We start from the raw sequence: 45011 nt of genomic DNA on the forward strand, positions 1-45011 counted from the left end.
GTCCCCGTCGCACCCATAGATCTTCTGCGTCAGCGCCTCATGGGCAGGATCGGAAAAATTATGCAGCGCAAAGCTGGCGAACGGCACCGTCGCCTTATAGGACACCCCGTACTTCTTGGCCATCTCCCGCTCAGCCAAGGTGCCATCCGGCGAGAGCTGAAAAGCGTTGGCCTGGCCGATGCAACCTAACAAAACACCCCAGGCAAATCCGGACATGGCTTTGTATGTATTCATGGATTGTCTCTGCAAAGGGCGATGACGGGCAGGTTCTCGTCTCGCACCTGAGGTTGTGGTGGGCGGAGTAAATGGCAAGACGCCATCGTCGATAGCATAGCGGGTGTCGCTTTGCCGTCCAGGCGTCATGGAGTTGATTTTTTTCATAGGCTTCTCCTGAGGCCTATACGAAAGTCGCTGATCAACAGGCGGAGTGAACCCCAACCAAAAGCCCCTGTGTGTGGCCCCCGCAAATAGCACAAGCTCACGCCCATACAAGCCCCCAGCCGTGACCGCGACAGAGAAAGAACTCCGCCCGCATACCTCGTACGCGTCTCGTCGCGCTCAACCGAGTCCAGCCATGAACCTACTGAACCTCTTCAACACAGCCCAAGCCCGCACTCAAGGGGCTGTCAGCGTGGCCTGCACCTCTGCTGAACTGGACCAGGCGCTGGCCAACGTACGTATCACCCCAGTGTTGGTCACCGGGTTCGTCTCCCCGCACCTGGACATCGACCAGGTCGCCGCCAAGGTCAAGAAGCGCTTTGCCCACTGCGCCATCAGCCTGTGCACGACGTCAGGTGAGTTGTGCAACGATGCGAACACGCTGTATTGCCAGACCGGCGAGACCTGGGATCGGGTGGTGCTGCAGCTGTTTGATGCCAGTGTGATTGTGTCGGCCGAGGTGGTGATGGTGCCGCTGGAGTGCGAGGACATTCGCGGTGGCGGCAAGCGCTTGGCCATGCGTGAGCGAATCGCCAGGTTGGTGACTAACATCAAGCAGGCGCAAGTGAGCACGCCGATTGACCATCGCGATACCTTGGCCTACGTGGTGTTCGATGGTCTTTCGGCTTCCGAGTCGTTCTTTATGGAGGCGCTCTATGAGTCGGGACGTTTTCCGTGCCTGTTCGTCGGCGGCTCGGCCGGTGGCAAGGCGGACTTCAAAAAGACCCTCATCAGTGATGGGCAGCGCAGTTATCAGAACCACGCGCAGATTGTCTTTCTGAAAACCGCGGCGGATGTGCGCTTCGGAGTGTTCAAGAGTCAGAACTTCCAACCGGCTGGGCTGACGTTCAGCGTGCTGACCGCGTCGGTCGAGGACCGCACCATCGACCAGGTCATCGACAGCCGGGGGAACATCAAGAGCATGGTCCAGGCATTGTGCGATGCATTCGAGTGCAGTGCCCAGGCGCTGGAAAAGAAGCTGGCCGATTATTCATTCGCCATTCGCGTGGGCGATGAACTGTTCGTGCGCTCCATTGCCCGTATCGACTATCAGCAGCAGATCATCCAGTTGTTCTGCGACGTGGCGCCCGGCGAAGAGCTGGTGATGGTCAAGCGCACGCCCCTTCGCGAGGCGACCCGACTCGACTACGAGAAATTCCTCAAGGGCAAAGGCGGTCGTCCGGTGGCCGCTATTCTCAACGACTGCATCCTGCGCCGGCTCAACAACAGCAGCGACCTGGGCAGCATGGCCGGTATTTTCGGGGATGTGCCTCTGGCCGGTTTCTCGACGTTTGGTGAAATCCTCGGTTTGAACCTTAACCAGACACTCACGGCGATTTTCTTCTTCAGGGTCAACAAGGGCGCCCGTTTTGTCGATGAGTACGTCGACAACTTCATCGCTCACTACGGCGAGTTCAAGGCGTTTTTCCTGCGCCGCCAGATCAAGAAGCTGGCGGGCCTGAACCATGTCGTGGTCAAGCAGATCATGGCGTTCAAGATGAATGACTTCAGCAGCGCCCTGGACACGCGCGGCCTGGACAACACCATCCTGCCGGTGTTTGACGGCCTGACAGACCTGGGTCAGGTATTGGCCCAGGCCAGCCAGCAGCAAGCGCTGATGGCGACGCAAATCAAGCACTACTCTGGCGAACTGCACCTGTCGATGGATGACCTGACGGGCACGATCGACCGGCAAAACAGCGTCGCCGAGCAGGCCGGTACGACCGTCGAACAGCTTGCCACCCAAGCGGGTGAAGCAGTGGTCGGCGCCCGTGCGCTCGCCAGTTCGAGCTTGCGTATTCAGTCGATCGTACAGGTCATCCAGCAAATCGCCGGGCAGACCAACCTGTTGGCCCTTAACGCGGCCATCGAAGCAGCGCGGGCCGGTGAGATGGGCAGAGGGTTTGCGGTGGTGGCTGATGAGGTCCGCAAGCTCGCGGAAATCACCCGCAAGAATGCCGCGGAAATCGGCGTGGACATTGACCTGCTCTCGACGGAGATCCAAGGCGTCGCCCAACAGATCGAAGACCAGTCCGTCGCCGTCAGCGCCCTGCGCGAGATGCTCGATGCCCTGGAAGACTCGAGCCGCACCACCGAAGGCACGGCACAACGCACGAAGGCTATCGCGGACACCTTGACCGGGCTGACTCACGCCAGTGCTTGAGTAGCTGTCACAGGGTTTGGTGTTGTGTCCGGATGCGGTCCGGACCTGGATGATCAGCCTGCGGGGCGCTCGTTGATTGTGCTCGCGGCCTGGAACAGGATTTTTGCGACGAAATCGATTTCCTGTTCGGTGATGATCAGCGGCGGCAGGAAGCGTACGGTTGCGCCGTGGCGTCCGCCCAGTTCAACGATCAAGCCGTGCTTCAGGCAAGCCTGCTGGAACGCCTTGGCCCGGGCCGTGTCCACGGGCGGATGGCCCTGTACGTCTGGGGTGCCTTGCGGGTCGACGATTTCCATGCCGAGCATCAGGCCGCGCCCACGCACATCGCCGATCCAGGCGAACTCGTTTTGCAGCGCCTGCAATTGTTTTTGCAGGTGGGCGCCCACCGTTTCGGCGTGCTGGACCAGACCTTGATCGCGGATAAAACGCAAGGTCGCGGTACCCGCCGCCATCGCCAGTTGATTGCCGCGGAACGTGCCGGCGTGGGCACCCGGCTGCCAGACGTCCAGCGACTCGTGGTAGACCATCACCGACAACGGCAACCCGCCACCGATGGCCTTGGACAGGGTGATGACATCCGGCGTGATGCCCGATTGCTCGAAGCCGAACATCCGCCCGCTGCGGGCAATGCCGCACTGGATCTCGTCGACGATCAGCGGAATGCCGTGGGCCTGGGTCAACCGGCGCAGTTCCTGTAGCCAGCGGTCCGGCGCGGCAATCACCCCGCCCTCGCCCTGGATCGACTCCAGGATCATTGCCGCCGGTGCGGTCACCCCGCTTTCCGGGTCGTTGAGCAAGTGCTCGAGGTAGCGCACGTTCAACGTGACCGCCTGATCGCCGGCCACCCCGAACGGGCAACGATAATCGTGGGGGAACGGCAGGCGCTGCACGCCTGGCATCAACGCGCCGAGGGCATTCTTCGGCGACAGGTTGCCGCTGATGGCCAGCGTGCCCAGGGTCATACCGTGATAGGCCCCTTCGAACGCCAGGACCGAATGCCGCCCCGTGGCGGTACGGGTCAACTTGAGGGCGGCTTCCACCGCATCGGCCCCGCTCGGGCCGCAGAACTGGATGCGTGCATGGCGAGCGAACTCGCTGGGCAGGCAAGCGAAAATCTCTTGGACGAAGGCGTCCTTTACAGGTGTCATGAGGTCCAGGGTATGCATCGGCACACCAGCCGCCATGACCTGGGTGATGGCTTCGATGATCACCGGATGGTTGTGCCCCAACGCGAGGGTCCCGGCACCGGCCAGGCAATCGACGAACACTTGCCCTCGGCTGTCCTGCACATAAATGCCATGGGCCCTTTCAAGCACCAGGGGAATGCGTCGCGGGTAACTGCGGGCGTTGGATTCCTGCTGTTGCTGACGTTCCAGCAGCGGTGTCGAATCGAGGCAGTAAGGATTCGACAGACCGGTGTGCAACAGGCGTAGCTGTTGCGCGCCACCCGCTGTGGCATTCGAAAAAGCACTCATGATTTCCTCCATGGAGGCTGGGTTTGGAAGGGAACAAACAGCCTGGAAACAAACATCCGAAACGTTGCAGGACAGACGCGGGGAGATTGCCTCCCCGCGCCCGTGGGTTTACATGTCGTAGCGCAGGATCATCCCCACCGTGCGCGGTGCGCCGACGTCGATGATGTCGTCGTTGCGATTGTTGGTGACGTACTCCTTGTCGAACGCATTCTTCACGTAGGCGGACACTGCGACGTTCTTGGTGACTTTGTACTCGGTGTTGAAATTCACCAGCACATAGGCGTCGCTCTTACGCTCACCAGTGACTTTGCCGTTTGAATCGAACTCGTACTCCGAAGGCGCGGTGCTCTGATAGACAATGTCCGTACCGAATATCAGGCGATCGTCGAAACGATAGACACCACCCACCGAGGCCTTGTATTTAGGCGAGTAGAGGAACGCCTCGCCGCTCCTGTCCTGACCATTGTCAGCGACGAAGTCCTTGTATTTGCTATCGGTAATGGCGCCGCCGACGTTCAGGGTCAGTTGTTCGGTGATGTCTTTTTCGACGAAGACTTCCAGGCCCTTGATCTCACTGCGACCAGCGTTGTAGATATCAATGACGGTGCTGCCGGGCTGCCGCACGCTGACCTGCTGGTCTTTCCAATCGGTGTAGTACAGGTTGGCGCGGGTACGCAGGGTCTTGTCGAAGAACGAACCGCGGTAGGACAGCTCGTAGTTTGTGGTGTATTCCGGGTCGTAGGCCTGGTGACCGCTACCGGAACGCAGGTTGACACCGCCACCGCGATAGCCCTTCTGCACCGTGAAACCGAGGTACTGGTCCGTTGCCAGTTCGTAGTCGATGCCGAGTTTCGGCAGCACGGCATCAAACGACTTCTTGATTTTCTCGGGCACGAAGCGGCCATCTGCTTCGATGTCGGTATCGTTTGTCTCGTGGTCGTAACGCAGGCCGGTGATCAAGGTCCACCGCGGGGCGAACGTCCAGTTGACTTCACCGAACACCGCCTTGTTTTCAATCTTGGTATCACCTTTGACGGTACGAACCAGCACATCATCGAACAACAACCGGTCGTGGAAGTTGTTGGTGTTGTGGCCATAGTAGGCACCGACGAAACTCTTCACCGTGTCCGAGTCGTAATTCAGACGCAGCTCCTGACTGAACAGGTTGCCGTCCTGCTTACGCAGAACGACCTCGTTGTCCACGGCATTCTGGTCAAAGTCCAGACGGTTGCTGTAGTCCGTACTGGTATTGGCGGTCATGCTCGTCAGCGACCAGGCATCGTTCAGGCGGTAATCCACCTTGGCACTGAGGGTGTCTTGCTTGAGGTTGTCGAAGGCCTCGGTGTTGGACGCGATGTCGTAATAGCTCGGCTTGCCATCGGCGCCGCGCATCGTCGAGCGGTCACCCTGGCGATGTTCGTTATGGGCATAAGTCAGCAAGACGTCAGTGTCGTCATTGGGCAGGATCAGCAATTTACCGCGGGCGTTGCTGGTGCGATGCGGGTTGGCGTCTTTATCGAGCGTGGTGTTGCGGATGTAGCCGTCACCGTCGGAATAATCCACGGCGATACGCCCGGCGATCTTGTCATCCACGATGGCCCCACCGCCCGCCACGGCCGCACCGTGCTCACCGTAGTTGCCCACGCTGGTCTGCGCCGAGAAGCTCGGTTCGAAGGTTGGGTTCTTTGTTCGGATAACCACCGCACCGGCCAGGGAGTTGCGACCCTGGGTGGTGGATTGCGGACCGAGAAAAACCTCGACCTGCTCGGCATCCCAGAGCGGGACCGGGCTGAGGGTCAGCGCGCGGTTGGGCTGCACGGCACCGTCGACATACACCGACACCGCCCCGTTGAGGGCCGCCGGGCCCTGGTCGTCAAAACCGGACACAGGCACGCCACGAATACCCCAGTTCTCATTGCCAGCCTGGCTATAGACGCCGGGCGTGCGGGCAAATACATCCACCAGGTCCTTGTCGCCGTGTTCACGCAGGTTCTTGTCGGTGACCACCACCACGCTGGACTGGGTCTTTTCGAGGGTACGGTCGATCTTCTCACCGGTTACGGTGATTGGAGCGATCTCCATCTTGCCGGCTTCTTCGGCCGCCCAAGCACCGTTGCTCAGGCCGATGGCCGACCCTACAGCCAACGCAATTGTGTTCTTTTTGAAATTCACGCCCCGCTCCCCTGCGACAGATATTTTTAGGTGTTTTGAGCTGGCCGAAGGCTGTTTTGCGCCAGCGGAGCGGAGTCTAATCCAAAAAAAAATTTAAATAAATAGTATTGATAATCTATCTCATTTGTACCTAGTATGGCGTCTTGTATTGCCTTACATACATTACAGACGAGTCCTACATCGCTGACCGCTGCCCTGCTTTCATGGTCTTGTGACTGGTCGAAGAAGACAAAAGAGGATGCACAAGGATGACCTCAATCGAACACCTGAACGGGCGTTCCGAGCTTTTTTCAATGGCGCCCACGGATGCAAGCGCCCAGTCGCTACCCGTGCTGGTGCAGGGGACATCGGGGCAGTCGATCCACGATCTGGACGCTTCGATTCGCGACAGCCTGGCCCATGCCCTGACTACGGTTGGCGGCGTGTTGTTTCGCGGTTTCACCGTCGCCACGCCCATCGATTTCAAGCGCTTCGCTGCCAGCTTCGGTGCGCCGCTGGCCAGTTACGAATTCGGCTCCACGCCACGCAGCAAGGTCTTCGCCGGGGTCTATAGCTCCACGGAATACCCGGCCCATCAATTCATCCCGCTGCACAACGAGCAGGCCTACACCCGCCCCTGGCCTTCGCGCATCTGGTTTCACTGCATCAAGGCCAGTGAGACCGGCGGCGAGACCCCGATTGCCGACAGCCGCCTGATTTACCAGCGCATGCCTGCCGAGATTCGCGAGCTGTTCGCCAGCCGTGAGTTGCTCTACGTGCGCAACTACAGCGGCGCACTGGACCTGCCCTGGGAGAAAGTCTTCAACACCCAGGACCGCGCCCAGGTCGAACGCTACTGCCAGGACAACGACATCGAGTGGGAATGGAAAGCCGATGGCGACCTTCGCACCCGCCAGCGTTGCGCCGCCGTGCAGCAGCATCCCGAGACCGGTGAGTGGGTCTGGTTCAACCAGGCGCACCTGTTCCATGTCTCGGCCATCGAACCGAACGTACGCGCCAGCCTGCTGGCGGCGGTGGGTGAAGAGAACCTGCCGCGCCATGTCTATTTCGGCGACGGCTCGCCGATTGCCGACGACATGCTCGACACCGTGCGCGAGGTCTACCGCGAGACTGCCATCAGTTTCCCCTGGCAGCCCGGCGACATCCTGATGCTCGATAACCGACTGGTGGCACACGGTCGCAATCCTTTCACCGGTGACCGCAAAGTCATCGTGGCCATGGCGTGAATTGCACATGTTTTCATTCGAACACTGGATCGACGTGCTGGAAGCCAACGCCCAGCACTTCCCTCAGCGCGCGGCCCTGCATTTTCTGCCGGACGGCGTAGAGATCGGCGAAACCCTGACCTTTGCCCAACTGCACGCCCAATCCCAAGCCCTGGCGGCTGCGCTGCAAGCGCGTTATGCCCCGGGTGATCGAGTGCTGTTGATGCTGCCCAGCAGCCTCGACTACGCCCGCGCCTTCTGTGCCTGCCTGTATGCGGGGCTGATTGCCGTGCCGTTGTTTCCGCCACCGTCGCGCAAGCCGCGCCACCTCGATCGCGTCCGCAACGTGGTGGTGGATGCCGAACCGGCGCTGATTCTCGCACCGGCAGATTATTGCGAAGGCTTGCTGGAACTGGTGGAAGGACGCGTCGAGGTGCTGACCGTCCAGGACCTGGGCACGCCACCGGCCAGCCAGTGGCTGCGCCCGGCCATCGACGGTTCGACCGTGGCCTTCCTGCAATACACCTCCGGCTCTACCGGTTCGCCAAAAGGCGTCGAGGTGCGTCAACGCAACCTGATCGCCAACGTCGAACTGATGCGCCAGGCCTACGCGTTCGACGAGCACGGCGTCATGGTCAATTGGCTGCCGCTGTACCACGACATGGGCCTGATCGGCGGTCTACTGGCCCCGCTCTACAGCGGCATGCCGTGCTACCTGATGGCGTCCCAGACCTTCGTCAATGCGCCGTCGACCTGGTTGCAGGCGCTGAGCCGCTACCGCGCCACTGCCAGTTTCGCCCCCAACTTCGCCTATGCCCTGTGCAACCGCGTGGTCAGCGACAACTTGATCGCGCAGCTCGACCTGAGCGCCTGGAAACACGCGATCAACGGCGCCGAACCAATCCACCCCGGCACTCTGGAAGCCTTCACCCAGCGCTTTGCCGCGTGTGGCCTGAACCCGTTGGCCATCAGCCCCGGTTATGGCCAGGCCGAAGCGACCCTGTGCGTCAGCGCCACGCCGGCCGATGCGCTGCCAGTGGTGTTGCGCCTGGACAAGGCCGTGCTGGAGACCGGTCGCGTGGCCCTGGCGACGGCCGATGCCGCCGCCGTGGAGTTCGTCGCCTGCGGTTACCCGCAAGCCTTGCACAGCATCGCCATCGTCGACCCGCACACCTTCGAACGTTGCGCTGCCGACCGCATCGGCGAAGTCTGGCTCAAGGGCCCGAGCAACGCCGAGTCCTATTGGAAGAACCCCGAGGCCACTCGCGAAGCCTTTGAAGCACGGATTGTCGGTTCATCGGAGCATTACCTGCGCTCCGGCGACCTGGGCTTCATGCACGAAGGCCAGGTGGTGATCTGCGGACGCCTCAAGGACCTGCTGATTCTCAACGGACGCAACCTCTATCCCCACGACATCGAATTCGCCATCACCGACGCCGAGCCGGGCATCCGCACTGGACGCATCGCCGCCTTCTCGGAAATGGACCCGGCACTGGGCCGCGAGAAACTGGTGATCGTCGCCGAGCCGCAGCGCAAGTTCGTCGACCCGGCGCATCATCCGGCGCTGTTCGCGTCGATGCAAAACGCCGTGCGCGAAGCCGCCGACTGTGGCATCGACCAGATTGTCCTGGTGCAAGCCGGCACCATCCCGATGACCACCAGCGGCAAGATCGCCCGTCAAGGCGCACGCAAACAACTGGCCGCGGGCACGTTGAGCATCATCGCCCAGAGCGGTGGGCACCCGGCCTCGAACGGCGAGACCCTTGACCTTGTCCAGTTCAAGCACCTGGTGGCCGAAACGCCGCAACAGGCCCAAGTCGCCTGCCGCCAATGGCTGGAACAGACGCTGCACGCGGTCAACCCGTATGTGTGCGCCCACTTCGAACGCAGCCTGATCGGCCAGGGCCTGGACTCCATCGGCGTGGCCGACTTCGCTGCGCGCCTGCACCGGGACCTGGGCTGGAACCTCGAGACCCAGGACTTGTTCGGGGAAACCACCCTGGGGCAATGGGCGCTGGCCCTGCAAGGTTTCCTGAATGAACCGGCGCCCACGGCCGAAGCCTCGACCGAGCAGGCCAACCTCAACCAGGGCCATCAGTCGTTCGCCCAGCGTCGCCTGTGGTTCCTGCGTCAACTGAACCCGGACGACACCCGCCACAACCTGGTGCTGCACCTGCGCTTGCAAGGGCCGCTGGACATCGAGACGCTGGCCCTGCGCTTGAACACGCTGGTCGAGCGCCATGGCGTGTTGCGCACGGTGTATCGCGACGGTGTCGATGGCCCGCAGCAACAGGTGTTGCCGGCCACGGCGGTAGCGCTGACCCATCACGATTTGCGTGAACAGAATGAAGCGCAGCAACAGCAGGCGCTGAGCGAGCACCTGGCCCACGAACACGCCAGCCCTGTCGATTTGCAAGCCGGCCCGTTGCTGCGAGCGCAGTTGCTTAGCCGACATGAGCAACAGCATGACCTGCTGCTGACCCTGCACCACATCGCCTTCGACGGGCGTTCGGCGCAAGTGCTGCTGGCGGAGCTGGCTGGTTCGACGGACGTAGGGCTGCCGGGGCAATACCTCGATTTCGCCCAATGGGAAGCCCGGTACTGGAGCGAACAGCGGATCGCCACCGAGCAGGACTTCTGGCGCACACACCTGGCCGGCATGCCGCAAACATTGGAACTCGGTGGCAGCGGCCAGGCCCCGGGCGAACACAGCCTGGACTTCAGCGTGCCCCAGGCCCGCTGCGAACGGCTGGCAGCACTGGCCCGCGAGCAAGGCATGACCTTGTTCATGCTGTTGCTGGCCAGCTACCAACTGGTGCTCAAGCAACTGGGCGGCCAGCAGCAATTTCTGTTGGGCACTGACGTCAGCGGCCGGCCACTGGCCGAGCACAACGACGTCATCGGTTTCTTCGTCAACCAGTTGACCCTGCGTTGCGACTTGCGTGGCGAACCGACCCTGGCCGGTTTCCTTGAGCGGGTTCGCGATGAATCGCGCCTGGCCTATGCCCATCAAGGCCTGCCTTTCGACCTGGTGGTCTCGGCCCTCGCGCCGCAACGCCGCCCCGGTCACTCGCCGCTGTTCCAGGTCAAGCTCAACTATCAACCGTCACGGGTGACCCCGACCGCCATTGCCGGCGCGCAACTGTCCGCGCTGGACGTGGCCCAGGCACCGGGAGATTTCCACCTGGTGCTCGACCTCGTGCACGGCAGCGAAGGCCTCGCCGCGACCCTCAAGTATCGCGGCGAATACTTCGACCAGCAGCGCGCCCTGCGCCTGCAACACCTGTGGACGGGCCTGCTGGAACAGCTACACACCCTGTTGGACGAGCCGCTGCCGGCATTGGCCGAGCGCATCGATAACTGGGACCAGGCCTTTGCCCGTGAGCGACAACAGTCACAGGCGCTGGCCGGTCGCAGCCAGATGATGCAAGCCAAACGTCGCTCCTTGTCCCTTTAACCGAGTCGGATGCCGTTATGTCTATCGTGCCCCCATCGCCACGCGCCCTCGGCGCCGTGCGTCGCAAAGCCATGAACGTCTCGGAACAACAGTTGGTCACCGAGCGCCTGCTCAGCCCGGACCACGCCCTGCCCCTGGTGATCGAGCCGGCGGTCAGTAGCGTCGACCTGATCGCCTGGGCGACCCGGGAACGCGCGTCGCTGGAAAAGAAACTGCTGGAGTACGGTGCCCTGCTGTTTCGCGGCTTCAACGTCGCGTCCGTCGAGCAGTTCGACCAAGTGATCGCCGCCCTCTCCCCCGGTGCTCTGGAATACATGTTCCGCGCCTCGCCGCGGACACGGGTCGGCGGCAACATCTACACCTCGACCGACTACCCGGCCGACCAGATGATTTTCCCCCACAACGAGCACTCCTACTCGCCGCGCTTTCCACTGCGGCTGTTCTTCTATTGCCAACTGCCGTCCGAGACCGGTGGTGAAACACCGATCGGCTCGACCCGCGCCGTAAAGGCGAGGATCAGCCCGCAGATCGAAGCGCGCTTCCGGGAAAAAGGCGTGCTGTACGTGCGCAACTACGGCGACGGATTCGGCCTGCCATGGCAGACCGTGTTCCAGTCCGAAGACCGCCGCGAAGTGGAGGCCTACTGCGCCAGCGTCGGCATCGACGTGGAATGGAAAGACAACAATCGCCTGCGCACCCGCCAACGCGGGCCGGCCGTGGTGCGCCACCCGCGCACCGGTGAAGAGGTCTGGTTCAACCACGCCACGTTCTTCCACATCAGCACCCTGCCTGAGCGAATCCGCGATTCGCTGCAAAGCAACTTCAACGACCTCGACCTGCCCACCAACACCTTTTATGGCGATGGCGAACCGATCGAGCCACACGTACTGCAATCGCTGCGTGCGGCCTACCTCGATTCGCTGGTGCGATTCAGTTGGCAACAGGGGGACGTGTTGTTCATCGACAACATGCTCGCCGTGCACGGTCGCGAACCCTTTACCGGCAAGCGCGCCATCATGACCGGCATGGCTGAAGCCCTGCTGTCGAGCGACGTTGCCGTCTGACATTCAACGGGTCCACCTGCCGTTCGCAGGAGGCTTGCCTGACACGTGTCCAGCAAGCCCCGACGTCTGTGCGGTGATCCAGGCTCAAGCCCTTTTCCAGTCGAGATGAACATGAGCGGACTTCAAGGTTTTCGTATTTCGCCGCAACAGGCATCGGTTTACCCCCACATCAACGGCGCGGCGCAGCACCCGTTCAGCTGCCATTTGCAATGGTCGCTGTCGCAGCCGCTGGACGTCGATGCCCTGAACAACCGCTTGCAAGCCCTGGTGGCCGGCAGTGAAATCCTGCGCACGCGCCTGATGCCCGTGCCCGGCCTGCGCCACCCGGTGCAGGTGATCGACGAAACCGGCTCGCTGGCGGTGAAACTCCAGGACCTGCGCCAGCATAGCCGCGTCGACCAGGACGCCGCGCTGGCCCGGCTCGCCACCCAGCCCCGCGACTGGGCAACCCCACTGTGCGTGACCCTGGTGCGCCTGTCCGATGAACAAGCGGTCCTGGACCTGGCGGCGGCCAGCAGCCACTTCGACCTCGCCAGCCTGAAATGGCTGGCCGGCGCACTGCTGCACGACACCGCAACCGACCTTTCCGACACCTTGCAGTACGCCGACTACGCCGAATGGCGCTGGAGCCTGGTTGAGGAGGCGCCGGACCATCCGGGCGTGAGCTTCTGGAAACCCTCGGGCGACGCCGAACAGGCCACCTTGCAGTTGCCGCTGGAAGTGGCCCTCGGCGGCGGATTTTCACCTGCCCGACTGGACCTGACCCTGCCGACTGACCTCGCCCGTCACTCGGCCCTGATCCCGGACCTGCTGCTGGCGGCATGGGCAGCGGTGCTGGGACGATTGGCCGGCCAGCAACAGGTGCCGCTCACCCTCATCCATGAAAGTCGCGGCGCGGAGCTGGAAAACACCCTGGGCCTGTTCGAGCAGTGCCTGCCCGTGAGCATCGAACTGGATGCCCAAGCGACCCTGCTGGAACAAAGCACACAAGTGGCCGCCATCCGGGAACGGGCCGTCGGCTGGCAAGACTATTACGTCGGCCACCTCAACGCCGGCTATGCCTTTGCCTGGCGTTCGGGCGATGCCCGGGAACGTCATGCCAGCGCAGTGATAAACCCGCTGAAGGCGTGCCTGAACGTACGCCAGTTGCCCGCCAGCCTGCACGCCCAACTGGTCTACGACCGCCATGCCCTCAGCGCCGAAGCCGCAGGTTGCCTCGCCGAGCAATGGCTGCAACTGCTGCAAGGTGCCCTGGCTGAACCGCAACGGGCCTGGGCCCAATTGCCCCTGGGTGGAGCGCTGCAATCACAATTGATCGGCACCAGCACAAGCGTGCCGTCCATCGAACCGGTGACGCTGGTGGAACTGATTGCCCGTCAGGTTCGCCAGCAACCAGACGCCATCGCCCTCAGCGACCAGGACGGTGACCTGAGCTACAGCCACCTCGACGCCTGCGCCACGCAACTGGCCCATCGACTGGTCGCGGCCGGAATCGGTCCCGGGGTGCCCGTCGGTATCCTGTTCGCCCGCAGCAACGCGGCCATTGTCGCCATGCTCGCCGTCTTGAAAGCCGGTGGCGCCTACGTGCCGATCGACCCGACCTACCCCGCCGACCGCCGCGCCTACATGCTCGCCGACAGCGCCATTGCCCACATCGTGGTCAGTGCCGAACTGGCCGACAGCGTGCCGGCCACCCTGCAACGCTTCGTGCTGGATGACCTGGCAACGCCGGACCTCGGCGATTGGCCGGCGCTACCGCTGCCAGACGCGAACGACCTCGCCTACTTGATCTACACCTCGGGCTCTACCGGTGCGCCGAAAGCCGTGGAAATCAGCCACGGCGCCCTGAGCTTCTCGACCCAGGTGCGCATGGCCACCTATGACACTCCGGTGCGCGCCTACCTGCTGCTGTCGTCGTTCGCCTTCGACAGTTCGGTCGCCGGGATTTTCTGGACCCTGGCCCAAGGCGGGCGCCTGGTCTTGCCCGCCCCGGGAGAAGAGCTGGAAATGTCCCGCCTGGCGCAACTGATTGCCCAGCATCAGGTCAGCCACGGTCTGTCGCTGCCATCGCTGTACCAGGCCCTGCTCGATCAATTGCAGCGCAGCGCAGGCACCGACAGCCTCGCCTGCTGGATCGTCGCCGGTGAAGCCTGCCCGCCATCGCTGATCGCGCAACACAGCAAGACCTTGCCCCACGCCCGTCTGGTGAACGAATACGGCCCCACTGAAGCCACGGTCTGGGCCACCTATGAAGTGTTGGAGTCCAACCGCAACGTCAGCATCGGCCGCCCCATCGCCGGCATGGACCTGCGCCTGCTGAACGAATTCGACACCGCCTGCGGCATCGGCGAGCCAGGGGAAATCGTCCTCGCCGGCCCGACCCTGGCCCGCGGCTATCGCCACAAACCCGAAGAAACCGCCAAGGCCTTCGTCACCCTGGCCGACGGCACCCGCGCCTACCGTACGGGCGACCTGGCGTGCTGGTTGGCCGACGGGCGCCTGGCGTTCCTGGGGCGCAAGGACCATCAGGTCAAGGTGCGCGGCTACCGCATCGAGCTGGGTGAAATCGAACGCCAGTTGTGCAGCCACAGCGACGTGCGCGAAGCCGCGGTGATCGTCCAGGAACACGCCGCCGGCAAGCGCCTGCTCGCCTACATCCTCGCCGCCCACGGCTACGCACCGGATTCCGAGGCGATCAAGCGTTTCCTCGGCGAGCGCCTGCCGTCGTACATGGTGCCGGCCCTGGTGCTGACCCTGGCGAGTTTTCCGCGCACGCCCAACGGCAAGCTCGACACCCGCCAATTGCCCGACCCCGACTCGTTCGACGAAAGCGCCCACGTGGCGCCACGCAACGCCATGGAGACCGCCTTGCAAGCCATCGTCGCCAAGGTCTTGAAGCTCTCGACGGTGAGCGTCACCGACAACTTTTTCGCCATCGGCGGCGACTCGATCCTGAGCCTGCAAGTGGTGGCCCAGGCCCACGAGCAAGGCATCGCGCTTTCGGCCAAGCAAGTCTTCGAACGCCAGACCATCGCGGCCATGGCCGAGGTCGCGCAACCGCTGGCGCCGAGCGCCGCCGAGCCGCAGGCCGACAGCACCGAGTTCAGCGCCTCGGGCCTGACCGATGACGAAATGCAAGCGCTGATGGCCGAACTGGACGAGGCCGACCTGTGAGCGGCTCGTCCCATCGCCCCGCCATCACCGTTGCCCCTTTTTACGCAGGACGCTTTCAATGACCACCGAAAAAACCACCGGCAACCCGATCGAAGACATTTACCCGCTGTCGCCGCTGCAACAAGGGATGCTGTTCCACTCCCTGCTGCACGAAGACTCCGGTGTGTACCTGATGCAGGATCGCTACCGCATCGGCGGGGCCATCGATGAAGGGGCGTTCCTCGAATCGTGGCGCCAGGTGGTGGCGCTGCACCCTTCCCTGCGCGCCAGCTTCCAGTGGAAAAGCCAGAAGCAACCGGTGCAGGTGATCCATCGCCAGGTCAAGGTACCGCTGGACACCCTCGACCTGCGCGGGCTCGCCCCCCATGAGCAGGAAGCGCGGATCCGTACGCTGCTGGAAGAGGAGCAGAAAGTCGGCTTCAACCTGTCCAAGCCACCGCTGATTCGCTTCCGGTTGGTGCGCCTGGCCGACGAATCCTACGAGTTCATTCGCAGCTTCCACCACATCCTGATGGACGCCTGGTGCATTTCCCTGGTGACCGTGGACTTCCTCAAAGTCTACGAAGCACTGTGCAACGACCGCACGCCGGAGTTGAAAAGCCCGCGGCCGTTTCGCGATTACATCCAGTGGCTGCAACGCCAGGACGCGAGCAAGGCCGAGCAGTTCTGGCGCGGCCAGTTGCAAGGTCTCAATGCCCCCACGCCGCTGACCGTGGACAACGGCGTGACCCGCGACCGCTACACCGATGCGGTGCTGGTGGACGACCAACTGATTCACCTGGACGAACAGGAAACCCAGGCACTGGCGGCGTTCTGCCGCAGTCGCCGGATCACCCCGAACACGTTCTTCCAGGGCGTCTGGTCGCTGCTGCTGTCACGTTACAGCGGGCAACAGGACGTGGTCTTCGGCGTCACCGTGGCCGGGCGTCCGGCCGACCTGACTGGCGTCGCGGAAATGATCGGCCTGTTCATCAACACCTTGCCGCTGCGGGTTTCGGTGGACCCGAACGCCTCGCTCGGCAGTTGGCTGGGCGACTTGCAAAAGCTCAACGTCGACATGCGCGACTTCGAGCACACGCCCTTGACCGACATCCAGGGCTGGAGCGATTTCCCCCGGGGCGAGACCCTGTTCGACAGCATCCTGGTCTTCGAAAACGCGCCCATCGACGAACAGATTCTCGAAGGCGGCTTCCAGTTCAGCCTCGAAGGCATGGACCACAGCGTGCACACCCACTACGGTTTGACCGTGGTGATCCTACCGGGCGAACAGCTGGGCATCCGCGTTTCCTATGACCGCGAACGTTTCGAAGCCGCCACCGTGCAACGCCTGCTGGGTCACATCGCCAGCCTGGTGCGCAGCATGCTCGCCGCCCCCGAGGCGCCGTTGGCCAGCTTCGAGCTGCTGGCCGCCGACGAACGTCAACAGTTGCTGGGCGAATGGGCACTCAACCCCCACGATTTCCCGCTGGAGCAAAGCTACGCCGAGCTGTTTGCCGCCCAGGTCGCCCAACGCGGTGATCAGGTCGTCGCGATCTGCGACGGGGAGTCGCTGACTTACGCCGAGCTGGACCTGCGCTCCACGCGCCTGGCCCACGCCCTGCGCGAGGCCGGCGCCGCTGAAGACCAACTGGTCGCGCTGGTGGCCCCCCGTGGCCTGGCGCTGTTGACCATGATGCTGGCCGTGTTCAAGGCCGGCGCGGCGATGCTGCCCCTTGAAGTCAATCACCCGCCCGAGCGCCTGCGGGAAATCCTCGGGCTGTCCCGCGCCCCGCTCCTGGTCGCCAGCGAAGCCTGCAGCGGCTTGCTCGATCAACTGCTCAGCGGCCTCGACCCGGCACCCGAGGCGCTGTTCGCCGAAGCCTGCTGGACGTGCGGCAACGACGCGCCTCTGCCGGTGCTCGCAACCCCAGACAGCCTGGCCTACGTGCTGTTCACCTCGGGGTCGACCGGCACGCCGAAGGGCGTGATGATCGAACAGCGCGGCATGCTCAACAACATCTTCGGCAAAGTACCGGCCCTGGGGCTCAGCGCCGCCGACCGGATTCCCCAGACCGCTTCGGTGGCGTTCGACATTTCGGTGTGGCAGTTCCTCGCCGCGCCAGTGCTCGGCGCCACCGTGCACATCCTTGCGGATGAAGTCGCCCACGACCCGCAACGCCTGTTGCAAGTGCTCGCCAGCGAGCGCCTGAACGTGCTGGAAATCGTCCCGAGCCTGATGCGCACCTTGCTCGCGTTGTGCCCGTGCGACTTGCAACTGCCGGACCTGCGCTGGCTGTTGCCTACCGGTGAAGCCCTGCCGCCGACCGTGGCCCGCGACTGGTTCGCACGGTTCCCCGACATCGCCCTGATGAACGCCTACGGGCCGGCCGAATGCGCCGACGACGTGGCCTTCCAGCCGATCTTCGCAGCACCGGGGGCTGAGGTCAGTCACATGCCCATCGGCCAACCGACCGCCAACAACCGCCTGTATGTGCTGGACGAAGCCCTGCGCCCGGTGCCGGTGGGCGTGGCCGGGGAAATCTGTGTGGGCGGTGTCGGCGTTGGCCGCGGCTACCTGCACGACCCGCAGCGCACCGCTGAGGCGTTTATCGACCACCCTCAATTTGAAGGGCGCCTGTACCGCACCGGTGACCTGGGACGCTGGCGTGCAGACGGGGTGATTGAATACCTCGGCCGCCGCGACCAGCAGGTCAAACTGCGCGGGCACCGGATCGAACTGACGGAAATCGAACACCGTCTCGCCCAGCACCCGAACGTCCGCGAAGCTGCCGTCCTGCTGCGGGAAAACACCGTCGGCGAAGCCTGGCTGGTGGCGTACTGGTCGGCCCATGACGAAAGCGCGGGCAGTGACGGCCTGAGCGAACACCTGCGCACGCAACTGCCGCCGTACATGGTGCCGACGGCCTTCGTCTGCCTGGACAAACTGCCCCTGAACAACAATGGCAAGGTCGATCGCAAGACCCTGGCCACCCGGGAATTGGACTGGCAGGCCGACACCCAGCAAAGCATCGTCCCGCGCAACGCGCTGGAAACCAGCGTGGCGTCGATCTGGGCCGAAGTCCTGGGACGCGACACGGTGGGCGTGGAGGACAACTTTTTCACCCTCGGCGGACACTCGCTGCTGGCGACCCAGATCGTTGCCCGCTTGCGCACCCAGTTCAAGCTCGACCTGCCGTTGCGGGTGCTGTTCGAACAGCCGACCGTGGCCCTGCTGGCCGTGACCATCGCTGCCCGCCAGGCCCAGGCCGCGGCACCGCAAACCAGCGCGATCAGCGTGCCCAAGGCCCAGCCACGCCCGGCGCTGCTGCCGCTGTCGTTTTCGCAACAGCGCCTGTGGTTCATCGAGCAACTGACGCCGGGCACCACCCTGTTCAACATCCCGTTCGCCCTGCACCTCAAGGGTGAACTCAACGTCGAGGCGCTGCACGCCAGCCTGAACGACCTGCTGGTACGCCACGAAATCCTGCGCACCGGCATCCACAGCACCGACGGCGTACCGTGCCAGCGCATCAGCCCAGCGCTGGCCATCGCGCTGCCCTTCGAAGACTTGTCGGGGCTGACCGCCACCGCCCGCGCCGGCGCGCAGTTCAACGCCCTGCAAGACACCTTCGAGCAACCCTTCGACCTGACCTGCCCACCGCTGCTGCGTGCGCGCTTGCTGCGCCTGGCGCCGGGTGAACATGTGCTCGGCATCGCCCTGCATCACCTGGTCTCGGACGCCTGGTCGGCCACCATCGCCCTGCGCGAGCTGGCCCTGGGTTATGAAGCCCGTTGCAACGGCGCCCCCGCCGAACTGCCGGCCCTGGCGCTGCAATACGCCGACTTCGCCCTGTGGCAGCGCGAACACCTGCAAGGCGCCGAACTCAAGCGCCAACTCGACTACTGGACCACCACCCTCGACCGGCGCGACAGCGACGCCAGCCCGTTGCTGGCCTTGCCCACCGATCATCCACGGCCGTCGGTGCAAAGCTACCGCGCCGGCATCGTGCAGCGTGAACTCAGCGCCGACCTCAGCGCCCGGGTGCAAGCCTTTGCCAGTCGCCTCGGCACCACGCCGTTCACCGTCCTGTTCGCCGGTTTCGCCGTGTTGATGCACCGTTTGAGCGGCGATGCCACGGTGCTGCTCGGCACGCCGGTCACCCACCGTGAACAGCCGGGCACCGAAGGCCTGCTAGGCATTCTGTTGAACAACCTGGCGATCCGCGCGGACTTCGAGCCGCAAGCCGGCTTCACCGACCTGGTCAAACAAGTGGCCGAGCGTCTGCGCAGTGGGCTGCTGCATCAGGACCTGCCCTTCGAGCAACTGGTGGACAGCCTGCAACTGCCACGCAGCCTCAGCCATGCGCCGCTGTACCAGGTGATGGTCGCCCAGCAACTGGCCATGGAGTCGCGGTTGCGCTTCCCCGGGTTGGAGTTCGAAGCGCTCGATACGCCGCTGCGACATTCCGAATGCGACCTGGACCTGCACGTGCTGTGCCCGGCCAACGCGCCGATCCAGCTGGAGCTGATGTTCGCCCTCGACCTGTTCGTCGCCGACAACGCCCGCCAGACCCTGGCGCGCCTGGAACATCTGCTCGAACACATGCTCGCCGAGCCACAGCGCCCGGTCGCCACCTTGCCGCTGCTGATGGACGCGGAATGGCAACGCACCGTGGTCGAATGGAACCGCACCGAGATGCCGGTGCCGACGCACCTGACCTTCGCCCAGTTGTTCGAACAACAAGCCGAACGCACCCCGGAGCGTGATGCCCTGTGCTTCGAAGGCCGCAGCCTGAGCTACGGCGAACTCAACCGTCGCGCCAACCAGGTCGCGCATTACCTGCGCAGCCGGGGCGTCGGCGCCAACAACCCGGTGGCGCTGTGTGTCGAGCGTTCGCTGGAACTGCTGGTCGGCCTGCTGGGCATTCTCAAGTCCGGTGGCGCCTATGTGCCGCTGGACCCCACCTACCCGGTGGATCGCCTGGCGTACATGCTCGAAGACGCGCAACCGGCACTGTTGCTTGGCCAGCAAGGCCTGTTGGAACAGTTGGGCGCCGAACTGCCGCGATTGCGCCTGGACAGCGACGCGGCCCTGTTCGTCAACCAGCCGGACAGCAACCCTGCCCCGCTCGCCGGGCCGCAAGACCTGGCCTACATCATGTACACCTCCGGTTCGACCGGTAAGCCCAAGGGCACCCTGGTGACCAATGGTTCGGTGGTCAACCTGGCCTGGGCGCGTATCCATGGCTTGTATCGCCGCTACACCGACCAGCCGATGCGCACCAGCTTCAATTACTCGTTCGCCTTCGACAGTTCGGTGGCCGAGCTGATCCTGTTGCTCGACGGCCACAGCCTGTACCTGACCCCGGAAGACGTGCGCTACGACCCCGAGGCCCTGGCTGGATTCTTCCGCGACACCCGCCTGGACACCTTCGAATGCACCCCGGCACAGCTCAAGGCGCTGCTGGAAAGCGACGGCGTTCGCCGTGGCGAGGTGTACCTGCCGCGCTTCGTGCTGTTCGGTGGCGATGCGGTGGACGCGCAACTGTGGCAACGCCTGCCGTCGATTGCCGGCAGCCGCTTCTTTAACACCTACGGCCCGACCGAATGCACGGTGGATGCCACCGGTTGCGCGGTGGATGACTTCCCGCTGCGGCCGATCATCGGCCGGCCCATCGCCAACGTGCGCACCTACGTGCTCGATGCCTTCCTCAACCCGATGCCGGTGGGCGTCCCGGGGGAACTGCACATCGGCGGTGCCGGCGTGACCCTGGGCTACCTCAACCGCGCCGAGCAGACCGCGAAGGTGTTCATCGAAGACCCGTTCTCCCCCGTGGCCGGGGCGCGGATGTACAAATCCGGCGACCTGGTGCGCTGGTTGCCCGACGGCCAGCTCGAATACCTGGGGCGCATGGATCACCAAGTGAAGATCCGCGGCTTCCGCGTCGAACTGGGGGAAATCGAAACCCTGATCGGCACTCAACCGGGCGTGCGCCAGGCCGTGGTGCTGGCCCGTGAAGACGTGCCCGGCGACAAGCGCCTGGTCGCCTACGTGACGTGCGACCAGCAGGCCGACATCCACGCCTGGCGCAAAGCCATTGGCGCCGCCCTGCCCGATTACATGGTGCCCTCGGCATTCGTGCTGCTCGATGAGCTGCCGCTGACCGACAACGGCAAACTCAACCGCAAGGCCTTGCCGGCCCCGGACATCCAAGCCGCGCCAGACGCCCTCGACCCGCCCCGCAGCGCCGCCGAACAGCAACTGGCCACCCTGTGGGCCGAGTTGCTGAACGTGCCGTCGTCGCAGATCGGCCGCGACAGCCATTTCTTCTACCTCGGCGGCCACTCGCTGCTGGCGGCGGCGTTGTTTGCCCGCCTGCGCCAACAGTTCGCCAGCGTACCGCCGTTGCGGGCGGTGTTCGAACACCCGACCCTCGACGCCTTGGCCGCGCTGCTGGGTGATCCCCTGCAAGCCCCGGCGGCGACCTTTGTCCCGGCAGCGCGTCCGGCGCGCCTGCCGCTGTCGTTCGAACAGCAACGCTTGTGGTTCCTTGAACAACTGAGCACCGGCGGTGGCGAGTACAACGTGGTCAGCGCCGTGCAACTGGACGGCGAACTCAATGCCCAGGCCCTGCACACGGCCCTGAACAGCGTGGTCCAACGCCACGAGATCCTGCGCAGCCGCATCGTGCGCGATAGCGACGGCGAGTTGGCGCTGGTGATCGAACCCCAGGTCGATATCAGCCTGCAAGTGACGGCACTGCAAGCGACCAGCGACGCGCAATGGCAGCAACTGACCGATACGGCGATCCACGTAGAAACCGGCCGCCGGTTCGACCTCGCCGCCGAAGTGCCGGTCCGTGCCACGCTGCTGCAACGCAGCGGCGCCGCCCAATCACTGCTGTTGCTCAGCGTGCACCACTGCGCCACCGATGACGCCTCCAGCCAGAACCTGCTGGATGAACTGCGACAGTTCTATACCGCCCAGTGCCAGGGCACCCCGGCGGCACTGCCGGCGCTGGCGCTGCAATACCCCGATTACGCCCTCTGGCAGCGCGAACCCGCTCAACAGACCGCGTTCAGCAGCCAACTGGAATACTGGCGCAACCAACTGGAGGACGGCGACTACCTGCTGGACCTGCCAACCGAACAGGGCCGGCCAACCCAGCTCGCCCCGGCGGCCGGCGCGGTCCAGCTGCAATTGCCGCCCGCCCTGGTGGAACGCCTGCGGCAGTTCGCCCAACAACGCGGCGCCACCCTGTACATGCTCATGCTCGGCGCCGCGCAATTGCTCTTGGGCCGCTACGCCAACCAGCGCGACGTACGGGTCGGTAGCCCGGTGGCCCAGCGTCCATTCGCCGAGCTGCAGCCGCTGATCGGCTGCTTCGTCAACACCGTGGTCATGCGTGCCGACCTCGATCCGGCGCTGGATTTCGAAGGTTTGCTGGGCCAGGTGCGCAACCGTGTGCTGGATGCCCAACAGCATCAGGACGTGCCCTTCGACCAAGTCGTCGAGCATTTGAAACCTTCGCGCAGCCTCGGTCAGACGCCGCTGTTCCAAGTGCTGTTCGCCATGCAGAACGCCGACTCGTCGAGCCAACCATGGCCGCAGTTGCAGGTCAGCGAACGCGCCGTGACCGCCCAGGCCACCAAGTACGACCTGAACTGGGAAGTGCATGACGGCGAGGTGCTGTCGGTGTTGCTGGAATACCGCGCCGCGCTGTTCAGCGAAAGCACTGCCCGGCGCTGGCTGGAACAATGGCAACAACTGCTGGAAGCGATGCTCGAAGCGCCACGGACCCGCCTCGGCGATTGGACACCGCTGCCGGCGGCAGAGCGTCGTCGCCAGTTGATCGAGTGGAACGCCACCGACCGCCACTACAGCGGCCCGACCAACCTGCACACGGCCTTGAGCCAACAAGCGGCCCTGAGCCCCAACGCCCCGGCATTGGTGTTCGAAAGCCAGCGCCTGAGCTATGCCGAGCTGGACCAGCGCGCACAAGCCGTCGCCCGGGCCCTACGCGCAGTTGGCGTGGGCAGCGACAGCATCGTGCCGCTGTGCATGGAGCGTTCGGTGGAGATGGTCGTGGCCTTGCTCGGCATCGTCCATGCCGGCGCCGCGTGGCTGCCGCTGGATCCGGAGTTGCCTGCCGCGCGCCTGGCGTTCCTGATCGAAGACGCCGATGCCAAGGTCACCTTGACCCAAGCGCAATGGCTGTCGCGCCTGCCCGCCGGGCATGACGCCTGGACGCTGGATGCGTTGCCAAATGCTGAAGCTGGAGAGCCCATCAGCGTCGAGGCCAACGACCTGGCCTACGTGCTCTACACCTCCGGTTCCACCGGCCAGCCCAAAGGCGTGATGAACGAACACGGCGCCTTGATGAACCGCCTGCACTGGATGCAGGACGCCTTCCCGATTGGCCCGAACGACCGTGTGCTGCAAAAGACCCCGTACAGCTTCGACGTGTCGGTGTGGGAGTTCTGCTGGCCGCTGATCACCGGCGCGACCCTGGTGGTGGCCCGGCCGGACGGGCATCGCGACCCGGCCTACCTCAGCCAGTTGATCCAGCAGGAACAGGTCACGACGTTGCACTTCGTACCGTCGATGCTGCGTGCCTTTGTCGAAGAACCGAGCCTGGTCAACTGCCACAGCCTGCGCCAGGTGTTCGCCAGTGGCGAAGCCCTGCCGGTGGACCTGGTCCGGCGGTTCATGGGTCTACACCCGGCGGCGCTGGTCAACCTGTATGGCCCGACCGAAGCAGCCATCGACGTCTCGGTCTGGCGTTGCTCGGCGGACGATGCAATCGTGCCGATCGGCAAACCCATCGCCAACCTGCGCTTGTATATCCTCGATGAGGCCCTGCAACCGCTGCCGATTGGCAGCATCGGCGAGCTGTACATCGGCGGCGTCGGCGTGGCCCGGGGTTATCTGAAACGCCCGGACCTGACTGAGGAACGCTTCCTCGCCAACCCGTTCGTGGCCGGTGATCGCCTGTACCGCACCGGCGACCGTTGCCGTTTCCTGGCCGATGGCAACATCGAGTACCTGGGGCGTCTCGACCACCAGGTGAAACTGCGCGGCCAGCGCATCGAACTGGGAGAAATCGACGCTGCGCTGCAGGCCCAGGCCGGTGTTCGCGACGCCGCCACCTTGTTGCTCGACCAGCGCCTGGTAAGTTTCTGGTGCGGTGACGCCGATGAGGCGACGCTGCGTGCCGACTTGAGCGACAGCCTGCCCGCGCACATGCAGCCAAGTCTGTTCGTGCAGCTCGATAACCTGCCGCTCAACAGCAACGGCAAACTTGACCGCAAGGCATTGGCCGCGACGCCGCTGCCACAGAGCCAAAGCGACCGGCCGCGCACCGCGCCGCGCAATGCCACTGAAAGCGTGCTCTGCGAACTGTTCAGCGAGGTGTTGGGCGGTTCGGAAGTCGGCATCGAGGACAACTTTTTCCAACTCGGCGGCCATTCCTTGCTGGCCACCCGCCTGGTCAGCCGGGTGCGTGAGCGCCTCGGGGTTTCCCTGCCCCTACCGCTGGTGTTCGCCCAACCGACCGTCGCGGCCCTGGCCGAGCATCTGCGCGCGGCCATGCCCGGTGAATCGATCAGCGCACAACCGCGCCCGGCGCAATTGCCCCTGGGCCTGGCCCAACGCCGGTTCTGGATGCTCAGCCGCCTGGTGCCGGAGTCCCGCGAGTACCACATGCCGTTCGCCCTGACCTTGCGCGGCGAGTTGCGGGTCGAGGTCTTGCGCGAGGCCTTTGCGCAGGTCAGCCAGCGCCACTTGGTGCTGCGCAGCCGTATCGTCGAAATCGACGGCGAGCCGCAATTGCTGATCGACGACCACGGCCCGGCGCTCGCGGTCACTTGTGTTGCGACCCAGGACTGGGCAGCGGCCTGCGCCAACGCCCAGGACGCACTAATGACGCCGTTCGACCTGGCCGCCGCGGCGCCGTGGCGTGCGCACCTGTTGCAACGCCAGGGCAGTGACGAAAACCTGTTGCTGGTGTGCCTGCACCACAGCGCCACCGACGGCTGGGCCATGCAGTTGCTCATCGACGAACTGACCCAGGCCTACACAGCCGGCCTGAACGGGCAGTCGCCCGCCTGGGCACCGCTGGAAATCGATTACGTCGATTTCGCCCTGTGGCAACAGCGCCCGGACACTCAGGCTCGGCGCAGTGACAGCCTGGAGTACTGGAAAAACCACCTGGGCCAGGACGACTACCAACTCGACCTGCCCATCGACCATCCGCGTGGCGCCGAAGCAGATCGTCGCGCCCGGCAACTGACCGTCCGCCTTGGCACCCAGCGCGCTGAAGCCATCCGCCAGTTCGCCCGGCAGCGCGGCACCACCACCTACGTGGTGCTCGCCACGGCCCTGAGCGCGCTGCTGGCCCGCTACAGCGGTCAGCGGGAGATTCGTCTCGGCACCCCGGCGGACCAGCGTGACCATGGGCAAACCCAGACGTTGCTGGCCTGCCTGGTCAACACCTTGGTGATCCGCAGCGATGTCGACCAACGGGCCCCGGCCGAGCAACTGCTGGCCAACCTCGAGGCCGACCTGCGTGCCGCCCAGGCCCATGCTGACCTGCCCTTCGCCACCCTGGTCGGCGCAGTCGCGCAGAACCGCGACTTGAACCGTACGCCTTTGTTCCAGGTGCTGTTCTCCCTCAACTATGGCCGGGTGGACAGCAGCCAATGGCCGGGGTTGAACGTCGAAGAACAGATGCTGCCGGTGATCGACGCCAAGTTTGAACAGAGCTGGGAAGTCCAGGACGACGGCAACGACATGACGCTGGCGCTGGAATACCAAGCGGCCTTGTACGACGAAACGACGATGCAACGCTGGAGCGCGCAGTGGTGCGCGCTGCTCGACGCCCTGGTGGCAAGCCCTGAACGCACCCTGGTGGAACTGTTCCCGCAACAACAGGACCAGCAGCAACTGGACCGCTGGAACGCCACCGACCGCCACTACAGCGGCCCGACCAACCTGCACACGGCCTTGAGCCAACAAGCGGCCCTGAGCCCCAACGCCCCGGCGCTGGTATTCGAAGGCCAGCGCCTGAGCTATGCCGAGCTGGACCAGCGTGCACAAGCCGTCGCCCGCGCCCTGCGCGCAGTTGGCGTGGGCAGCGACAGCATCGTGCCGCTGTGCATGGAGCGTTCGGTGGAGATGGTCGTGGCCTTGCTCGGCATCGTCCATGCCGGCGCCGCGTGGCTGCCGCTGGACCCGGAGTTGCCTGCCGCGCGCCTGGCGTTCCTGATCGAAGACGCCGATGCCAAGGTCACCTTGACCCAAGCGCAATGGCTGTCGCGCCTGCCAGTCGGGCATCAAGCCTGGACCCTCGACACGTTGCCCCAAGCCTCTGCATTCGAGCCAATCAGCGTCGAGGCCAACGACCTGGCCTACGTGCTCTACACCTCCGGTTCCACCGGCCAACCCAAGGGCGTGATGAACGAACACGGCGCCTTGATGAACCGCCTGCACTGGATGCAGGACGCCTTCCCGATTGGCCCGAACGACCGCGTCTTGCAGAAAACCCCGTACAGCTTCGACGTATCGGTGTGGGAGTTCTTCTGGCCGCTGATCACTGGCGCGACCCTGGTGGTGACCCGGCCGGACGGGCATCGCGACCCGGCCTACCTCGGCCAGTTGATCCAGCAGGAGCAGGTCACGACGTTGCACTTCGTACCGTCGATGCTGCGTGCCTTTGTCGAGGAACCGAGCCTGGTCAATTGCCACAGCCTGCGCCAGGTGTTCGCCAGCGGCGAAGCCCTGCCGGTGGACCTGGTCCGGCGGTTCATGGGTCTACACCCGGCGGCGCTGGTCAACCTGTACGGCCCGACCGAAGCGGCCATCGACGTCTCGGTCTGGCGTTGCTCGGCAGACGATGTGATCGTGCCAATCGGCAAGCCCATCGCCAACCTGCGCTTGTACATCCTCGACGAGGCCATGCAGCCGTTGCCGATTGGCAGCATCGGCGAGCTGTACATCGGTGGCGTCGGCGTGGCCCGGGGTTATTTGAAGCGCCCGGACCTGACCGAGGAACGCTTCCTCGCCAGCCCGTTCGTGGCCGGTGATCGCCTGTACCGCACCGGCGACCGCTGCCGGTTCCTGGCCGATGGCAACATCGAATACCTGGGCCGTCTCGACCATCAGGTGAAACTGCGTGGACAGCGCATCGAGCTGGGGGAAATCGACTCAGCGCTGCTGAACCTGCCAGCCATCACCGGCGCCTGCACGCTGGTCATCGACAACCGCCTGGTGGCGTTCTACAGCAGCAGCACCGCACAGTCGGACCTCGACACCCAGCTCGCGGCCGAGCTGCCGGCGTACATGGTGCCGGCGGTGTGGGTGCAAATCCCGGCCCTGCCCCTGAGCACCAACGGCAAGATCGACCGCAAGGCCCTCGCTGCCCTGCCCTTGCCGAATACCCAGAAGGACTACGCGGCACCGCGCACCGACCTGGAACGCCTGCTCTGCCAGTTGTTCGGCGAGCTGCTCGGCGACACCTTGACCGGTGGCCGTGAAGTCGGCACCTCGGACAGTTTCTTCGCCCTGGGCGGTGACTCGATCCTTGGCCTGAAACTGATCTCGCGCTTGCGTGAACAGGGCTATTCGCTCACGCCACGGGACCTGTTCCGTTCGCCGACTCCGGCGGCCCTGGCCCACGTGACCACGGCGCTGCTGGCCCAGGCCGAACAAGGTGACGTGACCGGGCCGATGCCGCTGATGCCCTTGCACCAGTGGTTCTTCGACCAGCAGCAACCGCAGGCCGCGCACTGGAACCAATCGGTGCTGGCCGACAGCGACCGTCGCCTGGAACCGGCCATCGTCCAAGCCACGCTGGATCGGTTGGTGGCCCACCACGACGCCCTGCGCTTGCGTTTCACCGACGTCGACGGCCAATGGCAGGCACACATCGCGCCGGTGGCCCCGGCCCAACTGACCTGCTGCGAGCACCCGGAACAATTGCTGCAAGTCGCGCAAAGCCTGGACCTGCAACACGGCCCATTGTTTGCCGCGGCCCTGCTGGAAGGCACCCCGCAGCGCCTGTACCTGGTGGCTCATCACCTGGTGGTCGATGCAGTGTCCTGGACGCCGCTGCTGGAAGATTTCCAACAGCTGTACCCGGCACTGGAGCGGGGCGAAAGTCCGACGTTGCCGGCGAAAACCACCTCCTATCGTCAATGGAGCGAGCACCTGCAGGCCCATGCCGCCAAGGTCGCTGCCGAGCATCGCTACTGGCGTGCCCAGATCGGCGCAAACCCGCCGCCCATGGCCACGGTCGCCGAGCGCCAGACCCTGTCGGCCCGCTGGGACGCCAGCCGTACGCAGCAATGGCTGACCGAATCCCATGGGGCTTACCGCACGCAACCGGAAGAACTGCTGATCGCCGCCCTCGCCGCGACCCTGGCCGAGGTCGAACAGCGCAGCGACATCGTCGTGGACCTGGAGCGCCACGGGCGTGACGCACCGTTTGCCGGGCTGGACGTCGGCCGCACCGTCGGCTGGTTCACCACCCTCTACCCACTGCGGGTGAACGCCAGCGGCGCCGCGGGCGAGCAGGTGCGCAACGCCAAGCAAGCCTTGCGTGACGTACCCGGCCAGGGCCTGGGCTACGGCTTGCTGCGCCAGCGCGGCGAGTTGCCGGCCAGCCACGGTGATGTGCTGTTCAACTACCTGGGGCATGAGCAAACGCCAGCGGGCTGGTTGCGCGCCAGCAGCCTGACCCCGCCGCCGGACGTGGCCCCGGTGAACCGAGTGACCCACGCCCGTGAAGTGGTGGCCTGGCTGGAGGACGGCGTGTTGCGTGTCGAATGGCACAGCGTCACGCCGAACGCCGACAGCCGTTTGCCCGCTCGCCTGCTGGAACGTTTGCAGGCACTGGTCGAACACTGCCTCGACCCGCAGGCCGGTTCGCTGATGCCCGCGGACTTCCCGCTGGCCAAGGCGCTGAACCAGAAATCCCTGGACAAGCTGCTGGGCAAGCTCAAGACCAAACCCAATTCCCAAAGCTAGCGAGCGACGCGGCGCGTGCGCAGGTCCGAGACCTGCGCGGCGCCTGGATCGACTCACTTGAGTTTTCAAGACTTTGAAATGGACACCAAGCAAGCATGAACAACATCGAAGACATCTACTCCCTTTCGCCGACCCAGCACGGCCTGTTGTTCCACAGCGTCTATGAACCGGATTCGCGGGTGTATTACCAGCAATTGAGCCTGGACATGAACGGCCCGCTGCAACTAAACGCATTTCGCGGTGCCTGGCAGGCGCTGATGCAGCGCCACGCGGTGCTGCGCAGTGCTTTTTTGTGGGAAGAACTGGACGATGCCTATCAGGTGGTGCAGCAGGAAGTCGCGCTGCCCCTGACCGAACTGGACTGGCAAGACCGCGCCGAGCCACAGGCCGCGCTGGAACAGTTGGCACTGGAGCAGCGGGCGCAACCCCTGGAGCTCAATGACTCGCCGCTGATGCGCGTGTGCCTGGTGCGCCTGGCCCCCGAGCGCTGGCACCTGATCTGGACCTTCCATCACATCCTCATGGACGGCTGGAGCGTCGGCATTGCCGTCCAGGAGTGGCTGGCGCTGTACTACGAACAAGCCCATGGCCGCCCCGCCCGCCTGGCGCCGACCCGCCCTTATCGGGACTACATCGCCTGGCTGGCGGAACAGGACATGGCCGCCACCGAAGGGTTCTGGCGCGAGCAGTTGCAGGACGTCAGCGAGCCGACCCCGCTGCCCACCTTCGCCGAACGCCAGCCGGCACCGGCGGGGGCACCGTTCGCCGAGCGGGAAAGTCTGCTGACCGCCAGCGAAACCGAACAACTGGCGCACTTCGCCCGCCAGAACGACCTGACCATCAATACGCTGATCCAGGGCGCCTGGGCACTGCTGCTGGGCCAGCACGCCGGGCGTGACGACGTGGTCTATGGCGTCACCGTCGCCGGGCGTCCAGAGAACCTGGCGGCGGTGGACAGCACCGTCGGACTGTTCATCAATACATTGCCGCTGCGGGTGCAGTGGGCTGACGCGCCGACGCTGGTGACCTGGCTGCAACACCTGCAGCACGCCAACAGCGATCTGCGTCACCACGCCTACCTGCCGCTGGGCAAGCTCAAGTCGATGACGCGCATCGCCGCCGAACAGGCGCTGTTCGACTCGATCCTGGTGTTCGAGAACTTCCCGGTCACCGACGCGCTCAACCAGGACACCGGTGGCTTGAGCTTCAGTGCCCCGAGCAGCGACCAGCAGGCCGAAGGCATCACCCTCACCCAAGGCCGCAACCACTTCCCGCTGTCGCTGATCGTGGTGCCGGACAAACAACTGCACTACCTGATCAGCTACGACCGCAGTCGCTTCAGCGATGCCGAGGTCGCGGTGTTGTCGACACAATTGCGCGCGATCCTGTTGGCGATGACGGCGCAAGCGCAGTGCCGGGTCAGCGAGCTTGAATGGCTGAGCCCTGAAGAACGCCAGCAACTGCTCGTGCAGGGTCGCGGTGTGCAACTGCCGGTGCCCCCTGCGTGCCTGCACCAGCGCTTCGAACAACAGGTGGCCGCTCACCCGCAACACCTGGCGGTCCGCGACCGTCAGGTCGCCCTGACCTACCGTGAACTGGACCAGCAGGCCAACCGCCTCAGCCAGTATTTACGCGCCCAAGGCATCGGCCACGACAGCGTCGTGGCACTGGCCCTGGAACGCAGCGCCGAGTTCGTGATTGCCCTGCTGGCCACCCTCAAGGCCGGTGCCGCCTATCTGCCGTTGGACCTCAAGCAGCCCGCCGGGCGCCTGGCCGATGTGCTGGTGGACAGCCGCGCCGCGCTGCTGATCGGCGCGGCCGCTTCGCCCCTGCTCAAGGGCCTGGCCGAGCACACGCCGACACTCTGGCTGGCAGAACAGGCCGGCACCATCGCCTCCCAGCCAGATACGCCTCCGGCCGTGGCCCACAGCCCGACTGACGCCGCCTACGTGATCTACACCTCGGGTTCCACCGGCACCCCCAAGGGTGTGGTGGTCGAGCACCAGTCCATCGTCGACTACCTGACGGCAGTGCACGCGGTCCTCACCCCACCGCCGGCAGCCCGCTACGGCTTGCTGTCGAGCATCGCCGCCGACCTCGGCCACACCCAGCTGTTTGGCGCCCTGTGCAGCGGCGCCAGCCTGTTGCTGGTGGATGAAGACAGCGGTTTCAGCCCCCTGGCACTGGCCGAGCTCTTCGAGCAACACCCGGTGGATGTGCTGAAGATCACCCCAAGCCATCTGGCCGGCCTGTTGCAGGCACTGCCCGATGCCCGCCTGTTGCCCCGCGCCCTGTTGGTCTTCGGTGGCGACGCCCTCAGCCCGGCGCTGCTGGAGCAGGTCAACCGCCTGGCTCCGGGGCTCAGGGTCTTCAACCACTATGGGCCAAGTGAAGCAACGGTCGGGGCGATTGCCAGCGAACTGCCCGCAGGCCTGCGCAGCATCGCCCTCGGCCGACCGCTGCCGAACCGCCGACTGCAAGTGGTGGATGCCAACGGTCGGCTGGTGCCCACCGGGGTGTCCGGTGAGCTGCTGATCAACGGCGCCCTGGCCCGGGGTTACCTGCACCGCCCGGACCTGACCGCCGAACGCTTCCACCTCGACGCCGACCAGCAACGCTGGTATCGCACCGGCGACCGCGTGCGCTGGCAAGTTGACGGCCAATTGGCGTTCCTCGGTCGGGTCGACAGCCAGGTCAAGATCCGTGGCAACCGCCTGGAGCTGGGCGAAGTCGAGGCGCAGCTCAAGCGCCTGTCGCCGCTGATCGAGCAGGCGCTGGTCCGCGCCGTGGAACTGGACGGCAGCCTGCGCCTGGTGGCCTACCTGATCGCCAGCCAGTCGCTGTCCGCCACGAAACTGCGTAACGACCTCGCTGCGCGGGTGCCGGACTACATGGTTCCGGCGCACTTCATCACCCTCGACGAACTGCCCCTGACCCGTAACGGCAAGGTCGATGTCCAGCGCCTGCCGCTCCCGCAAAAACCCACCGACGACAGCGCCACCCACGTGGCCCCGCGCAATGAAGTCGAAGCGCAACTGGCCGCCATCTGGCAGGAGGTTCTGAAGCTTGAGCGTGTCGGCGTGCATGACAACTTCTTCGCCTTGGGCGGCGACTCGATCATCAACTTGCAGATCATCGCCCGCGCCAACCAGCAAGGGCTGAAACTCACGCCCCGCCAGCTCTTCGAAAACCGCACCATCGCCGACATCGCCCGGGTGCTGGGCGCCGATGCCAGCCAGGGTGTGGCGCAAGCCATTGCCGATGGCTATGAACTGCCGCTGGCCGCCGGACAACTGGCGCGCCTGCAACAAGGGCCGTTGCACGCCACCTGGCGTTGCGTGGCGCTGACCCAGGCGATCGATAGCGAGCTGCTGAGCCAGGCCATCGCCGCTTTGCAGCAACACCACCAGGCCTTGCGCCTGGCGCTCAAGGCCCTGCCGGAGGGCGAGTGGCAGCAACGGGTACTGGTCGCGGCCAAGGCCCCGGTCATCGCCACCGAGACACTTGAGACTTGCGCCCCGGCGCAACTGCAAGCCCTGGCCCAGGCCGGTGTCGACGCGCTGGACTTGGACGCCGGTCAAACCCTGTACGCCAGCTTGCTGGAGGTAAACGGCAAACATTCGCTGCTGCTGGCCGCGCATCCGCTGTGCCTGGACGAAGCCTCCTGGGCGCTGCTGCTGACGGACCTCAACCTGGCCTTGGCGCAACTGCGTTATCAGCGGCCGGTGCGCCTGTCCTACGCCGGTGGTGACTTCACCCAGTGGACGCGGCACCAGCAGGCCCATGCCCAGGGTGATGCCCTGGACGACGCCTGGGAACACTGGCTGCAATACGCCGGCTTGGAAACGCTGCAACTGCCTGACAGCCAGCAGCCGGCCAGCGTGGTCGAGCAGACCCTGGCGGCCGCCACCTCAGGTGAGCTCAAGCGTCTGGGCGAAGTGCTGCAACTGGACTGGAACAGCCTGTTGGCCGCCGTCGTAGTCGAACAGTGCCGTGAACTGTGCGGCAATGGCCTGGTTGCACTGAGCGTTCACGATGCTCGTCCGAGTGTCGAGCGCTTGCCGGTCGCGGCGCCGATTGCCGTGGCCGACCTCGACCCGGCGCGCATCGTGGGGCCCTTGGCACTGGCGGTGCCGTATTTCCTCCAGCCCAAAGGCGACAGCCTGCTGCAACGCTTGCAGGCACTGGCCGCGCAGATGCGCGCCTACCCGCAACACGGCGTCGACTATGGCGCCCTGCGCTACCTGTCGGACAATACCTACCTGCAAGAACCGCTACGCGACCTGCCGACGGCATCAGTGGCCATTCGCTGGCTGGGCAACCTCGACAGCCATCGCGAAGCACGCGGCATCCTGGCCCAGGTCGAAGCCGCAAGCCCATCGGCGGCTTCGCCTTGCCCGCTGACCCTGGACGCCTGGTGGCAGGATGACTGCCTGCACCTGCGCAGCCAAGGCACCCTCGCCGCCGACTGGGCACCGCGCCTTGCACAACGCTTGAGCGAACTCGCCGGGCTCGTCACCGCACCGGACCTGCGCCCTGCCAGCCAGGCGTTTCCACTGTGCCACAAGCAAGCGGCGACCCTGGCGGCCGAGCCGCTGGACTGGTTGAACATCGAAGACGTCTACCCGCTGTCGTCGATGCAACAGGGCATGCTCCTGCACACCCTGTTGCAACCCCACAGCGGCATCTACCTGATGCAACAACGCTACAGCTGGGACGGGGTATTGCAACGCCCGGCGATGGAAGCCGCATGGCAGCTGTTCCTCGAGCGCCATCCGATGATGCGGACCGCGTTCTGGTGGCAGGACGACCATGAGCCGCTGCAATGCGTGTACCGCCAAACCCATCGGGCGTTCGACTGGCAGGACCTGCGCCATCTCGACGAAGAACAGCAGCGCCTGGCCATGGACCAGGCCCTCGAAGCACAACGCCTGCAAGGTTTCGACATGGCCGGTGCGCCACTGACCCACCTGCGGGTGTTCCAACTCGACGAACGACGCTTCGCCGTGGTGCGCAGCTTCCACCACATCCTGACCGACGCCTGGTGCTTCGGCCTGCTGATGGAAGACCTGCTGGCGATCTACCAGGCCATCGTGCGCCAGGAACCTGTGGCCCGTCCGCGCTTGCGCTCGTTCCGCGGCTACATGAGCTGGCTGGAACGCCATGACATGGCCGCCGCACACGCGTTCTGGCAAGCCGAAATGGCCGGTTTCAGCGAGCCGACGCCACTGCATGTAGACAGCCCCGTGGCCCGCCCGGAACAGGCGCCGGAACAGGTCGGCGACTTCGACCAGACCCTGAGCATTGCCCAGACCCAGCGTCTGCAGCAGCTGTGCCAGCAATACCAACTCACACCCAACACCTGGATCCAGGGTGCCTGGGCGCTGTTATTGTCGCGCTACAGCGGCAACCGCGACGTGCTGTTCGGCGTGACCGTCGCCGGCCGCCCGACTGACCTCGCCGGTGTAGAAGAAATGGTCGGGCTGTTCATCAACAGCTTGCCACTGCGCATCGATGTCGACCCACAAGCGCCAGTGGCCGACTGGTTGCAGGCGCTGCTGTCCCACAACGCGCAATTGCGCGAACACGAAAGCGCGTCGCTGGTGGACATTCAGCGCTGCAGCCAAGTGCCGCGCGGCCAGCAGTTGTTCGACAGCCTGGTGGTGTTCGAGAACGCGCCACTGGATATCAGCAGCGTGCAACTGGATGCCTTCAGCATCGACATCTACGAAGACCGGGTACACACCAACTTCCCGATGACGGTGGTGTTGTACCCCGGCGACCGCCTGGGCATTCGCTTGTCCTACGACAGCATGCGTTTCAGCACTGACACCGTGCAGCGCATGCTCGGGCACCTGGTGCAGCTGCTTTCGAACATGCTGGAGACACCGCAGGCGCCCCTGGGCAACCTGCACATGCTGCCCGAGGCGGAACGCCGGCAGTTGCAGATCGACTGCAACCGCAGCGACGTCGAGTTCCCGCTGGAGCGCGGCTATGCGGCGCTGTTCGCCGAACAAGTGCGCAGCCGCCCGCAGCACCTCGCCGCGGTATGCCAGGGACAATCGCTGACCTTCGCCGAACTGGATCGCCGCGCCAACGTCATCGCCCATGCGCTGCAAACCGCCGGGGCCGGCCCGGAAACCCTGGTGGCGCTGTTCGCCGAGCGTGGCCTGGCCTTGCTGACGATGATGATCGCCACGCTCAAGGCCGGCGCCGCGTTCCAGGCGTTGGATATCCAACAGCCTCACGCACGCCTGGCGGAGCTGCTGGACCTGGGCGAGGCACCGCTGCTACTGGTGTGCGAGCACGCGACCTCAGCACTGGACAGCGTCCTGCCGCAGATGCGCCAGCAACCCACCTGCTTGGTCGCCCAGGCACTCTGGCAGGGCCGCGAACAGCCGCCGGTCAGCTATGGGCACAACCCCGATCAGTTGGCCTACGTGATCTTCACCTCGGGTTCCACCGGCACGCCCAAAGGTGTGATGGTCGAACAACGCGGCATGCTCAACAACATGTTCGGCAAGGTCCCGAGCCTCGGCCTGGGTGAGCACGACCGGATTGCCCAGACAGCTTCGGCGGCGTTCGATATCAGCGTGTGGCAGTTCCTCGCCGCACCGCTGTTCGGCGCCACCGTACACATTCTTCCCGATGCCCAGGCCCACGACCCGGTGGCCTTGCTCGATGCCGTTCAGGAGCAAGAACTGACGCTGCTGGAAACCGTGCCGGCGCTGATTCGCGGCATGCTCCAGGAAAGCCAGGCGCACCACAGCCTGGCGAGCCTGCGCTGGCTCCTGCCCACCGGTGAAGCATTGCCACCGGCCCTGGCGCGGGACTGGTTCGCACGCTTCCCGACCATCCCGTTGATGAACGCCTACGGACCCGCCGAATGCTCGGACGACGTCGCCTTTTACCCCATCACCCAGGCCCCGGCCGACGACTGCCTGCACATGCCCATCGGCAAACCGACCGCCAATAACCAGGTGTTCGTCCTCGACTCGGCGCTGCGCATGGTCCCCATCGGCGTACCCGGCGAGTTGTGCATCGGCGGTGTCGGCGTCGGTCGCGGTTACCTGCGCGACCCGCAGCGCACCCGCGAAGCCTTTGTCCCACACCCGTTCCAGGCCGATGCGCGGCTGTATCGCAGCGGTGATATGGGCCGGATGCGCGCCGATGGCGTGATCGAGTACCTTGGCCGTCGCGACCAGCAGGTGAAGATCCGTGGCCACCGCATCGAACTGGGCGAGATCGAAAACCGTCTGATGCAACACCCGGCGGTGGACAGCTCGGCGGTGCTGGCGCTGCCCGACGCCCGCGGTGCGTTGCAACTGGTGGCCTGGTATGTGCTCGACGAAGCGGCCGACCTGGACGGTGAGTCCGCGCAACAGGTCTTGAGCGCTTACCTGGGTCAGCAACTGGCAAGCTACATGGTCCCGGCCCGTTGGCTGGCCATTGCGCAATTGCCGCTGAACGCCAATGGCAAGGTCGACCGCCGCGCCCTCGCTGCCCTGGGTCTGCCCCAGGACGAGACAGCGCAGGCGCAATGCATCGCACCGCGCACGCCAACCGAGACAGTGCTCGCCGAACTCTGGCAGGAAATCCTCGGCCTGGACGACGTCGGTGTACACGACGACTTCTTCGCCATCGGCGGTCACTCGCTGCTGGCCACCCAGGTGTTGTCGCGGATTCGTCGACGGTTGAACGTGAACCTGCCACTGCGCACGCTGTTCGAGCGTGGCACCCTCGAACAATTGGCCCAGGCGGTCGATCAGCAGCGCAACGCCCAGAGCGAAGCCGACGGCGACAGCGAGATCGCCCTGGCGCCGCGCAACCAGCCGTTGCCGCTGTCCTACAGCCAGCAACGCTTGTGGTTCCTGGATCGTTTCGAAGGCCCCAGCGCCGCCTACAACATGACCACCACCGTCAGGCTGCGTGGCGCGCTGGACATCGCGGCGCTGCAAGCGGCGTTGCAGGCAGTCTTCGAACGCCATGAGTCCTTGCGCACCGCGTTCCACCTCCACGGCGACCAGCCTTGCCAGGTCATCAACCCGGCACCGATAGTCGACTTGACGCCGACCGAGCTGAGCCACCTCGTCAGCGAGCAGCAGGCGCAAACCCTGCAACGCCTGATCGATGAACAGGCCGCACGCCCGTTCGATCTGCAACAGGCACCGATGCTGCGCGCCAGCCTGCTGCGCCTGGGCAGCGACGATCATGTGCTGCAACTGGTGCTGCATCACATCGCTACCGATGCCTGGTCCATGGGCATCCTGATGCAGGAGCTGATCGTCGGGTACCAGGCCCGCAGCAGCGGCTCGACACCGGTGCTGCCGGTGCTGCCGATCCAGTTCGCCGACTATGCCTACTGGCAACGCAGCGAAGCGCAACAGCGCCTGCTGGCACGGGCCATCGACTACTGGCGCCGCCAGCTCGACGGCGCGCCAACGCTGATCCCGCTGCCGCTTGACCAGCCACGCCCGGCGCGCCCCGACTACCAGGGTGCGGCGCTGGAGCAACGCTTCACCGCGGCCCAGACCCAGGTGCTCAAGAGCTATGCCCAGCAGCAACGGGCGACGCTGTTCATGGTCTTGCTCAATGCCTTCAACAGCCTGTTGCAGCGGGCCACCGGGGCCAACGACTTCATCGTCGGCACTGACCTGGCCAACCGCGAACATCCGGCCCTGGAACATCTCATCGGCTTCTTCGTCAACGTGTTGCCGATCCGTGCCCGCCTGAGCGAGGGCGAAACCTTTGACGCCCGCCTGCAACGCTTGCGCGAGGATTGCCTGTCGGCGTTCCAGCATCAGCAAGTGCCGTTCGACAAACTGGTCGAAGAGTTGCAGCCGCCGCGTACGCCGGGGGTCAACCCACTGGTCCAGGTGCTGTTCGTCATGCAGAACACGCCCAGCGGCAATGCCAGCCTGCCGGACCTTGAGGTGGAACACTTGGTATCGCCCCAGGAGAGCAGCAAGTTCGACCTCGCCGTGTTCGTCGAAGAGGACGAAGATCAAGGCCTGAACGTGCGCTGGGTGTATCGCACCAGCGTGTTGCAGGCGCCGACCATCCAGCGCCTCGAACAAGGCTTCGAGAGCCTGCTGGAACAGATCCTCTCGGCCCCGGGCCAAGCGCTGGAGCATTGGTCGTGGCGCCTGGAGGGCGGCAACGCCAGCGCGCCGTCCCCGGCTGACTCGTCACTCGACGAGGCCTCGGCCCGCAGCGCGCGCAAGCAGTCGAAACTGAGCAAGCTCAAGCAGACCCGTGCAACCGCCGTGAGCCAGGTGGCCCACGAGCAGGTCCGTACCCGCACCCTCATCGCCGGGCAAGCCTTGCCGTTGGTGATCGAGCCGTTGCTCGGCGACCTGGACCCGGTGCACTGGGCGCTGCAAGCCCGGGAATGGATCAATGCCCAACTGCTTTCCCACGGTGGCCTGCTGTTCCGGGGTTTCAACCTGCCGGACGCCGCCGCCTTCGAACAATTCGCCCAGGCCATCGAACCCGACCTCTACGGGACCTACGGCGACCTGCCGAAAAACAAGTCCGGCAAGAACATCTACCACTCCACGCCGTACCCGGAACAGCACATGATTCTCTTCCACAACGAGAGCTCCCATCTGCCGCAGTGGCCACGCAAGCAGTGGTTCTATTGCGAAACGCCGGCGCCGCGCGGCGGCTGCACGCCCATCGTCGATTGCCGACAGGTGTTGGCGCGCTTGCCCGAGGACATCGTCGCTCGCTTCAAGGCCCTGGGGCTGCTTTACGTGCGGCACTTCACCGACAAGCTGGATGTACGCTGGCAGGACTTTTTCAAGACTGAACAGCGCGAGGAAGTCGAGCGCCAATGCCTGGCGTCGGGCATGCGCTGGGAATGGCTGGGGGCGGACAACCTGCGAATCGCCCAGCATTGCCCGGCCATCGTCGCGCATCCCGAGACAGGGGAACTGTCGTTCTTCAACCAGGTGCAACTGCACCACACCGCCTGCCTGGAGCCGGAAGTGCGCAGCAACCTGATCAGCCTGTTCGGCCCCGGGCACCTGCCCCGCAACGTGTACTACGGCGACGGCAGCGTGATCGAGGACGCGGTGATGCAAGTGATCGGCGAGGCCTATGAAGCCTGCGCGGTACGTTTCAGTTGGCAAAAGGGGGACATGGTGATGCTGGACAATATGTTGGTGGCCCACGCCCGGGACCCCTTCGAGGGCGAGCGCAAGATCTGCGTCGCCATGGGCCAGATGATGCGTCGTGAACAATTGACCGGATGCCTGCCCGAAGCACAGCCGTCGCAAGCTTCGGAGGTGCAGGCATGAGCGCCTTTGAAACTCGTGAAGAAGCCTTCGCCCTCTCGCCCCAACAACGCAGCCAGTGGTTGGCGGGGTTGCCAGCGGCGCGCCTGGAACTGGAAATCAAAGGCCCGTTGGCCCTGGAGCGCCTACAGCAGCGGCTCGTCGCCCTGAGCGCTTGCCACGAGGCCCTGCGCCTGCGGCTGCGGCCTGGGCCAGGCTTGCTGATGCCCTTGCAAGTGGTCGAATCCACCGTCATGGCCGCGGACGCCATCAGCGTCGAGGTGCACGCGCTCGGCGACGATCGCCACCGGGTGACACTGCAACTGCCGGCGCTGAGCGCCGATCGCGGGACCTTGCTGCGCCTGGCCCAGGCATTGAGCTCGACGGACGCGCCATCGGTGGATGACGAGGCCATGACCTATACCCAATACAGCGCCTGGCTCTACGAATTGCAGGCCGATGAAGATGCCGAGCCTGGCCGGCGTTTCTGGGCCAGCCAGGCCCTGAACGAGCCGGCCGCCAGCGAGTTGCTCTACCGCCAGGTACGCAGCGACCGCCCCGACGCCCCGGTCACCACTCGCCTGAGCGCCAACCCGCCGTTGAGCATGGCCCTGGACAGCTTGTGCCAGCGTCACGACGCATCGCCCGAGCAGGTCTTGATGACGGCCTGGGGCGTGCTGTTGCAGCGCCTGAGTACCGGCGACAGCCCGGCACTGACCTTGAACTGGGTCCACGATTGCCGCGACGACTATGAAGAACTCGCCGACTGCTGGGGCTTGTTCGCCAAGCCCCTGCCCCTGCGCTGGCAACCGGCGGCGGACAGCCATTTTGCCCAGGCGCTGGCGAACCTGCAGGTGCTCTGCGAGCAAGCCACCGAATGGCAGGAATACTGCGGCGTCAGCGCTGCACAGCCGGGCGACGCCTCGCAGTACGGTTTCCAGTGGGGTGGGCAGTTGCCCGATCGGCTCGACACCTTGGGCAGCCTGGCATCGACGCTCACCGTGCTGGACGCACAAGCCATCCCCGTGGGCATGGAGCTGCTGCTGGTGGCCGAAACCACCGCTGGCGGCTATCGCTTGAACCTCTGCCACCTGCCGAGCCGCTACAGCGAGCAAGCCGCCCAGGTCGTGCTGGAACAGTTCCAATCGCTGCTGCTCGACGCCCTCGCCAACCCGGGCAAGCCCCTGGCCGAACTGTCATTGCAGTCACCGAGTTTCACCGCGACGCTGGCCGCCCTGCAGGCGCCTGTCGAAATCGCGGCGCCGCCGTTTTCCAGCGTGCCGGCGAGCTTCGATGCGTGTGCCGCGCAGTTCCCCGAGCACTTGGCCCTGCGCGACCATAACGGGCCACTGAGCTACGCCCAATTGCAGGCCCGCAGCAACCAACTGGCGCATTACCTGCGCGCTCAAGGCGTGGGTCGCGAAGATCGCGTGGCGTTGTATCTGGATCGCTCGTCGCAAATGGTCCTGGCCATGCTCGCCGTGCTCAAGAGCGGCGCGGCGTTCGTGCCCCTGGACGTGCATCAGCCGGCACAGCGCTCCCTGGCCATCCTGCAACAGGCGCAGCCGGTCTTCATCCTGAGTGGTTCGGCCGGCAGCGCCCCCGTCTTGCCCGGCATCGGCAGCCTCGACCTGCGCGATGAAGCGACCTGGCAGCAAGCATCCGCCACGCCAGTCGACGTCGAGATCCAAGCCCAGGACGCGGCTTACGTGCTGTTCACCTCCGGCAGCACCGGCACACCCAAAGGTGTCATCGTCGAGCATCGGCAGCTCGCCTGTTATGTCGCCAGCGTGTCCCGGCGCCTGGCGCTGGCGCCCGGCGAACGCAGTGCGGTGGTCACTTCCCTGGCGGCCGACCTGGGCTACACGTTGCTGTTCCCGGCACTGCTCAGCGGCGGCGAATTGCACCTGCTGGACAAGGAAACAGCCATGGACGCGCATGCCTGGGCCGCCTGGCAGGCGCAGTACCCGATCGACCACCTGAAGGTCGTGCCATCGTTGCTCGACGCCTGGTTGATTCACGCCCAAAGCGCTGCCGTATTGCCGCGCAAGCAATTGATCCTCGGCGGCGAAAGCTGTTCGCGGCGCCTGTTGCAAAGCATTCGCGGCCTCGCGCCGACGCTGGCGGTCTTCAACCATTACGGTCCGACCGAAACCACCGTTGGCGTGGTGATGCACAAGGCCGAGCCAGCCATGGATTATCGCCGCCTGCCGCTGAGCGACCGTCTCGACGGCATGCGCCTGTACCTGCTCGACGAGCAGCAAGCGCTGGCCGCCCCCGGGCAAAGCGCCGAGCTGTATATCGCCGGCCCGCAACTGGCTCGCGGTTACTTGGACGCACAGCAAAATGCCGGGCGTTTCATTGAGCTGGCGCAACGGCCTGGCGAGCGCCTCTATCGCACCGGCGACCTGGCCCGCTATCGCCATGACGGCAGCCTGGAAATCACCGGACGCGCGGACCGCCAGGTGAAAATCCGTGGTTTCCGTGTGGAACTCGACGAGATCCAGGCGCAACTGAGCGGCCTTCCCGGTGTAGCCCAGGCTGCCGTGGAATGCATCCCCCGGGGTGAGCTCGGCCAGCAACTGTTCGCCTTCATGACCCTGGCGCCCGGGCATTCGACCACGGTCGCCCGGCTGCATGGCCAGGCCCAGGATTGCTTGCCGGACTACATGCTGCCTACCCTGCGGATCGTCGAAGCGTTGCCGCTGATGGGTAACGGCAAGCTCGACCGCAAGACCTTGCAGCAATGGGCCGACAAAGTCCTCGACACGGTCGGCAGCGCCTTGCCGCGCACGCCGCTGGAAGCTCTGCTCGCCGAAGTCTGGGCACAGGTGCTGGGCCTGGAGCGGGTGGGCATCGACGATGATTTCTTCGAGCTGGGCGGTCACTCCCTGGCGGCGGTAACGCTCGCCAGCCGCTTGCAGACCGCGCTGTCGGCACCGGTGACGGTCAATGCGGTGTTCAACGCCCCGAGCGTCTCGGCGTTCGCGGCGCTGGTGCAAGCCGAGCTCAAGCTCTCGCCGCTGGTGCGGCTGTCGGCGCCCAACGCCGTTGAAGCCGCCAACCTGTTCTGCTTCCACCCATCCACCGGCCACGTGCAGGATTACCGCACGCTGCTGGCACCGCTTTCGGCGTGGCATCTGTGGGGCTTGCAGGCGGCGTACCTGAGCGATGACAGCACAACGCTGGGCGGCGATATAGAGAGCCTCGCCACGCTTTATGTCGAGCACCTGCGCCAGCAGCAACCACAAGGACCTTATCACCTGCTGGGCTTCTCCCTCGGCGGCCTGCTCGCGATTGCCGCGGCCGCTCGCCTGGAAAGCCAGGGTGAAGACGTGGCGTTTCTCGGTATCATCGACTCGCAATACCAGCATCAGGCGCCGCAAGACAGTGTCGAAGCATTGCTGGAATCGGCTTCCCAAGCACTGACAGCGGACAGCCAGGCCGTGTTGCGCCAGTTGCCGCCGCCGATCATGGCTGCGTTGCTGGCGCAACTGGACGCTCTGCCCCCAGCGGCACGCCTGCCGGAACTGGTCCAGTGGGCACGGCAACAAGGCCTGCAACTCGATGGCGACAGTTGGGAGCATTTGCAAACGCGGCTGCGCTACCAGCAGCATACGCAGCATCTGCTGGCGACTTTCAAACCTGCCCGGCTCAGTTGCCCGGTGCATGTCTGGTGGGCCAGCGACACCCTGGCCCAGCCTGACTTCGCCGACCCGCAGTGGGAACGCCTGAGCAGTGGGCCGCTGACCCGCGAGGTCATCGCAGCACAACACCTCACCATCCTTGAGCAACGCGCCTTGCATGAACAATTGGCGGCGCGCCTCACGGCCATTGCTACACACGGAGCGGTTTGAAATGGATCTGTTGTTACTCATGGCTAAACGCTCATGGCGCGCACTGCTGGTGGCGACCCTGACGGGGCTGACCTGCGGCCTCGCAGCGGCCGGCCTGATCGCCAACATCAACCACAGCCTGGAGGTGTTCGATAAGCTGCGCCCGGTGGATGGCCTGCTCTTCGCCGGCCTGGTGGTGTTGGTGGCGGTGTCGCGGATCATCTCCGACATCAGCCTGCTGCGCCTGGGCCAGGCCGCGGTCAACGACATGCGCCTGCACCTGAGCGCCAAGCTGATCGACACGCCCTACGCGCAATTGCAGCGCCTGGGCAAACATCGCCTGCTGGCAATGCTCACCGACGATACGCAAACCATCAGCCAGGCGGTGGAGTTGGTGCCGATCCTGTTGGTCAACGTCGGGATCATCGTCGCCTGCCTGGGCTACCTGGGCTGGCTCAGCCTGCCGCTGCTGGGCCTGACGCTGCTGCTGATCGCCCTGGGCAGCCTGAGCTTTCACTGGCCGCAACGCCGGGCACTGACGTCGATCTCCCGTGCTCGCGAGCTCAAGGACCAGTTGTTCAATCAATACCGCCTGCTCACCGATGGCAGCAAGGAACTGCAACTCAACCATCCGCGCCGGCAACACTTCTTCACTCGCCTGCTGATACCGGTGAGCCAGCAATATCGTCGCGATTTTGTACGGGGCATGAGCATCTATGCCCTGGTCCTGAACTGGGGCAATGCGGTGTTCTACCTGCTGATCGGCGTGGTGCTGTTCGCCGCGCCGCATTTCATCGACCTGAGCGTGAGCCTGGTTACCGGCTATATCCTGGCGATCCTCTACATGATCACGCCGCTGTCGGAACTGATGCACGCCTTGCCGACCCTCGGCCGGGCCAGCGTGGCCCTGAACAAGATCCGCGCCCTGGAAGGCGAGATGCAAACCGCCGACGAGACCGTTGACACGATCTCGCCGACCCAGGTGCGCAGCCTGGTGTGTCGCCAGGTCACCCACACTTACTACCGCGAGCGCGAGGACGGTCATTTCACCCTGGGCCCCATCGACCTCACTCTCAATGCCGGCGAAGTGGTGTTCATCACCGGCGGCAACGGCAGCGGCAAGACCACCCTGGCCTTGTTGTTGACCGGGCTGTACCGGCCGGAAAGCGGCGACATCATGCTCGACGAGCAGGTGTCTTCGAGCAATGACAACCACCATTACCGGCAGCACTTCTCGGCGATCTTCACCGACTTCTGCCTGTTCGAGAACCTGTTCGATGGCGACGATCCGCATCTGGTGAAACAGGCGCAGGACTACCTGGTGCACCTGCAACTGGACCACAAGGTGCAAATCGAGGAAGGCAAACTGACAACGCTGGCGCTGTCCACCGGGCAACGCAAGCGCCTGGCGCTGCTCAGCGCATACCTGGATGATCGCCCTTGCTACCTGTTCGACGAATGGGCCGCCGATCAGGACCCGGTGTTCAAGCACTTTTTCTATACCCGGATCCTGCCGGACCTGCGCGAGCGCGGCAAACTGCTGATTGTCATCTCCCATGACGACGCCTACTTCGGCCTGGCCGACCGGCTGATCCGCATTGAACATGGCAAGCTCAGCGAAGTCGCCCCGCAGGCTGATGCAATGCCCGTGGCCGAAATGCAGTCTTGAGGAAACCTATCGCCAGAGATTGCTCCCGCTACCCCGCAGGAGCTGTGTAGGAACTGCGTAGGAGCTGTGTAGGAA

Annotated in this window: 12 protein-coding genes and 1 pseudogene (1 of these 13 running past the window's edge); 10 read left to right on the forward strand and 3 right to left on the reverse strand. The window is 64.8% G+C overall.

Annotated features, from left to right (window positions below):
- Window positions 1-381, reverse strand: partial view of a hypothetical protein gene (locus tag AC09SL_RS07625; RefSeq protein WP_226921110.1) — the beginning only. It extends 873 nt beyond the left edge of the window; 381 of the gene's 1254 nt are visible here — the first part of the coding sequence; the start codon lies at window positions 379-381; its stop codon lies beyond the left edge, outside the window.
- Window positions 382-574: 193 nt separating this feature from the next.
- Here AC09SL_RS07625 and AC09SL_RS07630 point away from each other — a divergent pair.
- Window positions 575-1729: pseudogene (locus AC09SL_RS07630) on the forward strand (FIST signal transduction protein); the annotation flags it as partial.
- Between the two features lie 372 nt (window positions 1730-2101).
- Window positions 2102-2602: a methyl-accepting chemotaxis protein gene (locus AC09SL_RS07635; protein ID WP_223471818.1), complete on the forward strand. Its 501-nt coding sequence runs from the start codon at window positions 2102-2104 to the stop codon at window positions 2600-2602.
- Window positions 2603-2655: 53 nt separating this feature from the next.
- Here AC09SL_RS07635 and AC09SL_RS07640 read toward each other — a convergent pair whose 3' ends face one another.
- Both AC09SL_RS07640 and AC09SL_RS07645 read right to left on the reverse strand, forming a co-directional pair.
- Window positions 2656-4077, reverse strand: a complete 1422-nt coding sequence (locus AC09SL_RS07640) for a diaminobutyrate--2-oxoglutarate transaminase (RefSeq protein WP_081264404.1) — start codon at window positions 4075-4077, stop codon at window positions 2656-2658.
- 108 nt (window positions 4078-4185) lie between these two features.
- Window positions 4186-6249 (reverse strand): TonB-dependent receptor, encoded by a 2064-nt coding sequence (locus AC09SL_RS07645; protein ID WP_058545444.1) that lies wholly within the window; start codon window positions 6247-6249, stop codon window positions 4186-4188.
- A gap of 248 nt (window positions 6250-6497) precedes the next feature.
- Here AC09SL_RS07645 and AC09SL_RS07650 point away from each other — a divergent pair, with 248 nt between their 5' ends.
- The 8 genes from AC09SL_RS07650 (at window position 6498) to AC09SL_RS07685 (ending at window position 44936) form a co-directional block, all read left to right on the forward strand.
- Entirely contained in the window at window positions 6498-7475 is a 978-nt protein-coding gene (locus AC09SL_RS07650; protein ID WP_081264403.1) for a TauD/TfdA family dioxygenase, read from the forward strand.
- 7 nt (window positions 7476-7482) lie between these two features.
- Window positions 7483-10911: a condensation domain-containing protein gene (locus AC09SL_RS07655; protein ID WP_479571940.1), complete on the forward strand. Its 3429-nt coding sequence runs from the start codon at window positions 7483-7485 to the stop codon at window positions 10909-10911.
- Between the two features lie 17 nt (window positions 10912-10928).
- Complete coding sequence (locus AC09SL_RS07660) at window positions 10929-11975, forward strand: TauD/TfdA family dioxygenase (protein WP_058545445.1); 1047 nt, start codon at window positions 10929-10931, stop codon at window positions 11973-11975.
- 111 nt (window positions 11976-12086) lie between these two features.
- Window positions 12087-15149 (forward strand): non-ribosomal peptide synthetase, encoded by a 3063-nt coding sequence (locus tag AC09SL_RS07665; protein ID WP_058545446.1) that lies wholly within the window; start codon window positions 12087-12089, stop codon window positions 15147-15149.
- Window positions 15150-15207: 58 nt separating this feature from the next.
- Window positions 15208-29154, forward strand: coding sequence for a non-ribosomal peptide synthetase (locus AC09SL_RS07670; protein ID WP_064106805.1), 13947 nt, complete (start codon window positions 15208-15210; stop codon window positions 29152-29154).
- A 95-nt stretch (window positions 29155-29249) separates the two neighbouring features.
- Window positions 29250-39455, forward strand: coding sequence for a non-ribosomal peptide synthetase (locus tag AC09SL_RS07675; RefSeq protein WP_064106804.1), 10206 nt, complete (start codon window positions 29250-29252; stop codon window positions 39453-39455).
- Entirely contained in the window at window positions 39452-43288 is a 3837-nt protein-coding gene (locus tag AC09SL_RS07680; RefSeq protein WP_058542687.1) for a non-ribosomal peptide synthetase, read from the forward strand. Before AC09SL_RS07675 ends, AC09SL_RS07680 begins: the two co-directional genes overlap by 4 nt.
- Before the next feature lies 1 nt (window position 43289).
- Window positions 43290-44936 carry a cyclic peptide export ABC transporter gene (locus AC09SL_RS07685; RefSeq protein ID WP_058542686.1) on the forward strand — a complete coding sequence of 549 codons (1647 nt, stop codon included), beginning with the start codon at window positions 43290-43292 and terminating at the stop codon, window positions 44934-44936.
- The last annotated feature ends 75 nt before the right edge of the window (window positions 44937-45011 follow it).

This window comes from Pseudomonas sp. PF05 (assembly GCF_056521845.1).

Excerpts from the sequence above, each read along its gene's own strand:
- AC09SL_RS07635 (WP_223471818.1), top strand. The coding sequence starts at position 2,102 with ATGGATGACCTGACGGGCACGATCGACCGGCAAAACAGCGTCGCCGAG.
- AC09SL_RS07640 (WP_081264404.1), bottom strand. The coding sequence starts at position 4,077 with ATGAGTGCTTTTTCGAATGCCACAGCGGGTGGCGCGCAACAGCTACGC.
- AC09SL_RS07650 (WP_081264403.1), top strand. The coding sequence starts at position 6,498 with ATGACCTCAATCGAACACCTGAACGGGCGTTCCGAGCTTTTTTCAATG.
- AC09SL_RS07655 (WP_479571940.1), top strand. The coding sequence starts at position 7,483 with ATGTTTTCATTCGAACACTGGATCGACGTGCTGGAAGCCAACGCCCAG.
- AC09SL_RS07660 (WP_058545445.1), top strand. The coding sequence starts at position 10,929 with ATGTCTATCGTGCCCCCATCGCCACGCGCCCTCGGCGCCGTGCGTCGC.
- AC09SL_RS07665 (WP_058545446.1), top strand. The coding sequence starts at position 12,087 with ATGAGCGGACTTCAAGGTTTTCGTATTTCGCCGCAACAGGCATCGGTT.
- AC09SL_RS07670 (WP_064106805.1), top strand. The coding sequence starts at position 15,208 with ATGACCACCGAAAAAACCACCGGCAACCCGATCGAAGACATTTACCCG.
- AC09SL_RS07675 (WP_064106804.1), top strand. The coding sequence starts at position 29,250 with ATGAACAACATCGAAGACATCTACTCCCTTTCGCCGACCCAGCACGGC.
- AC09SL_RS07680 (WP_058542687.1), top strand. The coding sequence starts at position 39,452 with ATGAGCGCCTTTGAAACTCGTGAAGAAGCCTTCGCCCTCTCGCCCCAA.
- AC09SL_RS07685 (WP_058542686.1), top strand. The coding sequence starts at position 43,290 with ATGGATCTGTTGTTACTCATGGCTAAACGCTCATGGCGCGCACTGCTG.